Source organism: Tardisphaera saccharovorans, assembly GCF_046635845.1.
GTDB lineage: Archaea > Thermoproteota > Thermoprotei_A > Marsarchaeales > UBA168 > UBA168.
The window spans coordinates 115,991-160,243 of sequence record NZ_JAQQXN010000003.1 but is presented as its reverse complement, the minus strand read 5'-3'; the positions used below and the strand labels follow the sequence as shown (position 1 = coordinate 160,243).

Genomic DNA, 44,253 nt, shown 5'->3' with positions numbered 1-44,253 from the left:
CAGACCGTGGAGAACGTGAGGGCCTTCGCTGCCGGAAAGCCGATAAGGGTGGTCAGGAGCGCGAGGTGAAGTCCTTGAGTTGCCTCCTTCAACTACCCTTAAATCCCTAAGCGAGGCAACAAGGGCAACGGCTGCCTAAAAATCCGCTTTTCTTAAATTCCCGGTACAGCCTTAACTCCAATCATGGCCGGGAGCATATCGAAAGAGTTTAAGCTTGTTACTCTGAACGCCGGTATCTCAAGGCTTGGTACTTCGGCTTTTGATCTCGTGATACTTTGGGTGGTTCTTCAGGTCACCCACTCCCCCGTGCTCTCCGGCCTAGGTGAGGGAATCCTCGCGCTTCCGCTTTTCTTCAGCTTTTTCTTAGGTGCGATCATAGATAAATCCTCGCATAAGAAGGGCATGGCAATCGCGGCCGCTGTACTTCGTTCGGCGATGCTCATAGTGCTCCTCATTGTTGACGTGATCGGCTCAAAGGTGGCAATCGTGATAGCCATATACGGCGCAGCATTCGTGATCGGCCTTACCTCTGATCTGTTGAACTCCGTGAGGGCATCGTGGACGAAGCAGTTCTTGGATGAGGAGCTCTACAAGGCAGGGAGCAGTATGAGCAACGCCGTGACTTCCTTCTTTGACGCGGCTGGTTACGCTGCATCCGGGTTGCTACTCACGCTTGGCTACGCAAACACCTTCCTTGCCCTGTTCGTCGTTTTCTTGGCCGCAATACCTCCACTCATGCTCATAAAGGAACGTGGCACGATCGTTCAGAAAAGTTCTTCCTTCAGTTCAGTTAGGGAGGGCATGAGCTTCATAGCTGGCAACAGGCCGGTTGTTGAGGCCATGGTTATCGCGGTAATAATCAACCTCCTTTTTGGCATGACTGGAGTTATGTTTACGGCCTTGGTTCAGATCAGCTTTAAGCTTCCCGCTTACTATATGAGCGCTCTCATAGTTTGCATAATGGGAGGGGCAGCCGTAGGCTCGATGCTTGGGGCAAGGGTAAAGGGAAAACTGGGTCACATCTCAGGGGCATCGATGTTGGTGGCCGGCCTTTCGGTCGTTGGTATGGCCGCGTCGAGGAGCATTTACCTCGATTTCGTTCCCAGCTTGGTCGTGGGCATTTGCATTGGCGTGCTCAACGCGGCCCTCATGACTGCTTTCCTTAAGATAGTGCCCTATGATATGATGGCCCGGGTACAAGGCGCCTTCAACACGTTCACGTTGGCAGTTACGTTCGTGTCGGGTGCCATAGGCGGGGCTTTCATAACCCTATTAACGGTTAAGTGGGCCATTGTCCTCATAGGCGTCCTGGCAGCGGCGTCGGCGCCCCTTTGGGTGGGCTTTAAGGAGCTGGGTGGGTTAAAGGTGTGAGCCGGCCAAAGGTCAAGGCCTAAATGCCCTTACGTGCCCAACAAATGCTCACGGGAACCATACAGTCTATTGTTGGAAGGAACGCAGACGCGACCTCAAGGCTTGCCGAAAAGCTGGGAAAGAAGCATGAAAGCGACTGGGTTTCCATATACTACAAGAAGAACGGCGATGCTGTGAGGTCGGTGCTCTTGCCTAAAAGCGATAGGATCCTCGAACAAGTTCAAACATCATCTCTATCCGATGGGATTTACCTAGTAGTTCAGGAACCGGTAAGCTGGGAGGATGGCGAGCTCGCGCTTCTGGCTGAGGCGTCAGGATCGAGTTGCCAAATAGTGGGCCCTAGCTCCCTCGCTCGCTACTTCGGCGAGCTAAACGCAGCTAAAACCATAGCGCCAGATCCCATGCCCATGCAGGGGCCTGCAATAGAGTCCGGCTTCACGTACGTGGACAGGGTTTTCACGGTAAGAGGCGTCGGAACCGTGGCGCTGGGCTTCTCCGGAGAGCCTCTAAGCGTTCACGATAAGCTCTACGCCTTTCCAAGCGGAAGATCCGTAGAGGTGAAGAGCATACAGGTGCTCGATGAAGACCAGGACTCGGTGGGTGTAGGAGTTCGCGTGGGGCTTGCCCTTAAGGGGGCTGAGCTTACCGAGCTTCAGGATACTTACGCGCTGTCGCGCGACGCAGCGATTTTCTCACAAGAGCGCCGGGCAGCTCAGGTTACCAAGTTCAAGTGGGTGGCGGGGCTTCCAACTAAGGTTCATGCCTTCAGTTACGGCGTTAGGAGCATGGCCACAGTTGACGAACGTGGATCGCTGACCCCGGACAGCCCGTTTCCCTTGAGGGGTAGGGCAATTCTCGTCGACGTGAACGCGAAACCCAGAAGCCCAAGGGTGGTGGGCTACGCGACCATGGATGAAAAAAGGCGATCGCACTTTTTGAATAACTGCCCACTCTTCCATTACTCCCTTGCCCGAACTGATGACCCTTACGTTGCCTAAGAAGCGGGCCCATTCTGCCTTCCCCATGGTGCTCGTGAATCTACCCGTTACGCTGACGTAGGCGTGAGCGCCCGTCTTCAATACCCTGAGCATTTCGTTGACCCCCTTAACTGGGTTTGCCATGCAGCAAAGCGTCAGGTTCGAGAACGCGAAGTCTATGGTTTCGCTGGCTAGAAATCCGAGGTCGTCCGCGGAAGTCTCGTATACCCTCACGTTGCTCGAGGCCTTTAAGCGTAGCCGCTTGGCGGCGTCGGGATTTGGCTCTACCGCGTAAACGGCCCCGCCATCACCAACCAACGACGCTAGCTCGTTGGTGAAGTATCCCGGCCCAGCCCCGAGGTCGATCACGTGGTCTCCTTTCTTAATCAGGTATCTGAACCTTGAAAGCGTCTTGCCCTTGGGAGTTATCACGGCCCTCAGGGGGTTTGAAAGAAGCAATGGAGAGACGTATCTGTCCTGCATAATAACAGCGTTATGACACTTAAAAACGCTTCGCCTTTGAAACCGCTTCGCACGTTTACCATCGACATGAGCTTCGCGCACACCAGCAAAAACGCACCTGCCAGAAGGTAGGTGAAGTAGTAGCCTATGTAGTACGATGTATAGCCGGAAATGAAAGATCCTAGTAGCGTGGCCGCCGCAACGAGCGAGCTGTATATTCCTAGGTTGCTTCCGGCATGGGTACCCAGCGTCTTGAAAACGAGCACGTTAGAGGCGGCGTAGAAGGTCGCGTACGCAAATCCAGCCGCCAAGGGATAAAGGACGAGGGCCGTGTACATAGCGGGTTCCGCCGAGAACAGCACGAAGGAGGCGGCTATTCCAATGTAACCCGCGGACCTGAGAAAAAGCGCCAACGTCCCCGCGCGCTTTTCTCCTACCCTTTCTATGTAGCGTCCGCTGAAGTAGAATGAGAGCGTTTGGATAACGTATCCAGTCATGATTACCATGAATACTTGAGACTCGTTGAGGCCCTTCCTGTAGAGGCCAGGAGTTATCATGGTATTGAATAGACCGCTTGCTATGTAAAACGCGAAAAGGCCTACATATAGAGGGAAAATGGGATTGTTTGCTTTCCACCTCTCCTTAGCGAAGCGATAGAAGTGCCTAGGCCTGGGTAACCTGAGGAAGAAGTATGGCATGGCAGCAAGTCTGGCGCTGAGCGCGTCTTTGTGCATGCTAAGCGAGCGCCTTTCAAAAGTCACGGGAGGATCTTTCACGGTAAGCGCCGCGGTCGCGACCGATGAAGCCGCGAATATGGAAAGGAAAACCATCATGCTGCGCAACGAGAAGATCGCCGTGTAGGCGGTAGCGAATATGAGCCCCGCTGTCGTGCCAGCGCTCGCAAGAAGATTTAGAAGCGAGAAGGCCGAAGGCCACCTGCGCTTTTCGGCGGTCTCCATGACCAGAAGGTTTAGCGGAGTGGAGGACGCCGTCGAGAAAAATCCCACACCCGCGTATATGACGGCAACGCTTAGCGCATCGCGCGCGAAGTACAGAAAAAACAAGAGGGCGGTCGACGTGCCGTAGCTCATCAGGATGAGCTTTCTTCTCCAAGCGGTAAAGTCGACCACAAGACCCCATATTATGGACGCAGGTATGGTAACGCCATTGTAGAGCGTTATGGCTAGGCCCACGGTTATGGCGGTCCCCCCCAGCTTCAGCAGATAAAGCGGGATAAGGGTGCCGAGCGGCCCCAGAGACAGGTAAAAGGGCACCACTGCCCACATCCATCTCTGGTCGGTTTTAGCTAGCGCCGCCAATTGCGCACGACCAACAGGTGGATGCATAAAGGGTTCTCGGTGCATCGGACTCGGAAGGCGGCACAAGGTTTGACGAATGGCTTATACATGCCATTGCCAGCGCTAAGCGCATCGGTTCTCGGGCTTCTCGACATCGATAAGCATTTATCCGAAGCCAAGTTTTAAGCGATGGAACTTGATGAAAGTCGCTCTTCAGCTTTATTCGGTTAGGAATGATTGCAGCAAGGATTTTTTCGGAACTTTAAAGGCCGTCTCCGAGCTCGGTTATGAGGGAGTGGAATTTGCAGGTTTCTACGGCAAGTCCGCCGTGGAGGTCAGAGAGCAGCTTGATAAGCTTGGACTTCAGGCGGCGGGTTCTCACACTGGATTTAACTCGCTCGTACTGTGGGCTGAAGATAGGACCATTTCCTTTAACGAGGCCTTGGGTAACAAGAACATAATAATACCTGGCTTGCCCCAGGAGTTGAGCGCCACAAAGGAAGATTGGTATCATTTTGCTGATTTTCTGAATCAGCTTGCGGTGAAGCTGAGGCCTAAGGGCATGAGGATCGGGTATCACAATCACTGGGCGGAGTTCTCGCCGCTAGAGGGAGAAAGACCATGGGATATATTGGGCAAGCAGACTAAGGACGTCATTCTGCAGCTTGACATCGGACATGCCACGAGATCGCTTGGCTCCGCGCAGGACGCCGTAGCTTATCTCGATAAATATCCGCGCAGGTCATTGAGCGTTCACGTTAAGGACTTCTCAAAGTCAAAAGGCTATAACGTGGTACCAGGTGAGGGTGATATAGACTGGGAAAAGTTCCTTTCGGCCTGCAAGAGGAACGGCACGGAGTGGTTGATAATAGAGCAGGAAGAGTACCCATACGGGTCTCCTCTTGAAACGGCGAGAAAAGCCCTTCAGAACGTCAAGGAAAAACTGGCTACAGTGTAGATCCCTTTTGTGTAAAAAAGCTCCGAACGTCGCAGCTGTAATGCTAGCCCACAATCACGTTGAGATGACGCTGAGGGCGCTGAGCTCGGTTGTGGCCACCGATTATCCCGCTCTCAAGGTGATCTTGGTAGATAACGGCTCAACAGACAGAACCGCCGAGTTCGTGAGACGTCGCTTCATGGAGGTCGAGGTAATAAGCACGGGAAGAAATCTGGGAACACCGGCGGGATTTAACTTTGGTTTCAAGCACGCCTACAGGACCGCGGATCCCGACTACTTCGTGACACTTGACAATGACGTCATAATCGAGGACGCTAATTGGTTAAAAGAGCTGGTGAGGGTGGCTGAGAGCACTGGCGCCGCAGCGGTTGGTCCAGCCATAATCGAGGGAAAGGAAACGGAGAACAGGAGGCTTTACGTTAAGGGCGAGACGCGTTTCATAAGTTTCCTTCCCTACTACCTGCTGTCCACGGCAAGGAAGGCAACAAGGAAGCGCTTGGCGACGCTCAGGGTACCGTTTGAGACAGACTCGTTGGTCGGGGCGTGCATGCTGATTTCGAGGAAGGCCCTGGAGAGGGAGGGAATTTACGATGAGGGCTTTTCACCGCATGGCTTCGCGGACGGAGACCTGTGCCTGAGGTTCGTGGAATCAGGAGAGAAGGTTATATACGATCCCTCGGTCAAGGTGAGGCATCTAGGTGGAGGCACAACTGGAAAGCGCCCATTCTTGGATGCCAGAGCTCGGGTTAAGCTTTGGAGAGATCACTGGAATCCAGTCCTGTTCGCGCTTAGCTTCCCTTTTTTTATGCTTCCGTCGCCCAGCGAGCTGAGAGGTGCCCCGCGCTCATTTGGAGCAAGGATAAGGGGAATAGCCAGCGGTTTAGTGGCCCCAACTATCGTGCCAACGCTCGAAGATCCGCGATGCGGCCTGCGGTCTTCAGGAAAGCATAATAGCCTTTGTCGGTTCAGCATATGTCGGGTTACGACCTTCAGGGTTTTGAGGAAGCTTTGAACGAAAAGTGGAAGGGAATAGGCCAAAAGGACAGGTCTGAGGCCATATGCGCTTATATCTATGCCCTCAAGCAGGGCATGGATCCTTCATCCCGCAACCAGCTGATAGATTTTATGATAAGAGTTGGCTTTGCGTGCCCCGACCTGGGAACGTATTTTGCCAAGTATGGAAACTCTGATGGGTCGACCGTTGACCTGCTTGCCTCACTGCCCCCTCAGATAAAGGCCTTCCCCATCCGCCTGCCTTTCCTTGCCGAAAAACAGCGCTGGACCGCGCCCGAGCTCAAGGAACGGCTTTTCGATTACGTTGATCGTGTTAAGCAGGCCGCCGCGGGTTGGCAACCTGGAGGGATGCCTTCACGCTCGTCAGATGAAATCGAAAAAGCACAAGCTCCTGTCAGGCAGGGTTCGGGGGCTGACCCTTACTTTTACGCGCTGATAAGGCTAAAGGGTCCAGCTTTTGCGGACAAGGTGCAATCCGTGTACGCTAATGCCTCGAGGCTTGGCATAAGGGGTTTCATGCCGTTTGTGGGGGGAGCCGCGTCATCCATGGGAATCACTCAGGAAAGGCTTGAGTCCATGTTTGAGGGACAACCAACGGTCACGGGTAAGAGCTTTCCCGACGTGATGCTGGAGTTGCTCTCCAACGCGGATGTGGACGACTACGTGGTGGCCTATGCCTACGTCTTGATATCCGAATGGGCAAAAAAGCAGAAGCGCTAGGGCGGCGACAGGTTTGGCCTTTGACGATCCCGATGAGTACATGAGATGGTATGCGAGTAATCCTCGCCTTTACCACGAGGAGCTGGAGCTCATAAGGCGCTTAGATCTGGGGAACTGCGTTGATGTTGGGTCAGGCCCGTCCGTATTTCACGAGGCCATCGGCGGCGCGGTCATTTCCCTTGACCTATCTTATGCCATGTTGCGCGCGGGCAGGCCAGATGAGGATAGAATTCAGGGTAGCGCCCTTAGCCTTCCCTTTCGCAACTCGTGCCTTGACTGTATCAGCTCGATTGCCTCAATTATGTTCTTCAAGGACTTGAGCGGCTTTTTGAAGGAAGCCAGAAGAGTGCTGAGGCCAGGAGGGACGTTGGCCATATGCTCCATTCCCTTGGACTCGCAATTAGGGAAGGTCTACGTCGAGATGGGCAGGGCTGGTGATAAGTACTACAGGAATGCCTCATTCCTCACTAGGGATGAGCTGAGATCTGAGATCGGCAAGCTATTTGAAATCGAAGGGGCAAGCTGCGCGCTCGAGGAGTGCTCCTTCTATTGCGTGCTCGCCAGGAAGCCCCGCGAGCCTTATAATGGAGAAGCAGAGCTCTAGTATGAAGGGCGCTTACGTTTTGGTGGTCGCTACCCTTATTACGTTGGGTTTCTCGTTAGCTGTTTATCAGAACTTTCAAACATCAGCCGTTACAACGGTAACCTCGGTTAATGCCTTAATCGTTTCCAAGGGCATGAGCGCCTTTCAAGTAGAGGCATCCCCGGTCATACCAACACCTTTTTCCGTGAAGGCTCAGGGCTTCTTTGCGGTTCGCCTTACCTTCAATAACACCGGAAACAGGACGGTTTACGTTGATAATATAGCCGCGGACACCCCTGGTTTTACCATTTCAAGCAGCTACTTCTCTGAGTCCTTACCTCTCTCGGTGCCACCCGGCACGTCAAGGGTTCTATACGTAGCGGTTCAGGTCGGGCCTTCGCAATACGCGGGAAGCGTGAACCTAACGGTAGCAGTTTCTTACTCTTAAGCGACTGGAAGAGGATTAAAATGTGGCGCGTCCAGCGAAACTCGAAGCCCGCCTTTCCATGAATAGCGACTTTCCATGACGTAAATGGCTTGAGCGCCGAAGAACAGCGCGACTTATGAACCTCAGCACCAATGGGCTTTTAGACGGTAGAACCTTCTAGAAAAAGACCCATTAGCTAATGGCAATGGTATTGGGGAGATATGAGGGGGAATCAGCCCAGCGTTTTAAGCAGGCCGCTGCCCTTGTTAGCTATTTTAGCTCTTTGGGATTGAGTCGGGAGTCTCCGTCCGCAGTGGCAGGGATGGATAGCCCCCTATAGAAGTGTTTGCAAGTAGCGTTACGACCGATGGCGGTAGGGCGGTGCGGCCCGAACTTACGCCTGTGAATAAAAGCTCCATAACCGCCTTCCGGACGTTGCTGAAGGAAAGTTTCCAGCGTCGGGAAACCGCGCTCCGGTGGCATGGGGATCGAGCGTGGTCGTTGAAGCAGGAAGCCCCGCCCGAAAGGGCAGGGCAGTTCACGGAGCTCGTGATAGAGCACACGCGCATTTTATTCCGTCCTCGCTTTAGCCCTTGTTTTGAACGAGCGTGCTAACTTAAGAGAAGGGTGGCAATGGTGTTTCCTCGGCTGATAGCTTTCGCTGTTGACGTTTTTCAAGTTAGCTAGAAACCAGAGTTCGCCTCGAGAATAATATCACACATGGGAAAACAGGTGAGGGCTGTTGGAGGTAGGCAAGGTCTTGTGCCAGTCCATAACCTTGTGGTTAACACGAGGTGTGGATGGGAAGGACCGAGGAGACCTACGGTGAGGATCCCTACCTCGTCTCCTCCATGGGAGTTGCGCACGTGCCGTCCCTTCAGGCACAAGGCGTAGCCGCAACTGGAAAGCACTCCGCGGGACATGGTTCCTCCGAGGGAGAAAGGAACACCTGTGAACGTCTTCGAGAGGTTCCTGAGGGAAAACCACTTGAGGATGTTTGAAGCTGGCGAACCTTTGGTTGATCATGACAGCTTACCACCACATATGAACATGTGAAGTCTCTTGTCAAGTCGATGACCGGCTGCTTAAGAGCTGGATAAGGAGTAGGGGTTTTGACGGCATGATCATATCGTGTGGATAGGAGGCGTACTCGGAGAGATTGGCGGCGTGGCGTTCACGTTCAAGGAGGCCAGCGCCAAAGCGTCAATAGGGGGATGATGAAGGTCACGTTCCGCGTCCCAGCCGAGATCCTATCCTTCTACGACCAGTACATGAGGCAGATCGTGGAGGAAGGGGAGTACGCCGTGGAGGTGGGTTCCTCCTCAGAAGACGTGAGGCTGAGCGGCGAGCTCTACGTGACGAGAACGCTGGTGATAGGTATAGGAAGAGGTTCTTCAAGGGGCCATCATAAAGTAAGGGTTTCGCTATACCAGTAAACCGCTCAAAGATCTTTTCAAAAAATTTCAGATTGACATGAAAAATACATCCTCCTGTAAAGCGAGTACACATCCGCCTTCTCAACGATTTTCCCCGCGTACATTATGATTACTTCATCTGCTAGCTCCGATATTATCGAAAGGTCGTGGGTGATCAGAATCAAGGAAGTTGAGAACTTCTTCTTAACATCTTCTAACAGCTCCAAGATCTCCGCTTGAACTATGACATCAAGCGCCGTCGTCGGCTCATCCGCGATTATGAGCGGAGGCCTAAGAGCCAACGCCATGGCATATGTCATGGATTGTTGAATAATTTTGATGCGCACCTTCAGCACGCAAGATAAGTAGTGGTTAGAGCCACAATGGTATGCCCACCAAGAGCTCTAACCACTGGAATATAACTTGGGCTAAGGGAAATAAGCCTAGCTCCAAACGCCATTGGCATACCTATAACAGAGAACTCGTCGTAAGGTAGTTCCTGCTAGATGTGAAGCGCTTCAAGCGCTGGAAAAGATCTAAGAAAAAGTGAATAATAACAAAAATTGGAGGTCCCTTTCTAGTAGACTCTTTTATCGGGCGTCAGACTATCTGCACGAGAAAAGCGGAATACTAGCAGACGAAAAGGAATGCTAGCTGAAGAAAAAATTCCTGGAATGATGAGAAATGGTCGTATACTAGCGGAAGAAAAGCGCATTGCGACAAGCAAGGAGGAATATTATCGTGAGAAAAGCCCCTTGTCGCGCAAAAAATCTGCGGATATGATGCGCATTCCACGCGCGTGCGCGCTCTTTCTGCACGCCATTTGCGCGTGCAAGAGGCGTCATTTTTTGGCGTCTCCGCGATTTCTTTTTTGATTTTTGCAACCTAGCGCTGGAGACAGCGCTTAAGGCGTTTGCGTTGCGCTTACCATCCTTAAGAGCGCGGAGACCGCTTCTAAGGGGAAGAGGTACCTCGCGTCGCTCTACCGGGTCGTCCTACCGCTAAGGTCCAAAGGACGGGCAAGGAAGTACCATGCTCTGTGACATAATAACCATAATAAGGGGGTTGAGGAAGGAGGTGGGCCACGGTAAGAGGTGGGCGGTACAGGGCTTCTTGGAAGGGGAAGTTCGGCGAGGACACGAGCTCTAGGAAGCCCCAAACGCTCACCGCGGAGGCAGTGCAAAGGGCATGGGCGTACGACGAGGTGGCGTGTTACGCTGGGGTAAGGACGCGAAAAGCGGAGAGGCAAGGAAAAGCAGACGGAAAAGCACGGCCTAGGATTTATTCAACAAAGCAGGTTGACATGAAAAAATATGCCCAAAATACTTAAATTTATTTTTTAGATAAAATCTATGAAGCTTAAGTTTGTTATGGGGCTTCTCTTAATAGGCCTTTGCGTGGTAGTTCCATTTCAGGTGCTGGCGCAAACTGCGTCACCATCATTTCCTCCCACTTATTCCTCGCTTCATTGGATAACGGTGAGAGGCACGCACTTCGCTTACGATAACGGCACGTACGTCCTACTTCATGGCGCTGACTACTCGGGGGCCGAAGATGACAGCTTTACCTTCACGCCCGAGGACTTCCGGGCCATGTCCTCCTGGGGATTTAACGTGATAAGGATGCCCATAGCGTGGAGCTTCGTGGAACCCAAGCCCGGGGTTTACGATTCGTCGTACATAAGTCAGGTAAAGCAGGCAGTAGCAATGGCAAATCGCTATGGCATATACGTCATAATTGACATGCACCAGTGGCACTGGTCTCCTTGTTTTAGCCAGCTTTACGGTGCTACGACAAACGGGCTGCCGATGTGGGCGGTTCCTTATCAGCAGCAGACCAAGAATGCCGAAGAGAAGGACAAGGCCTACTTCTGGTCCAACACCACGGTTGAGCAGGACTTCGCGAACATGTGGGAGTACGTGGCGTCCCAGTTCGCCAACGACTCCGGCATACTGGGTTATGACCTCTTCAACGAGCCCACTACCCCTACCAACTGGACTTCCCAGCAGATGTACGAAAACATGGCAAGGGTTTACGACATGGCCATATCGGCCATAAGGAAGGTGGACCAGAGGCACGTGATATTCTTCGAGACTTCTGAATGGGACTCTGGAACGCATCCCAACAACTGGGTTGAACCAACCGATCCAGCGCACAAGTTGGCGCTTGAGGTTCACGACTACTGGGCTAACCCCTTGAGCGCTCCCCTTTACGCGGCGCTGCAGGCCTCGCAGAAGTGGGACATGCCTGTTTACGATGGGGAATTCGGGGCGGGCATGAACTCGCCCCTTCTTGCCACGGAGGCGTTCAACAGGTATGGGATCGCTTGGACTTACTGGAGCTACAGCTGGGGGGTCGGAGGAGTTGATTCCATTAACTACCAGAGCAATCCCTTCTTGGGGATACTCGATGAAGCCTATCCTCGCTTATCTTCAGTTCCAGTATCCTCGCTATCCATAACGAACGTCACATCTGATGGCGTCGTGAACTCGGTCACCGTTAACGTTACCTTCGCGGGCAAGTCTGGCTGGGCCGACTTCTTCGTACCCGAGGGCTTCAACGTGACATCTCCCAGCGGCACCTTCAGTCCATCTTCAAGGACCTTCAACGTCACCTTTTACGACGGCAGCGTCTCGCTTCGCCTTACCCCTCCTCCTGGGTACGGTTTCGCTGGTGTGCTTTTCACGATAGCCACGTTGCCAAGCGAGCCTTTGGCTGGCGTCCCGTTCAACGTAAGCGCCTGGGTTAGCTTTTCTTCCAATGGCTCAGCTCTCGGCGGTGCCGCGGTTCTGCTCCTCGCAAACGGCAAGGAGGTTGCCAGCTCCACCACGGACGCCCAGGGCATGGCCCAGTTCACGGCCACCGTTGATGAGGCGGGCAACGTCTCCTTGGCGGTTGAGCTCCAGAAGTACCCGTTCGCCTGCGGAAACAGGACGGTTCGCGTCCTTCCGCCTCCTTCCATATCCCTCTCGGAGTCGCCCTCATCGGTCCCGGTGGGCCACGGGGCATCGCTTGTGGCATCCCTTTCAAGCCAAGGGTCTCCGGTCTCCGGCGTTCCCATCTCCTTCTACGCCAATGGCACGATGATAGGCACGGCGGTGACGAACTCCTCTGGCATGGCTTCCCTTACCTACGTCCCCAGTTCCGCTGGGATAACCTCGTTGAAGGCATCCCTCCCCTCTTATCCCTCAGCAAGCGCCTCCGGCGCCCTAACGGTCGTGCCCTTCACCGCCGAGCGGCTATCCCTTGCGGTCCCACCCACCGCAGCGGTTGGGCAGACCGTGACCTTGAAGGCCACGGTCAATTACCTCAACGGCACGCCTGTCAGGGGCGCCGAGGTGACATTCTACGCAAATGGCACCATGATAGGCACTTCCGAAACTGGCGAGCAGGGCACCGCAAGCCTGACGTACGCGTTCAGTAAGAGCGGAAGCGTCAACGTAACCGCTTCATCAAATGACATGAGCAATTCAAGTAGCGTGAGCGTTCAACAGGTCAGCAGGCAGAAAGCCTCATCATCGCTTGCGGCGTACGCGGCCATAGCTGTGCTCATAGTCGTCGTCTTTGGTATCATCTACTTCTTTGCGTCACGTAGTTCCAAACACTCCTGATTCTTGCATCAGAAGGGAAAGTCGGGTGGATCACGCGATTTTTTGTGCTGCGCTTGAGTTAACGAGGACCTCGTCCTGATTTCAACCTTTTTAGATCCTATGATGTGCTTAGTGACGCGATGTTTGCTTGACTGAGGTGACTTCGTTGGCGTGAAGCCCTCAAGTGCGCTCGCCGATGCGCCCGTAATGCGCTCGTCGGGTCTGCACCCTTGTGGAGTAGTCAATTCACACATATATGCCGGCGCGCGATACTTTCATATGCGTTTCTGGTTTCCCCTGCTTCTGTTGATCGTTTTGCCTTTTTCGTTTGAGGGCTCTCTGGCTCAGGACGGCTACGCTCCGCTGGTATATGACGTGCAAATTGGGGAGACCTTTCCATACAACTTCACCTCAGTATCGGTTACGGTAACTGCCGTTGCGCAAACCGATTTATCGGGCGACGGCCCCGCTTACCTTCTTAACGGCTTAACCGATGCCGGTTGGTGGTATCAGGTCGGAATTTCTTACAACTGGCCATCATCGATTGGGCACGCCAACGGTTTCAGGATGAACTACGAGGTTTTTAACCCTCAAGGTACCTCTGTTTATCCCCAGTATGGCGGAGGAGTTCAGGGTTTCACCGGACCGGTCAGGCCTGGTGACAACGTCACGTTATCTCTCTACATGGCAGGTGGCCTCGTTGTAATGGAGGCCCAGGACCAGAACACGGGGGCGCGTTCAGTTCAAACTTACGTCGCTAAGGGTTCTTTTTTCATTGGTATGAGCAACTCGAGCTCGAACTCCAAGGGATTCTTCACCGGAGTTATGACAGAGTGGTACAGGGCGAGCCTAAACCTGAGCGAGGCGCCCGTCAGTTACGCTTTCGCTCCGATTTCGTCAGCGATCATGTGGATAACCGTTACTGGGGCTGGCACAAACGGCTCCCCCCTTATGCAGATTACCACGGCCAGCTTTTCGAGCTCCACGCCAATGCTTTACTCAGAGGTTCGCTTGAAAGATGGACAGGAAAGGGCGCTCCCGGGCTTGGACGTTACTGGCTCCGGGTTAAGCGTATCATTGGACGTTCATCCCCTTTTGGTCGATTCGGGCATAAGGACGCTCACCATGGAACTGAACGCTTCCGGTGCCCCTGAGGGAAGCCCCGTGACATATCGGCTTTACGGGAACTCGACGCAGCTTGCGTCCGTCGAGTCCGTTTCGGGAGCCAGCATTTCCATCAAGCTTAACGCAACGAAGAGGCTTATCCTCTACGCGGACGCGGTGTCTGGAAACATGATCGGTGGAAGTTCACCCTTTTTTCTGCAGGTGAACCCAGATCCCAGCGTCTCGATCGAGGGCGATGAGCTCTATGACTTGGGTGAGCTCCCAAGGGTAAACGTGACCGTGGTCGGGGGAACGCCGCCTTATGAGCTTACCTTTCTGATAGACGGCAGAGAGCTGAAAAATCTCACGGTACCCCTAGATACCCTGGGCACGAACCTTTTAACCGTGGAGTTAAGGGACGCAACCGGCGTGACGGCAAATTCCTCCTTCAAGCTTTACGTGAGCCCAGATCCCGAGGTCGTGTTGAGCTCCAGTGAAAACGAGAGCGAGGTCGGCTATCCCGTGACCCTGACGGCATGGGTGATAAACGGAACGGCTCCGTACTCCGTTTCAATGTTTGTAAACGGAAGCTACCTCGTTAGCTCCACGAAGTTCAGCTATGATCCCCAAGAGCCCGGCACGTATCAGTTCCTGGCAAAGGTCGTGGACTCTACGGGTTACGGGGCTCTAAGTTATCCCGTTGACGTGACAGTTAGGCCCAGGCTTCGCGCGAGCGTTGACGTCAACCTGAGCAGCGGCCTGTTGTTCTCAAATTCCTCCTTAACTGCGCGCGTTAGCGAGATTGGTGGGCTTCCGCCCTTCAAAATCGCTTGGTACTTTAACGGGAAGGTGATTCAAAGCGGGAGTTCGGCCGTTTACAAAGGGTCCACTAGAGTGGGTTTCAATAACCTGACGGTAGTAGTTGTAGACTCGCTGGGCGTTACTTTCAAGGTTTCCGTAGAAGTGCGCTCAAGTTACAACTACGTGGGATCCGCGCTTATGGCTGCATTGGTAGCCGGAGTTGTTTTTCTACTTTATGCAATCTGGAGGCGCAGACGCGCCCTTTTCCCATAATTTTAAAAAGCACGAGACCAAAATTGTCGATATGGGCAAGAATCAGGGCCACAAGGTTAACCACAGAGGCAACCCGAAGGGCCGCAAACTTGGCGTCACCGAGCTTCTCGTCATAGATATGTTAGGTATTTTCGTTTTAGCGTTGGTATTAAGGCTTGTACCCGATTTCATGGAACCCCCTCACGTGGCCACCGATCCCGACTTCTGGTACTACTACATGGCGGCCAAGGAGCCAGCATGGTTTCACCAGCTCTACGGGGTGGGCCAGCCTCTCGCTACGACCTACTTTGCGGCGGTTGCCGCGTTCTTCTCGGGCCTTTTCCGTTATTCCCTTGCCATGACCATGAAGATAGGCTTCGCGTTGGTAGATTCGGCCTCCGCGCTCGGCCTTTACTTAACGGGAAGGCAGCTCTACAACAGGAAGGCGGGCATCCTTTCGGGCATTGCCTACGCGGTATCGGCGCAGGCCATACAGGGGTCAGCCCTTAAGGTGAGACACGACGGCTTTGCTGTTGCGCTTGTGGTGTTCTCGGGCTACACGTTGGCCCGCCTTAGCTCTTCTGCCGGAAAAAAACTTTACTTTCCGCTGACGGATCTCCGCGTTAAATCGATTCCTTACCTCGCAATTTTAGCCGTGCTCATCTACGCGGCCCACCTTCTGACGTTTTACCAGTTTCTCGTGGTCGTGGGCGTAGTAGGTGCGTTTTTCATGGTCTCGGAGGTCATTGCCCTCATAGATGAGAGAAAGGCGATTCACGTTGTTATGCTAGCCATCATGGCCGTTGTGGCCGCTTACGGTTTCATTCACTACGACGTCGCTTACTTCATAGGCTGGAGCATATCCTCTTCATCCTTCATAATCGAGTTGGCGCCCTTCAGCCCCATTTATGCCTTAGAGTGGCTTAACCTCTTTCTCATATTCGTCCCCTTCGGCATATATTTCGCCTTGAAGAACAGGGAAGCGCTTTCCCTTTCACTCTTCCTCATTACCGCGCCCCTCTACTACCTAGCCCTGCGCGGCATTCTTTACTTCATAATTCCGGTCGCCCTTTCCTTCGGCATATCGCTTAGGGGCGTTCGCCTGAAGAAGACGCTGGCGGCCTTCGTGGTGATTGTGGCTGTCATTAACGTGGGGATCTACTATAACACTTTCCCTGCCATGGTTCAGGACGACGGGACGACGGAAGCCCAGTACAAGGCTGCCCTGTGGATAAGGGAGAACTCACCTGGGTCTGCTCTGGTGCTTGCCAACTGGGACAGGGGGCACCTTATTCAGGCTGTAGCTGAAAGGAACGTTGTTTGGGCAGGCCAGTACGTGCCCTCCATCGGGCAGATAGTGAGCGAGGCCATGTACTCAATAGATGAGAGCTCAAGCCTGCACTACCTGAAGGAGCTTGGGTCTCCAACCTACATATTCCTGGTTCAGGGGACGCTGATTTACTATCCATCGCAGCAGATGCTGACTTACATAACCGGTATAGGGTCACCTCCTTCAGGCTTCAACATAAGCCTTGTGCCGAGGACGGTGCTTTACCGCATGCTCTACGATCCCAGTAGCTTGGCTGACTTTCGTGAGGTCTATTCATCGGGTGGCGTGTACGTTTTTGAAGTGAACTACGCAGATTAGCCGTCAGCGGAGGCGCGGCGTTTCATCTTTTGTCGGTCTTAGAAAGAAGGGCTCTCTCTTAGATATCACAAGATGCGCGAGCTGAGTTGAGTAAGGAAACTTCGTAATGATAGCAGGTACCGAACGCATAACTCGACGGTAACTGTTGTGGTAAGCGGCTCGCTGGGCGTTAGATCGCAGGCCCGTGTTCTGGTGAGATCGGGCTATAACGAGCTTGGGATATCGCTTGCGGTCATGCTCATGTCATCGGTCATCATGCTGATTTACGCGACGATAAGGCGTTTCTCAAGGTCACGTTGAGTCCTATGAGGGAGCTCTTTTCCCGTGGCATGCGTAGCGATGAAGTAGAAGAAGCCCAGGATCGCGCGAAGTCTCGCGAGAAGGGCATGCCATTGCTCAGCTCGCGGTCATGCTACATATAAGTTAAAAAAATGTTTGCTGGTGCCAGGGAATGCTTCTCTTGGCTTGAGCGTTTTGTTTACCAAATGCTCTGCTCTAATGTTGTTACAAGCAAGTCTGAAGTACAAGCTGTTGAAGACTAAATCGAAGGCATTTCGCGAAATCCTTAAGAGCTTTTGCGATGAAATAATTTTGCGATAAAATAACTGGAGGGAAATGAAAAACCTTCTGAAAAATTCGGAGCGATTTCTTCAATACTGATATTCCTCTTCAGCAGCCTCGCGATGGGCGGCTTCATCGCGCCCGTTTCCGCGGCGAACACGGCACAGATATACACCACGGTTAACGCGATGATGATATACACGCCGTCGATGCCGGTGTGGAACATGTATGCCGCTAATAACTTCATAACGGCGAACGCAATGACCTCTGATATGCCGATGGCCATGTACTCGCCTACAACGAACGCCATCATGCCGGTATTAGCCAGCAAGTACGAGGAGTTCCCATCCAACGGCACTCTGATCGTTTACCTGAGGAAGGGCCTTAGTTGGTACAACGGCAGCGCAACCCTTCCGTTTAACGCTTGGGACGTCTATACGGAGTTCTACATAGGGGTAAAGGTATTTTCTTGGTACTTCCCGTTTGTTAACTACACCGGGATACACGTGCTGAACAACTACACGATCGAATTTCTGATTAAGCCTTGGGCTCCTAGCATCCCACTCTACATATTGTCTCAGCGCATCGCAACACCCTATTCTGTCTGGAAGCCCGTCCTTGAGAACGTGACCGCCATGAATAAAACTGAGGCCGTTCTGCATGAAGATGCCATCGAGAGGTTCGTGGCCCCGCCTTGGTTCTTGGGACCCTACTACACGACAATATCGGTACCTTACGGTATAATGCATCTAGATCCTCCCAACCTGGTGAGCGAGTGGGCACCGATATTCCCGTACCACACGTGGCAGGACTACAACCCAGAAATCATCATATGGTGGAGCGGTGGGAACGGACAAACCATGAACGGAGCTCTAGAAGGGCTAGTGGATTGGTCTCAGACGGGCTTCTCTCCCGCGCAGTTCAAGATCCTTTCAAGCATCGGATTTGATAACTTATTCTACTTCCAGTTCGGTGGCCATTGGATCTACCTGTTTAACCCCAGCGTGTATCCGTTTAACATAACGCAGGTTAGAGAGGCCCTGGCCTATGCCCAGAACTACACGGAGGCCGTGGACGCATGGGATGCCTATGGCATTCAGGCGTGGGGAGCAGCGCACAGAGAAACGTGGCCGACCTGCCAATACCCGCAGTGGCTTGACAAGATCACGCCAAGGGTGTATTACGATCCCGCTAAGGCCGCATCTCTCCTCGAAAGCGTCGGCTTCTACAAGCAAAACGGTCAATGGTACATGCCAAACGGCCAACCGTTCAAGATAACCATGGACATACCCGGAGGCTGGACTGACGTGGACACCATCGGTTCGAACGTCGCCTCGCAGTTTACCGCTTTCGGCATACCGACGGAGGTCATAGCCATGGATCCGGGGACGCTTTACTCTGACGTGCTGCCATCCGGGGACTGGTCATTTATGGAGATCTGATCACCAGGTGCGCCTAGCTATGCCACTATGTGGGAGATGGGCTGGTGGTGGTGACTCGAGTACACCAGCGGAAAGGGCAACTGGAATGCCAGCGTCATTTACCCCGTAACTTTACCAAACGGTACCAAATACATTGAACTTTACCAAGGAGTACCCGATATGGGCGAGTGCAGCGCCAGGAACCGCGGCTTACAATCAATCCCTCATTATTTTCCAGTCATTCATAGACATGTACTGGCCTTCGATACCGCTTGGAGATAGGCCGGTGTGGGCACAGATAAACGCCAGGGTCTTCAACATAAGCTGGATACTGAAGTTGCCATTGGACTCTCAGGGCGTGCTTATACAGCCTGGGCCTTGGCCTGGCTGGGCAAACGGAGACAATGGCATATGGTGGCCGTTCTTCGGCGTTACCCCAAGCGGCGTGCTCTCTCCCGTGGCTCAGGCTATGGCAACGCGGACGCTATCGCCACTTTGGGCGCGGTTCTTGGGCATACCCATGAACTACACCAGCAACTACGCAGCAGTGTCACTCTTGAGCGCTAAGGCCTCGCTTGCGGTAACTCCTACATCGATTACGCAGGGAAGCACGGCCTCGGTAACGGCAACCGTTACCTACGCCAACGGCACTCCGGCATCCGATGTTTCGGTGAACTTCAATTCCGATGGAAAGTTGATAGGTACCGCTACCACCGGTGCAAACGGCCAAGCCACGCTCACGTACACTCCCACTTCCTCAGGTACATACACCCTCACAGCTGACCTGACCTCCGCCCCGTCCGTGACGTCCAACTCGGTATCGCTGACGGTAACCTCCAAGACAACCGTTACGCCACCTCCCACAACTCCCACGACCAGCAACGCGGCGCTCTACGCGGTGGTTGCGGGAGTGATAGTCGTGATAGTGGTGGTGGCGGCAGTGCTCGCCCTCAGCAGGCGCGGCAAGAAGGGACCGCAACCAGGCGCGAAGTCGCAGCAGTAAAAATAATCTTTTTGATTTTTCAGAATAACAGAAATCCTTACACTTGGGGGTTGGTATCTTGTTGTTATTGCGCGACGTCTTCGATTGCTGGCGCCCGTTAAGTCTTCGGCGAAATCTAAGCGGGCGATTTTGGGTTGACCAAGCCTGTATCAGTCCTGTGTCGAGAAGGAGGCCCTCAATTTCTTATCTTTCGCTTCATAACCTGTTCGATTGGCTTAACGGACTCAAGCTTGCCCACATGAAATACGTTGCAACGATTCCGTTATTGGTGTTTCTCCAAGAACTGGCTCCAATAAAGTATCTCGGATGGCGTAGAGTAAGCCGAATTACAACTAGAAGGCCGCTTGCAGCTTAAGTTTTACCGATCGGAAACATCCCGCGCTTTGTATAGCCCGTTCCCGTTGCGCGTTAAGTCGACTTTGTGAGGGTGAGGGGTGGCGTTGTAGATATTTGTAAATATGTTTCACAGAAACGTATATATAGGGCTGATGCTCGACAAACTCGAAGGTACAAATGCAATCCAAGTCGTATTCACAGATCAAAAGGTTAGCTGCTCTAGTGGTGCTTGCGGCGTTCTTCAGCACGGGTCTGGCTGCCTTTCCCGCGGTCTCCGCGGCGCCGGCGCCAGCATCCGTAAACGGCGCAATCAACAGCTCGGTTAATGTTGCGGTCACGGTTACCCCCAGCATAACTCAGGTGGGGGGAACTTTTAACATAGCGATGACGTTGGATGCGGGCGGAAGCGGTGCTGTGTACCTTAAGGCTGTGGTAACGCAGCCCGATGGTTCTCAGCACTTCGCCTGGTACAACTTCACCACGACATCGGGAACGTTAACGCAGATATTCCCCAGCGGAGTCTCTCAAACCGAGACGGCTGGAAGCGTTTCCGCGTTCTTCCCTGCTGCAAGCACCTCAGAGATAGGAGCGTACACCCTTACGATCCTCAACTACAACATGACAACGCTCAAGTCAACCCCAGTGGCAAGTACCGAGTTCTACGTTGAAAACGGAATAAAGGTCATAGTTACTACCAACGCCACCACGTCAAGCAATGCCGCCCCGAGGGGAGGCTCCATACTGATAACCGCTAACGCGGCGTACCTCTCCAACAGCGCCCCCGTCACTTCCACCAAGGCCATAGCTACAGCCATCCTTTCGCCCACGTTGAACCCGTCTCAAAGCTACACAGTTACGCTGAGCAATGTGGGCAATGGGCTCTTTAGCGGCACGTTCAACGTGCCATACAACGCTTACTCCGGTTCTTACGAGGTCGTTGCCGAGGTCTCCGATGGCATGGGCAACATGGGTTCCAACTCGACGTTGGCTTACGTTAAGCCCATAACCCTCGCGGTGAGCGCGAAGGTTAACGGCACAGCCTTCCAGAGGACCCAGACCATCCAAATAACCGCCACGGTGACCGGCGCGCAGGGGAAGCCCGTGACCGGTTCCAACGGGACCGCAACGGCGACCCTGTACACGTACGTGAATGGCGCCCTCAATACCGCAACCTCTCAAACCGTCACGCTCACCTACAGTTCTGGCCAGTGGGTTGGCACGTGGACTATACCCTACAACTACCCGACCGGTACCTACGCTTTCCTCGTTAGCGCATCTGATGACCTGGTTCAGCCCGATACCGGTTCTGGCGCTACAGGGAGCTTCGTGATAAACCCAGCCCAGATAAAGGTGTCGCTGACCGCGACGCCGTCATCTGGAGTTAGGGGCACCACGTTCTCCTTCAGCGCGACGGCATGGTGGCCTAACGGCCAGCCGTTCACGAGCGAGAGCTTTGGGACCGATGCCGGGTCAATAACCCTCTACAACAACGTAACCGCCAAGGGCTCGTTGTCGCTAAAGGCGATACTGCTTACGTACGACTCCACGACGGGTACCTGGACGGCGTCGGTGCCAAGCTACTGGAACACCACGACGGGAGTTTACTCGTTCTTCGCGTTCGCTCACGACTCCTTCGGCAACAGCGGGACGTCGACCAACGCCTACGTCACGGTTCAGCCGATCACGCTCACCATAATCCCGTGGGGAGAGGAGGTGATAAACGGTAACTCCACCTCCGCTACCCTTTACATAAACTTCAACGTCACGTACCCAAGCAACGTGGTCAGCACCGCGGGCGGTAACTTGGGATACATACCCTTCAACGAGATACCCAACCACATAGACGCCTACATACTCGTCAACGGCAAGATAGTTAGGAACGGTTACGACTGGTACTACAACTGGTCTCTTAGCACCAAGGGAACCGCTGTCTACTCGCTTTACACCGTCGTCAACGCTACCAAGTTCTCCAGCTGGTACCCAACTGGTACCAATGCCGGAGTAACCAACACCGCTGCCAGCGGGGCCGTCAAGGGCTGGCCAATTTCACCCAGCATGGGCCTTGGCAATTACACGATCCAGATAAGCTACTTCAGCGATAACGCCACCGCGCCCAATACCGGAACCGGGATCAACAGCTTCCCAGTGGCCGAGATAATAACCCAGAAGCTACCGAACGTCCAGCAGTCCGTTGGTGCGAGCTTGCCTCTTGCCCTCAACGTCTACACTGGAGGCACTTGGGGCAGCCCGTCGGTCAACCCATCTCTCTTGCCAACGAGCGTCGTGGTTCACCTGTGGGAGCAGTACCCGCAGAACCACGCACACATCTACACGATCCCGCTATCCCTGACCAACCCATCTGCTGCCCTATACACGGGCACGCTCTTGGTCGATCAGGCATCCAACGCCGGTGGAACGCAACCGTCCTCGATACCCGGAATGTTCGCTGGTCTGTACTGGGCCAACGAAGTCGCGACTTTCAGCAACAAGTTCGTGCTGCCCACGGTGATCGATTCCAACGCTGCCTCTACCAACGTCACCGGAGACGTTGTCTTCCACCTCACCAGGCCGTTCATAACCGCGAACACGACCCCGGTCGTGTACAGGCCCAACGTCTGGTATTCCGTTAACGGTACCGTCACGGACAACTATGGTCACCCGATATCCGGCCTAAGCCTAGTGTTCAACCAGTACAACCTCAGCGAGTTCCAGAACCTCACCACCCTCAGCGATGGAGCCATAGTCCCGGCGCCCAACAGCGGTTACGTGCTGATAATCCCAGCTGATGCTCCCAACGGGATTTACCCGTTCAACTTCACCATCGAGACCGGGACCCCGAACTCGGTCAACTCGTTCTACACGTGGTTGACCGGCGCCTCACCGACCTACTACTTCAAGGTCGAGAAGGCCGTAGTGGTCCCGACCATATCCGTTAGCGCGTCCGTCAGCCCGAGCACCGTAACCAATGGGTCGAGCGCTGAGCTCATTGCGCAGGTGACCAGCAACGGAGTGCCGCTTGCCGGCGCCTCCGTCAAGGCAACCATAACGATGCCCAACGGAACGTCGACCATAACGCTGAGCCCCACGTCCACAGCTGGAGCGTACTCCGCTCCGATCAGTATATCTAGCATGGGTCCAGCTGGGCTTTACACAGTCGCCGTCAACGCGTCGAAGGCTGGCTACGTTAGCGGTAGCGCCGTCACGACCTTCACCGTCAAGACGGTGGTACCCGTTACCGTTACCAAGCCTTTGAGCATAGCTCTGTCGGTCAGCCCAAGCAGCATAGCCAACGGAACGTCTGGCGTCATATCGGCCAGCGTCACCTACAATGGGCAACCCGTCACCTCCGCCACCGTGACCGGAACTCTGGTAAGTCCATCTGGTACTACCACGAGCCTCCTGTTCACCACCAGCTCGAGCACACCTGGTCTCTACACGGCTACGGTCAACATCCCATCTACCGGGCCCGCTGGGACCTGGAGCGCGACCGTTAGCGCGTCCGCCACCGGGTATCAGTCCGCGAGCTCCGGCATAGCCTTCACGGTGACGCTCGTTAAGCCAACGGTTATACCTAAGCCAGCTCCGGTCAACTTGACCTACGTGTACCTGCTAGCTGGGCTTGCCGCCATCTTCGCCCTCATTGCTCTGATATACATAGCCGTAAAGTTGAAGTGAGCAGCTAAAACTTAATTTTTTGTTTTTTCTCTAATTTTACTTTTTTATCGTTGTTGAAATAGGCACGATTTCGCCAAGATTTATCGCGCTTACTAGGGTTAGGCAGCAAGCGAGGAGCGGTGGGACGCGTATCAAGGGCGCTGAGTTCGGTCACCTGTGCGTGCGCCTCCCATAGGAGGTGATCTAGTCATGGGTGTTCGCGATCTTGCACTTATGTCTGGCTTTCACGGTGTTCGTGACCCTGCCCTTCTTCGCCCTCACAGTCAATATGGAAACCATTGAGCTATGCTTAAAAGTTTCGAAACACCATATATTATGGATACGCAAAACCTGATTTGGATTGCGAAGAAGGTAATCTATCTATTTCTCGAGCTATTCTTCGCGATCACGTTGTCCTTCTTCCTGATTTTGGCGATGCCGGGTAACCCCTACATCATCATATTACAGGGGCTTTTGAGGAGCGGTATGCCGGAGCTCCAGGCTGAAGCTGAGGCAGCTGCCCTAGCAGGCTACAACCCTTCTGAAGGCGTGTTGGGGAGGTACTTCACGTGGATCGTTAATTTCTTCCATGGGAACCTAGGGTACTCGGTCGTTTATGCCTCCAGGGTTTCGCCCGTTGTTGCCGCAGCGGCCCCTTGGACCATCATCATAGTGCTGGTTTCTCTCACCCTCGCGTTCGTGACTGGTTTCTTCTTGGGACTGGTTGCGGCTTCCACTTCGAGCAAGGCCCTCGACGCGGTAATATCGGGGCTCATGTCATTCTTCCAGTCGATCCCGAACTACATGCTCGCGCTGTTGCTTCTGATAGTGCTCGCGGTTGACCTTCACTGGTTCCCGCTTTCGGGAGCCTATGGCCTCGGAGTTAGCCCAGGTCTCAACTTCGCTTACATTTCGAGCGTCGCATGGCACCTGGCGCTGCCCATACTGACGTTTTACCTGATGCTCTTCCCGGGGTGGATGTTCGGGACGAGGGCTATAGCCACGAGCCTGATGAAGGAGGACTTCATAATGGTCGCGAAGGCTAGAGGGGTTTCGGGCAACAGAATGACCTTCTCGTACGTGGGCAGGAACGCCCTCCTCCCTCAGTTCACGTCGCTGATGTACTCCTATGGCCTGCTATTCGGTTCCTCCATATTCATAGAGACCATATTTGACGTTCCTGGCCTCGGATACCTGCTGACCACAGCAGCAGGGGCAAGGGATTACGAGCTCACCATTGGGGCCTTTCTGATCATAATAGTGGCCGTCATAATCGGCAACTTCGTTGCCGACGTGGGCTACGGCCTCATAGACCCCAGGGTGAGGGGCAAGTGAGGTGAGAGGAAGTGAGCAAGCAGAGAAGCCTATCGGAGAGGTTCAAGGACCTCCTTACCTCGCTTTACGTTTCCGTGAAGCTGATAACCAGTACCACGCAGGGAAAGATAGGGTTCACCATATTCGCGACCGTGGTCATAATAGCGCTCATAGCTCCAATTTTCCCTTACCCGGGGCCGAGTTGGCAGAACACCCTGTACGAGGGCGAGCTTCCAGGCACGAAGCCGAACATGTGGTACATACTCGGCGGCGACTACTTGGGCTCTCCCATGCTCCTTGACATCATATGGGGCCTTCAGTACTTCATGATAGTGGGGCTGATCGCCGCGATACTGACCGTAGGCATAGGGGTGCTGTTAGGGCTCCTCGCGGGATACTTGGGAGGGTGGGTCGACATGACCCTGAACTTCGTGTTCAACATATTGCTTACCATACCTTCATTCGCCCTATGGTTGATACTGGCCATAATATTCAGAAACGCCGGGCCGGTGACGCTGGGCTTCATATTGGGGATTCTCAGCTGGGCTGGGCTAGCTAGGGCCATAAGGTCCGTGGCCATAGCGAACAAGGCCAAGGACTTCGTGGAAGCCTCAAGGGCGCTGGGCCTGAGCTCCTGGAGCATAATTTCAAACGACATAATGCCAGCCATAATGCCTTACGTGTTCATGAACTTCATGCTATCCCTGAACGGTGGTATCTACGGCTCCATGGGGTTGGCATTCCTTGGAATACTGCCCTACACCACGATAAACTGGGGGGTGCTCGTAAACGTTGCCATATTCCAGCAGGCATCGGTCTACACGTGGAAGGGGACGGTACCGCTCCTCATAATCATGGTCATATCTACCATAATATTGATGGGTTTCATATTCACCGCAAACGCCTCGGACAGGCTGTTCGATCCTCAGAAGAGGAAGGAGGCGGAGAACATGATAGCCGCTTCCAGAAACAAGAAGTGAGAGATTATGTCGCAAAGCTCGGAAACGGTGTTGTCGGTAAGGAACCTAAGCGTCAGCTTCGCTACCTCCATAGGCCTTGTCAATGCCGTAAAGAACGTGTCGTTTGACGTCAAGAGGAGACAGATATTCGGGCTCATAGGGGAGTCGGGTAGCGGAAAGAGCACTACAGCTCTTGCCATAACGAGGCTGCTGCCCGGATATGCGGTTGTAAAGGGAGGCATAACGTTCTACGACAAGGGGAAGGCCATAGACGTGCTGAAGCTTAACAACGAGCAGTTGAAGGACTTCCGCTGGAATCACATTTCGCTCGTCTTCCAGGGGGCCATGAACTCCCTTAACCCAGTGCTTTCCGTGAGGGAGCACTTCATGGATACTGCGCAGGCACATGGAATAAAGGACAAAAAGAAAATAGAGCAGATGGCCAGGGAGCTGCTCACCTCGGTCAGGCTTAATCCAGACCGCGTGCTCAATTCATATCAGCACCAGCTTTCTGGAGGGATGAAACAGCGCGTTATGATAGCTCTTGCACTTCTGCTGAGGCCTGAGCTCATAATACTCGATGAGCCCACTACGGCGCTCGACGCGCTCACGCAGAGGCAGATACTTGACCTCGTTAAGGAGATAAGGGATAAGTACGACACCTCGATCATATTGATCACGCACGACCTCTCCGTTATAGCCGACACCGCAGATGAGGTACTCGTGCTTTACAGCGGCACGCCCATGGAGAAGGGGAACATAAACGAGATATTCTATGAGCCGCTAAACCCGTACACGCAAATGCTCATAGATTCCTTCCCCATGATAGGGAGGGCTGTGAGGGAGAGGCCTCAGATGCTTAAGACTGCTTCGGCAACCGGCTGCCCCTATGCCACTAACTGCCCGCTGGCGACGCAAGAGTGCTTTGGAGCAGAGATGAACCTTAAGGCCGTGAAGGGATCTCACATGAGCAGTTGCATACACGCCGACCAGTTGGTTGGCAAGATAAGGAACGTCGAAGTGGAGGGTGATCCCAAGTGAGCGAGGAAGAGCTGATAAGGGAAAGGGGAACGATTGCGGCAGAGCACTTGACGGTGACCTTCGAGGCCAAGAGGGGACTGTTTGGTCACATACCGTTCAACGCCGTTGACGATATTTCCGTGTTGATAGAGAGGGGAAGCACGGTAGCCCTTGTAGGGGAGTCGGGAAGCGGTAAGACGACCCTTGGAAAGACCCTTATAGGTCTCATAAAGCCCAGCAGCGGCCACATCTACTTCCATGGGAAGGACGTCTGGAGGATGACAAAAGACGAGTTCATGGACTTCAGGATGAAGTCTCAGATAATCCATCAGGATCCGTATTCAAGCCTTAACCCGTACAAGAGCGTGTACGACGTGCTGGCCCTTCCCCTGAGGGCGCATCACTTAGCGGGAAGCAAAGAGGAGGAAAGGGAAGCAGTTTACAAGATGCTCGAGGAAGTGGGCCTCATACCCGCGGAGTTCTACGCCGAAAAGTACCCCTTCGAGCTTTCCGGTGGGCAAAGGCAAAGGGTTTCCATAGCAAGGGCGATGCTTTTGCAGCCAGAGTTCGTGGTTGCGGACGAGCCCATAACCATGTTGGATGCGTCGCTGAGGCTCGGAATACTGGACACCATGATGACCCTTCAGAGAAAGATGGACCTCAGCATGCTCTTTATAACCCACGACCTTGGCATGGCGTACTACATAGCTGGGAAGACTGGAAAGATCGCCGTGATGTACCTAGGGTCGGTGGTTGAGTTCGGGTCCGCAGAAAGAGTTCTCAAGGATCCGATGCATCCGTACACGAAGGCCCTGCTTTCGGCGATACCGGAGCCAGATCCCAAGAAGTCCAGGAGCAAGCAGCTCATGAAGCTCACGAGGATGGACCCACCCGACCCAAGCCGCGCGCCACCGGGATGCAAGTTCAGCGATAGGTGCCCGTTTGCCTTCGACAGGTGCAGGAAGGAAAGGCCGAAGCTTTCGCAAGTGGGAGACGAACAGGTTGCCTGCTTCCTTTATCCGAACGTTGAAGGGACCCCTGTCGAGAGCGCGGCGAAGTAATTGGACCCTCAAACCGGCAGGTTCTTTTTTGGATTTTTGATGACATTTTTATTCTTGCTTATTTTTTCGTTTATTTTCATGCCACCGGGATCGCCTAGCCTCCCTCTGGCGGAAATAGGCCTCGTTATATGGGTAGGGCTTTTTGCGTTCGTGGTTTATGACATAAGGAGGGAAAGCAAAGCGTAATGGCGCTAAGAGGGCGGGTACCCAGAAGGGGGCTGACCATGCTTTTCGGCGGGCATTGGCGGTCGCAGGGCCCTATTGTAGCTAAACTTAAATATGCACGGACCCGATTTACTATGGAATCAAAGGAATCCCTAGCCCAATTGGAGCATGCGGTTCACTGGGCAAGGGTGATCGGCTTTCTCGTCTTCTTTGCGTGGGCCGTGGGTTTTGCTTACTTCTTCGCTGTATTCGCGGTAGGCTTGTTCATAACCCCCTGGATGCTGGGAGACGTGATCACGCTTTATGGACTGACCTACTTTGCCGTTTTCGCGGTCTTTGTTATTCCAGCTTATCTCGTGTACAGGCACATGGGAAGCATGAGGTACGCGCTTAAAGCGAAGAACTACAAGTTGCTAAAGCAGCTGGACGGCAAGGGATGGGCGTACCTGGAGGTTGCGTTTGCTGGTATTGTACCTGCCATCGTCTTGCTCGTGGTTCACGTTCCAATAGCGGTCGTGAACGGACTATTGAGGAAGCCCTTACCTGAAATAGTGGTTACATCCTTAGAGCCATTTATGCTGGTCGTTGGTTCGGCGTTGAGCTTCGTGGAGGCATACCTGATAATTAGACTTAACGGACAAGCGGAATCCTTAAGGCTGCAGCAATCTGCCCATGAGGTTTAAGTTTCCGGCGTCTCGCAAGCGATGGGCGCGCTACGCTGCGGGCTCATTGGTCGCCTCGGGATTCATGCGGTGAACGGCATGTGAGTTCAACGACTTTGGGGTCTCATCGCCTTGATGCCATCGACCCTTTGATAATGTCCGCTGAGTGAGAAGCGGCTCGCCGCAGACCACAATGCGGACCAGCAGAACGATGGCTAGGGCATTTTTATGACATGGTTTTGCCCGTTTGCGAGCAGTGCTCGCGGTAAGCTAGGTTTTCATCTTTCTTTGCCCCATTTAACCCTAAGTTTCTTCCCGCGTACGAAGCTTTCAAGTCGGCTCTTTCTTGTCCTCTTAGAATTCAAGGTGATATTGGCTTTTGCATGGGAGGTTTATTGGCGTTATTTTATTGATAAACTCGTGATAAACAATTATGACTAAATTTTGCGCTCGATCAAGCTAGTTGATCGATTTATAAGTTTAAGTAAAGAATTCGGTCTTAATTATAAATCGGTCAAAAGGCTTGTGGTAGAACGCGTTATCCTTAAATGTATCTAGCCCTTATTAATTGAGGAATAAATTGAGGAATTTCCTTAAAAAACTTGCGGCTTACTTTGCGGTAGCGGTCTTCTTGCTCAGCAGCCTCGCGATGGGCGGCTTCATCGCGCCTGTTTCAGCCCAGAAGGCCCCGCAGATAATAACCACAAACAACTCTACTTTACTGTACTCTCCGTCGATGCCTGTATGGAACGTTTTTGCTGCTAATAACTTCATAACCACGAATATACAGACTTCTGACCCCCCGCTTATGTGGTATGATGGCATCACAAACGCTTTCTTGCCTGGACTTGCGACGGGCATATCTGAGTTCCCGTCCAATGACAGCTTCATCCTCTATCTAAGGAAGGGGCTTAATTGGTACAATGGATCTGCCACGATGCCGTTTACCGCGTGGGACGTCTACACTTACTTCTACATAGAGGCCAAGGTGTTCCAGGGATACTCACCATACCTAAATTACAGCAAAATACGCGTCTTAAATAACTACACGATCGAGTTCACGCTCAACTCGTGGGCCCCTACTCTTCCGAACATTCTGGTGCAAACGATCATGTCCACTCCTTACGAGGTTTGGAAACCAGTTCTCGCCAACGTCACCAAGATGAACTCCACCGAAGCGGTTGCCGATGCTAGCAACGTGGAGCACTTTGTTCCTGCTCCTTGGTTCCTTGGGCCTTACTACGATACAGTCTCGGTACCATACGTAGTTTGGCACCTTGACCCGCAGAACCTGCTGAACGAGTGGGCAGCCGTTTACCCATATCACACGTGGCAGGACTACAACCCAGAAATCATCATATGGTGGACCGGTGGAAACGGACAAACCATGAACGGGATGCTCGCTGGTAAGGTAGATTGGTCGCAAACCGGCTTCTCCCCAGCTCAGTTCAAGGTACTGGAGACCTCTGGCTTCCAGGTTCTGCCCATGCCAGACTACAGCAACTGGGGAATCCTTATAAACCCCGGAGTGTACCCGCTCAACATAAGCACCGTAAGGCTTGCGCTCGCTTACGCCATAAACAGGACTGAGGTAGTTGACTCATGGAATGCCTATGGTATCAACCTTTGGGTGCCGTGGAACCAGCCGGGAATGTGGGCTCGTTACGTTTCACTTCCCAGCTGGCTGGAGAAAGACATGACAAACCTCACCTATAACCCCTCTTATGCAGCTCAGCTGCTTGAGAGCGTTGGCTTTACCAAGAAGAACGGGCAGTGGTACATGCCAAACGGAAAGCCCTTCACTCTGAGCATGCAGCTTCCCGGAGGCTGGACGGACGTCAGTACCATGTTTGAGAACGCTGCCTCTCAGTTAACCACTTTCGGAATACCGACGCAGACGTTTGCTGATGACGTTGGTACCTACTTTGGGACCATGCTGCCGGGCGGTGACTTTGAGCTAGCCTTGATATACTGGGGATTCCAGAAGGCTTACGCTACGTCATGGTCGATGGGCTGGTGGTGGTGGAACATGGAGTACACGTCTGGCAACGGCTGGCTTACCACAAACAATTATCCGATAGTGTACCCGAATGGCACAAAGGGCATATTCAACTTCAACAGCTGGTACGGCCAGCTTGAGTCGGCGGCCCCGATGAGCGCGCAGTACAACCAAACGATGCTGGAGCTAGTTGCCTTCCTAAGCACACAAATGCCCATAATTCCGCTAGAGTCCAAGTACGCAGGCATCGCGCTGTCGACGAGCGATTTCAACACCTCATGGATACTTAAGTTACCGGTTTACAGCCAGGCTACAATAGTGTATCCCGGTATAAGTCCCGGCATGGTTAACGCTGACTCGGTGCTCTACTGGCCAACCATATTCGGCGTAACGCCTCCAGGAGTTCAGTCTCCCCTTGCTGAGGCCATAGCCACCGACTCGCTTGCACCTGAGTTCGCGGCCTTCCTCGGTCTGCCGCTGTCCTACTCCGCCCACTACACTGCAAGCGCCCTCTCCACCGCCAAGGTCTCGTTGACCGTTAGCCCCACAACGCTCACTGCGGGTACTTCCACAACGCTCACGGCAACCGTTACCTACGCCAACGGCACTCCGGCATCGGGCGTCACCGTTGACTTCCTTGCCAGCGGTGCCGAGATAGGTTCTACCACGACGGGAACCAACGGTCAGGCCTCATTCACCTACACGCCTACATCGCCTGGCACGCAGAGCATAGTTGCCTATCTTGCCTACGCCCCTTCGGTGAAGGCCTCACCGGTAGCCATAACCGTTGAGAAGCCAACCACCATAACCCCGACGAAGGTATACCCGACCCTGTCGCTGTCCGTGAGCAAGTCCTCAGTTATACAGGGCTCTCCTGTGGTCCTTACGGCAACGGCCACGTTCCCGAACGGCACTCCCGCTTCGGGCTACTCCGTTGGCTTCTTCGCCAACGGCGCCGGTATTGGCACCTCGACGACGGGAACCAACGGCCAGGCCTCCTTCACCTACACGCCTTCCACCGTTGGCGTTGAGACGCTCATGGCCAACCTGGTTTCGGCGCCCTCCATAACCTCCAACACGGTATCGCTGAACGTCACCGCGATGCCAACCGTTACGCCACCTCCCACAACTCCCACGACCAGCAACGCGACGCTCTACGCTATTGTGGCGGGAGTGATAGTCGTGATAGTGGTGGTGGCGGCAGTGCTCGCCCTCAGCAGGCGCGGCAAGAAGGGACCGCAGTCACAGCCACAGCAGCAAAAATAAAACCCTCTTTTTTTCTTTATGTAACGTAATCCGTAAATGTTGAGCTGGCTTTGTGAGCATGAAAGTTTCGGATATAAAGGCTTACGTTATTGGGGACGCCAACATGGGGTCGGCCACGTGGGCCTCCTACGGTATAGTTGTGAAGCTGATCACGTCCACCGGAGAGGTGGGTTATGGGGAGGCGCTGCCGACGCTCAGACCGGCCGTGGTTAACGCATCTATTGAACAGATAGGGAGGCTTTACGTTGGGAAAGAGGTTGAACGTATACGTCAGAACTACTCGGAAGTCGTCAGGCATGACTTCTATCTTCCGATGTCGGTTGAGTCCGTAACCGCTCTGAGCTCCATAGATATGGCCTCCTGGGATGTCTTGGGGAAGGAGCTCGGGGCTCCTGTCTCCCAACTCATAGGCGGGAAGCTGAGAAACTACGTGCCCGCTTACGCGAATGGCTGGTATGCTGGGTGCGCTACACCGGATGACTTCTCAAAGAAGGCCGAGGTAGCCCTATCCGGTTCCCCCTATTTTGCGTTGAAGTTCGACCCGTTTGGTGCGGCATATGACCTAATTGACGATAGATCGTTAAGCGCAGCGGAGATGAGAGTTGCAGCCGTGGCCGAAGTAGCTTCAAAAAGAGGGTCCTCTATTATGATAGAACACCACGGAAGGTTCTCCGCGACGGCTGCCATATCGATCGCGGAAAGGCTTGCGAAGTACAGTCCCCTTTTTATGGAGGAGCCGGTGCACCCGGATGACTACGAGGGGCTCATGAAGTATCGGAGTAGGGTGAACCTACCCATCGCCCTTGGAGAAAGAATTCTGACGCCGAGTCAGGCCCTTTTCTTTATGAAGGAGCACCTAGTTGACGTGCTTCAGCCTGATGTGTGCAACGTGGGAGGGATTACCGGAGCTAAGGAGATCTTGGACTTGGCAGATGCCTTCGGGGTTACCGTGTCGCCGCACAATGCCTTTGGCCCCATTCAGAACGCCGCGTGGCTTCAGCTGGCTTCGACGGCGAGGAACTTGCTCGCTCTCGAGGAGTTCTACCAGTGGTATCCCGATTGGAAGAGGCGCCTGATTTACGACTCGACACCCATCGAAGACGGCAAGGTAAGGGTGCCAGATGGACCAGGGCTTGGTGTGAAGGTTAATGAAGGTCTGCTGGACGAGCTCAAGCTTGAGCCCAGGGCGGTGGACGTTGCCGATGAGCCCGTCTGGGTAGTCAGGGGAACTTGGAGGGATCGAGATGGTTTGTGAGGTGATCGCGCCAGTACTGACCCCGTTTGCCCATGGGGCGCCCGATTTGGAGGTCATGAGGAGGCACGTCACGGCCATTTTGGAGCAGGGTGCAGACGCTGTGTTTGTCTGTGGGACCACTGGCTTAGGTCCCTCGCTCAGCTTTCAGGAAAGGGTTGCCATACTTCGCTCTATCTCTGACGTAACGAACAGGATCATACTTCAGATAGGAGGATTGAACATGGATGAGGTGATCGGGCTCGTTAAAGGATGCAATGAAAGAGATATCATGGGGGTAGCCTCTTTTGCCCCATACTACTATCAAAGGCTGCCGGAGTCGCACTTGCTGAAGTACTTTCAGAACATCGTGGAGTTGAGCGAGCATCCGGTCTACATCTACAACTATCCCGCTGGGACCGGAAAGGACCTGGATCCGAACTTCGTATCCAAGTTATCCGTGGCTGGGATCAAGGACACGAGCGAAAGCCTGGTTCACAGCCTGGAATACAGGCGTAAAATGCCTTCTCTAAAGGTGTACAACGGCTCGGACTTTCTTGCGGCCGTTTCGCTGCTCGTCCTCGATGGCACCGTGGCTTCCGCCGCGAACTTCGTCCCTAGGCTCTTTTTTACGATGAAGCGCGGCGCTAGCAAGGGTCAAACGGACTCCCTTCTGAGGGCACAGTTTCTCATAGATGAGATAGTGGAGCTTGGAAGGAAGTACGGGTACCTTTCATCTATCTATGACATCACGTCTTACTTCATGGGATACGACGTGAGAGGGCCCAGACCGCCGATATTCCCATTGGGACGGGATGAGCGCGAACAGCTTTTAAGGCAGTTGGTCACGCTCAAAGAGCAGGCGGAGGAGATGTCGGAGTGAGGATAGCGGCTGTGGGAGAGCCCCTCATACAGCTTAACTCGATGACCCGCGGACCCCTTAGATACGTGAAGTACTTTGAGAAGCACGTGGCTGGCTCTGAGCTTAACTTCCTCATTGCCGCGATGAGAAACGGCGCCGATGCGAGCCTTATAGCTAGGGTTGGAGACGACGAGTTCGGGATCGAGATACTGGAATATGCTCGGGGCCTGGGGATCGACGTTAGCGCGGTGAAGGTCGCTCGCTCCTACACGGGCTTTTACTTCGTGCAAAGGGGGTATCCGGTGCCTGGAAGGAGCGAGCTCGTTTATCACCGGAGCGGAAGCGCGGGGAGCTCCATTTCTCCTTCGGACGTTGAGCGTTCCTTGGTGTCGTCGGCTGAGCTTTTCCACACAACTGGAATAACGGCGGCTCTCAGTGAGAGCGCGTTGGCCGCCGTGAGGCGCGCCTTCCAAATTGCGAAAAAGATCTCCTTCGACACAAACATAAGGCTGAGACTTTGGAACGCGCAAACGGCTAGAAGTGAGATAATGGGGCTGCTGGCGCAAACGGACGTCGATTACCTTATAACCGATCCCGATGACTCCCAGATCTTGATAGGCGAAAGGGATCCCCATGCCGTCTACTCCCGGTTCAGGAAGCTCGGCGTTAAGGTCCTAGTGTACAAGGTGGGGTCTAGGGGAGCGTACGCCTTCGCCGAAGGGGAGCAGCGCTTTCAAAGGGGTTACAGGGTCAGCGTCGAGGATCCAACGGGTGCGGGAGACGCGCTTGCGGGGACCTTCGTGTCGCTTCACATGGCCGGAAGAGCGCTTGATTACGCTTTGGCACATGCCGTTGCTGCCTCAGCTTTGGTGGTTACCGTGAGGGGAGATAACGAGATAATTCCCACAGAAGCTGATGCCCAAAAAACAATAGATGGGCTCAAGGGTTGATGGCTGCGTAGCCCTTGGGAATCAGTTCCATGCCGCCGGCGGCCGTCTTCTCCCATGAGTGGTTAATGACGAGTTCTTTTCCATTTGAGAACCTAACTGCCTGTATCCACTTGCTCCAACCCTCATGCCTGTCCTTGAATCCCTCTAGGCCGAGGACGCGCTTGTATATGAGATGCGGGTCGGACGACTCGAACGGCCACGGGCTGGCTGCGACCCACCTCTCGAACGGAAACGTGATGAAGTAAACCCTCCCCTTTCCGAGCTGGTTCTTTACAAGTATTGGCAGGCCGCCGGAGTAGAGGAGGACATCTCCTCCCTTGACTGGCGCGATGCTTGCGTCGTAGTTCCATTGGTCGTGAAAAGCCTCGGCAGCTGAGAGCCTCACGGAGCCGCCATCGACCTCTACTGAGACGCTTTCCAGCCTGGCCGGGTGGTTGAAAAATAGGTCGTGTTCTATTCCAAGGGATCTGAAGTTAAACCACGAGTTAAACCCGTAGCTGAGCATCACCGACCCTCCCTCTTCGACGAAGTTCCTCAGCGCTTCCTGGGTCTTAGCGGTGTACCTTATGGCATAGGGCAGGATGAGAAGCTTTGGCCAGCCGTAAGAGGCTTGAGACTCGTCGATTACCTGCTTGCTAAGGGTCTGCTCGTGCATCACCCTCGGATTTATCCTGTTTTGCAACAACATGCAGAAAGCCGACAAAAGCGAGGAAGAGATCGCGTAGGCCTCGTGCTGCGATGTAAAGGGGTATTGCTCGTGCACGTAGGACGGTATCAAAAGGCCAACGTCATCTTCGATTGGCGCTGCATCGCCAAAATCCCTTAAGAACTGAGAGAACTTTTGAAGCTCGAGGCCCTGCGGCTTTACCTTCCAGTCCACGGTCGTGACGCCGTACTCAAGTTCGTGAGGGTGATGAGAGTAAGGCCTTTGGTTCTTGAGGTCGAAGTCGGAATAGCACCAGCCCCATGCCCCTGAGGCGCCGGCCGCTAAGCTGCCCGAGAGCAGCGCCCTGTAATAACCAGCTATGTGTTCGTCAGATCCCAGGACGGAAGACGCACCAAATTCCTCGAGTATCACGGGCTTATTGTTTATCTTAGAGGCCTTTAGCACGAACTGAGGAAAAACCGTCTGGCGATAGGCGTCGGAATCTGGGGTATAAGTGTGCGGGCCGTGATAGTCGACGAGATCGGCGTACTCGAAAGGATCAAAACTACTGGGAGCGATAATTCCCCAATATCCATCGCCCGTGGATACGGGATGAGAACGATCGATGGACTTAATCAGGGTTACGGTATTTCTTATCCATTTTGTAACTACCTCCTTCTTATCGGTGGCATATATGGGGAGCTCGTTGCTCAAGATCCACCCGCCTACTGCGGGATGGTTTTTGAAGCGCTTCACGAGGGTGGAGATGTAAAAGTCGGTTTCGTGCTCTAGCTCAAAGAAGCTCCTGTCCTTCCAGGCCGGATCCCAGTTCTCTCCCGACATGTGGCCCACGATAAAGGTGAGGTACACCTTCACGCCGGCCGCCTGCGCGATGTCTAGGAAATCCCTTAGTTCCTCCATGGAACCCTCGTTCACGGTACCCGGTGAGTCCTGAAAGTCGGGCCAGAAAGTGAACGCCCTAACGACGTTCACTCCAAGCGACGATATCTGCTGTAGCTCCTTTTGGATGACCTGCCTGTCAAACTCCCTCCACATGAGGGGGCCTCCCTTCTTGCTCCAATAGTTTAGGCCTATGATAAACATGACTTACGTGTTCGGTGAACTTAAAAGGGTATCTGGGCTTAGCGTTTTATTTGATGGGACGCAAGCTTTTTTAGTTATTAGTGAGATAGATTCATGAGAAAAACTTTTGTGGCATTAATAGCGGTTATCGTTATAGTTATGATAGGAGCGGCAGCCGGCCCCTACCTTCTTGAACCAAGGCAACCGCAAGTTTACACGCTATTTCCGCCGCGGACCAACGAGACGTACGAGCTTTCAACTGCTCAAGGGGGTTTCAGCTTTCTGTCCACAAGTCTAGAGCACTTCGTCACGATTAGCAACCAAAGCTACTACGCCATGGCTGAGGTTAAGGGCGATGGCCTATCGCTCATGATGTCGCCCTTTATGTGGAACTTGGCGGGGGCAAACGGCTCGGTTAACATGATTTTCAGGGACGACAGGCTACAGGTTTCAATGGACCTGAGCAACGTGACCGACATAAGCGATATAAAGGTCACAGGTTACCCCGGCTTGATGTACGGCAAAGAGCTCTGGTTCCCCTTTGGGACGGCCACGGAGCAGCTAAAGGTGCTGGCCCTTCCCTCGATCGTTTCCGATCTTCCCAACTTCTACTCGGTTTTGAATTACTCGACCTACGTTTACGCAGGCAGCATTGGAGATTTCTCTTACGACATGTGGCTAACGAGCAACCCGAACATAACGAGCTTGGGGTCGAAGGACATCGAGGTCATGATATGGATGTACAGCCAATCACCAGGGCTTTCGCAGCCTTTTGTTAACGTGGGCACGGTAAGCGCCCCGACCATAATCAACGGCACGACCGTCACCGCCCAATATCAAGTGTACGTCCTGCCTCACACCGGTAGCGCCACCGGGTGGGCGGGCGTGTACTTTGTCCTTGAATATCCCTCGGCGGGAGGGGTGGCAAGGGGTGAGGTCGGAGTTCCCGTTAAGGATTTGCTCGAGGACATATCTTCCATCCTTCCCAAGGTTGGCCTCAGCTTTTACAATCCCAGCACATATTACTTGAATGCCATTCAGGTTGGAATGGAAACGTATTACAGCGCGACCAACTCCCTTGTGGCCGGCTACACGCTTTACTCTTGGAAGGTCGTAATAGGGCGAGTTGCTCGATAGATTTATACGCCTTCATGCGGTTGTAGGGCATGAAAAGTTTGGCTAAATGTACGCTTTTTGCGATGCTGCTGCTTCTTTCGGCCGCTCCTGTTCTTGTTTTTGGAGCAGCAGCTCCCGCGTACGCCTTTGATGGGGCATACGCGGTTTACCAGATGAATTTCACGCTGAGCGGCCTTACTGGCAGCTTAACGTACTCTGGACAGGTTCGCTATCAGGTGAGTGACGTCAACGCGCAACAGCAGACGTTCCTTATCTCCGTCACTTTTTATGGAAATCTAAGCGAGTTTTACCGGAATGGCACGAGCACCACTGCCACGTTCTCGAATCCCACGGGCTTCCCGGCTTTGAACTCCAGTTACATGGGGATGCTTAACGCTGGCAAGCTGCCCCCTGGCACACCCTCTAACGTAACTGATACCACAGGCGTTGTCATGAACGTACCAGCTGGAAAGTTCGTCACAGATGAAGTCAACTTTGGGGAGGGTAACGTGGATTGGTTTGATCAGAGGACGGGCATGCTCGTGAAGGAAGTGGTATACTTGGGCCCGGGAGAGCCTCTTAGCTTTGAACTGGTAAGTACCAACGTGGTGGTCCGTGGGCCGAGCTACGCGCCATATGAGTACTTGGCCGCGGTGGTCGCCGCTTCGGCGGTGATAACCGCACTGGTGGCCTGGATTGGCTCTCGCAGGGGGTCGAGCGCTAGGTCGGAAAAGGAGGGAAGTTCGGCATCAAGCACGACATCGGACACGGGTAGCGGGTCAACTGAACACGCTTCCGGGCCTTCCGCTCCGGAAAACTCGTCGTAGCAGCTCGGCAAAAGCTCAAAAGGTATTTAAGCGCTGGGAGAACCTGCATTATGTGTAGAATATTTGCCATAGCTTCTTCCAAGCGCGATGTGGCACCGGTCCTGAAGGTTGGGCTCAAGAGGTTGGAGTACGGGGGGTACGACTCCTCCGGTATGGCAACGGTTGGCGGCGGCGAGCTCATGGTGAGGAAGGGAGTGGGCAAACTCGAGGAAGTTGACAAGAACGTGCACTTTGACGAGATGAAGGGAAAGATAGGCATAGCTCACAATAGGTGGGCTACGCATGGCCTTCCTACGGTCACAAACGCGCACCCTCAGCTTGACTGCAAGGGCGAGATAGCGGTCGTTCATAATGGCGTGATAGAAAACTTCTTTGATCTTAAGGAAAAGCTAATTAAAAAGGATCACGAGATCAGGTCTAGGACGGACACGGAGATAATAGCGCATCTCATAGAGGACTACGTGAATCAGGGAATGGACTTCGTCAGTGCCGTTATGAGCGCCATGCGCGAGTTGCAGGGGTCCTTTGCGCTTGCCATAATCAGTAAGAAGGAGCCTGACAAGGTCGTGGTAGTTAAGAACGAGAGCCCCCTTCTATTGGGCGTGGGAAACGGGGAGAATTACGCCGCGTCAGACGCCGTGGCCTTCATAGATTCCACTAACAAGATCATTCCGCTTGACGACGGAGAGATGGCGGTGATAACGCCTGACTCGTATGAAATATACAGGATAGGCGACGGGGCGAAGGTGGAGAAGCACCCAGTGGAGCTGAAGATGAGCGTTGACCAGGTAAGCAAAGGAGGTTACGAGCACTACATGCTCAAGGAAATAATGGAACAGCCTACATCCATAAGGTATACCCTTAATCTTCAAAAGCCCTACCTCGACGTCTTGACAGAGCTCATAGACAGGGCCCGCGTAACGTATTTGGTGGGGGCCGGTACTTCGTATAACTCTTGCCTTGCGGGTAGCTACATGTACTCTTACATGTCAGCGCTCCCAACGATACCCTCCATTGCCAGCGAGTTCGAGGAGCAGTACGGCAAGGCACTTGACGCTGACTCAGCGCTTCTCTTGGTCAGCCAATCGGGAGAGACCGCCGACGTGCTCAGGATAGCGAGCTACGCGAGGCTTAAGGCGAGCACTGTCCTGGCCATAACAAACGTGGTTGGGTCTACCATAACGAGGATAACGAGGGCTTATATAATCCAGCAATCGGGACCCGAAATAGGGGTCGCGGCCACAAAAACCTACACGTCTCAGCTGCTAGTTCACATGAAGCTTGCCATGAACTTGGGAAAGAAGCGCGGCAAGCTATCGCAGATGGAAATGGACCAGTACGAGGAGGCCATGGAAGGTCTCCCCAAGCTGGTGGAAGGCGTGCTCACCTCCACATCGGACAAGATGAAGCAACTCGCGGACGTGCTTTACAAATCGCCTCACATATTCTTCATGGGCAGAGGGATAAACACGGCAACCGCTTACGAGGGGAGGCTTAAGATGCTTGAGATCTCCTACATACCGTCCACCGCTTACTCGGCAGGTGAAAGCAAGCACGGTCCCATAGCCCTTATCGAAAAGGGCGTTCCCGTAATATTCATAGCTCCGAGGGACAGCACGAGAAAAGTGATGATAGGCAACGTCATGGAGATAAAGTCACGCGGTGGGCAGATAATAGCCTTCGGAGAGGAGGACGACAAGGAGCTGAGGGAGCTCAGCGACTTCTACGTTGGCATGCCCCCGATGCTGCCCATAGTCACTCCCATTGCTTACGTGCTTCCGCTTCAGCTTCTGGCTTACTACACTGCCGTGAAGAGAGGCCTTGATCCGGATAAGCCCAGGAACCTAGCGAAGTCGGTGACGGTTCAACGAGACGGCATGTTTTAATGCTCTCGCAAGGGATATCTTGTGGATCTCATAGATTTGGGCTGGCTTTTCGTCGTCTCGTTTCTAAGCAACGCCACGCCCTTCTTCGGTGCGTCCTACACGTTCATCGCCGTGGGAATGCTTTACCAGTTCGGCGTGAACCCACTGAACGTAGCTGAGTCCATTGCGATCACGGCTATTGGCGCGTCGGTATCGAAGAACGTCATGTATGCCTTGGGGATAGGGCTGAGAACGCCGTTATCGGGCAACAAGAACGTCTCCTTACTTAAGAAGTTCGCGAAAAAGCGCTCATTTTACGTCACTGTTTTCGTGCTCGCTTTTTTGCCGGTTCTTCCCCTTGACGATTACTTGTACGTGGGAGGTGGAGTGGCCGCTGCCTCCGCGCTAAAGGTGAACGCCATGGCCTTGGCGGGAAAGCTTGCCAAGAGCGCCTTTGAGATCCCCGTTGAACTCGCAGGCCTTTTCTACTTGGGAGGCTTTACGAAGCGCTTTGGCCTTTCGCTTATCGATCTCTCTGCCAGTTTTGCGGTGGCCTTCGTGGTTCTGGGCTACGTGCTTCTAAAGGTCGATTGGGAGAACGCGCTGAGAAAGACGGGCCTAGCGAAATGCTTTTTCGGTATGGATGAGTGATCCAGCTGATAAAAATCTCAGCTGGAGGTAAGCCACCACGATAGAGATGAGTTCGATAACCAAAGTTTACGGCAACGGGCAAGTCGCTCTCAGAGACTTCACGGGAACAATCGGGTCGAGGCGCGCGACTGTACTAGGCAGGAACGGGGCGGGAAAAACCACGCTCTTGAGGATATTGTCCACGCAGCTGAAGCCAACCAAGGGAAGCGCTTCAATAAACGGGTACGACGTGATATCGGAGGCGAGGAAGGTCAGGGAGCTCGTGTGCAGTATTCCCCAGGAAGCCCAGACCGCTGGGATGGCCAGCCCCTACGAGCACGTCTTCATGTACTTAGTGGCCAGGGGCTTCTCCTTCTCGGAGGCATCGGCTGCAGCGAGGAAGGCGCTAAAGGAGCTGGACCTCGGTGACTTCATGGATCGTCCAACGGACGAGCTCTCGGGTGGTATGAAGAGGAAGGTGTTCGTGGCCATGGCGCTTGCCTCCAATGCTGAGGTAATATTTTTGGATGAGCCGACGGTTGGTCTTGATCCCATATCAAGGCTTTCGGTTTGGCAGGCCATAAGGTCGCTAGATTCGCAGATAATCCTTACCACGCACTACATGGAAGAGGCCGCAGCTCTCAGCGATGAGATACTCCTTGTGGACAAAGGGAGACTTGTGGTAAAGGGAACGGCTGATGAGTTGTTGAGACCGCTGAAGGGAAAGGTGAGGGTCGAGGGAGTTGGCGACATAAGGATTGGCGGCATTAACATTTCATACGTGGATGAGAGCAGGGCATCAGAGTTCGTGGGGCGGGCAGTAATAAGGCCAGTGGGGCTTGAAGACGTCATGATAACCATGGGTGCGGCGCCAGAAGATGCGATGCCAGAGGATACGGGCACCAAAGGAGGGCGAGCGAAATGGAGAGTCAGATGACGAGCGAGCTAGGGCAAAGGCTGCGTTTCGTGGCGGCCTTCACGTGGTTTTACGGCTACTCAGGCATGAAGAGGGGACCTTTCTTCGTGTTGTCATATCTCAGCCTTCCTCTGTCGCTCCTCTTCTTCATATATGTGATATCTCACGGCGCTTATCTCGCATTCGGGGTGCTGGGAGGCATATTGGGCATAGTTTCTGGCAACTCCTTGACGTCGGTTGGGGATTTCGTGTTTTTGAGAAGGGAGCTTAAGATACAGGACTTGTTAGTGGCCTCAAGGGTAAGGGCAATGGACTACGCAACGGCACTTATGCTGAGTAACTTAGTTTACTCCTTGCCCGGTCTTATCCTTTACGCGGTCTTAGGTGCGTTACTTCACATTTATGACTTGGCTGGTTTCGGGATACTCGTGATCATGGTGGTTGTGCTTTCCGTGTCGTCGACATCCATGGCAATGCTCATCGCTAGCCACGTAAGGCACATGAGGAACGTCTGGGGAATATCAAGTCTTTTGTCCGTGCTTTTGACGCTTCTGCCTCCGCTTTACTACCCATACGGCGATCTTCCCAAGTACGCCTTCTACGTTCTCCTCGTATCTCCGTCCACTCCTATATCGGCTCTATCTCAGTGGTATCTCGGATTGCAACCTGCCTCGCCTCTCTCATTGATCGCGGTGCTCGTTCAGCTGGTTATTTATCCAACGCTTGCCATAAAGTTCATGAAATGGGTTGATGAGTAAGGAGACGCGCGAAAAATCCCTGTCAGGATAGGCTGAGAAGGGCCCTGGAGGACGCGTCTGCTATGGCTTCGGACACGGTCGCGTGCTCGTATCCCGAGTAAGCGAGGTCCCTTGCCGTGGCTCCGAGCTTTATCGCGAGCGCTAAGTGGCTTATGAGCTCCTCAGCGTCGTATCCCACGAGTCCTCCTCCGAGGATCTTCCCCTTCTTGTCAAATATGAGCTTGACCATTCCTTCGGTCGCACCCAAGGCCATGGCCTTTTCGTTATAGCCAAGGTTCGAGGTGCCAACAACGTAATCGATGCCGGAAGCGACCGCTGCCTTTTCGGTGAGTCCTACTTCAGCGAACTGGGGCACGGTGTAGAGGCCTGACGGAAGTAGCTGGTGGTTAACCGGGAAATCAATTCCCGCCGCGTTAAGGGCAGCTGCCTTGCCCATGTACATCGCTCTGGTGGCACCCTTGTACGAGGCGGCCTCACCTATCGCGTAAAGCCAGGGCAAGTTCGTCCTGCAGTGGTCATCAACGGTCACAAATCCGTTCTTGGTCTTTACTCCCAGACCATCCAGTCCCAGTCCTTCGGTGTTTGGAAGCCAGGCATGAGACGGCACTATGGCGTCGAACTCGACCCGCTTTTCCGCACTCTCAACCTCATAACTTATGGAATTTTCAGATAGGCCTTTGACCTTTGCGCCCATGTCGAACTTTAGGCCATTGCTTTCCAGCGCTTGCCTTAATGCGCCCGTGAGCTCTTGATCGAACTGCGGAAATAGGGAATCGTTTTCGTCAACCACGATTACTTCAGCCCCTGAGGATGCCAGCAACTGCCCTATCTCGAGCCCGCGTATGGAGGGAGCTCCTCCCTGGTAGACCACGACGCTTTGAGGGACGTCTTCCAGCTCCCAGAACTTGTCAACGGTGAGTATCCTCGATGGGTCTACGCCCTTCAAGGGGGCTAGGTTGTGGCGTGCGCCAGTGGCTATGACGACCGAGCTTGCCTCTAGTTCTTGCCCATTAACCTTGACCCCGCCGCTCTTAACCGAACCGTTCCCCGAAATCACATCAACTCCCAGCGAGTCCAGCACTGACTGCGCAAGCTCCGCGGTCTTTTCGGAGATCTCCTTTGCCCTCTTTATGTTGAGCGCGAAGTCTACCTTTATGGGCGACGCGAAGCCACCGTTGCCGGAGTAATGCGAAAGCGACACGTTGGAAAGCGCCGCGTCTGCGGGAATGCAGCCCACGTTAACGCACGTCCCACCGATCTTCTTCCTCTCCACCACAGCCACCCTCTTTCCCAAAGACGCGCTGGTCACCGCGCCCACGTAGCCTCCT

35 protein-coding genes and 1 pseudogene (1 of these 36 running past the window's edge) are annotated in these 44,253 nt (G+C 53.7%); 31 read left to right on the top strand and 5 right to left on the bottom strand.

Going from position 1 to position 44,253, the window contains the following annotated elements; translation table 11 throughout:
* Positions 1–183 precede the first annotated feature (183 nt).
* A complete protein-coding gene (locus PRZ02_RS06265) occupies positions 184–1,371 on the top strand; it encodes an MFS transporter (protein WP_449464979.1) in 1,188 nt (395 codons plus the stop codon).
* Positions 1,372–1,415: 44 nt separating this feature from the next.
* A complete protein-coding gene (locus PRZ02_RS06260) occupies positions 1,416–2,369 on the top strand; it encodes a translation elongation factor (protein WP_449464981.1) in 954 nt (317 codons plus the stop codon).
* A gap of 27 nt (positions 2,370–2,396) precedes the next feature.
* Here the strand turns inward: PRZ02_RS06260 and PRZ02_RS06255 are convergent.
* Both PRZ02_RS06255 and PRZ02_RS06250 read right to left on the bottom strand, forming a co-directional pair.
* Positions 2,397–2,831 (bottom strand): annotated as a pseudogene (locus PRZ02_RS06255) (class I SAM-dependent methyltransferase); the annotation flags it as partial.
* Positions 2,786–4,129, bottom strand: coding sequence for an MFS transporter (locus PRZ02_RS06250; protein ID WP_449464978.1), 1,344 nt, complete (start codon positions 4,127–4,129; stop codon positions 2,786–2,788). The pseudogene PRZ02_RS06255 and the gene PRZ02_RS06250, both read right to left, overlap by 46 nt.
* A gap of 178 nt (positions 4,130–4,307) precedes the next feature.
* Here PRZ02_RS06250 and PRZ02_RS06245 point away from each other — a divergent pair, with 178 nt between their 5' ends.
* The 7 genes from PRZ02_RS06245 (at position 4,308) to PRZ02_RS06215 (ending at position 9,246) form a co-directional block, all read left to right on the top strand.
* Entirely contained in the window at positions 4,308–5,066 is a 759-nt protein-coding gene (locus PRZ02_RS06245; protein ID WP_449464980.1) for a sugar phosphate isomerase/epimerase family protein, read from the top strand.
* A gap of 7 nt (positions 5,067–5,073) precedes the next feature.
* Complete coding sequence (locus PRZ02_RS06240) at positions 5,074–6,078, top strand: glycosyltransferase family 2 protein (RefSeq protein ID WP_449464977.1); 1,005 nt, start codon at positions 5,074–5,076, stop codon at positions 6,076–6,078.
* Positions 6,039–6,800 carry a hypothetical protein gene (locus PRZ02_RS06235; protein WP_449464976.1) on the top strand — a complete coding sequence of 254 codons (762 nt, stop codon included), beginning with the start codon at positions 6,039–6,041 and terminating at the stop codon, positions 6,798–6,800. Before PRZ02_RS06240 ends, PRZ02_RS06235 begins: the two co-directional genes overlap by 40 nt.
* A 13-nt stretch (positions 6,801–6,813) precedes the next feature.
* Positions 6,814–7,404 carry a class I SAM-dependent methyltransferase gene (locus PRZ02_RS06230; RefSeq protein WP_449464975.1) on the top strand — a complete coding sequence of 197 codons (591 nt, stop codon included), beginning with the start codon at positions 6,814–6,816 and terminating at the stop codon, positions 7,402–7,404.
* 1 nt (position 7,405) lies between these two features.
* Complete coding sequence (locus PRZ02_RS06225; RefSeq protein WP_449464974.1) at positions 7,406–7,831, top strand: hypothetical protein; 426 nt, start codon at positions 7,406–7,408, stop codon at positions 7,829–7,831.
* A gap of 779 nt (positions 7,832–8,610) precedes the next feature.
* Positions 8,611–8,811, top strand: coding sequence for a glycoside hydrolase family 3 N-terminal domain-containing protein (locus tag PRZ02_RS06220; RefSeq protein ID WP_449464973.1), 201 nt, complete (start codon positions 8,611–8,613; stop codon positions 8,809–8,811).
* Between the two features lie 216 nt (positions 8,812–9,027).
* Entirely contained in the window at positions 9,028–9,246 is a 219-nt protein-coding gene (locus PRZ02_RS06215) for a fibronectin type III-like domain-contianing protein (protein ID WP_449464972.1), read from the top strand.
* 17 nt (positions 9,247–9,263) lie between these two features.
* Here the strand turns inward: PRZ02_RS06215 and PRZ02_RS06210 are convergent, their stop codons facing one another.
* Positions 9,264–9,572 carry a hypothetical protein gene (locus PRZ02_RS06210; protein ID WP_449464971.1) on the bottom strand — a complete coding sequence of 103 codons (309 nt, stop codon included), beginning with the start codon at positions 9,570–9,572 and terminating at the stop codon, positions 9,264–9,266.
* Between the two features lie 1,005 nt (positions 9,573–10,577).
* Between PRZ02_RS06210 and PRZ02_RS06205 the strand changes: the two genes are divergently transcribed.
* The 16 genes from PRZ02_RS06205 to kdgK all read left to right on the top strand — a co-directional run bounded on the left by PRZ02_RS06205 (position 10,578) and on the right by kdgK (position 35,084).
* Positions 10,578–12,836, top strand: a complete 2,259-nt coding sequence (locus PRZ02_RS06205) for a cellulase family glycosylhydrolase (RefSeq protein ID WP_449464970.1) — start codon at positions 10,578–10,580, stop codon at positions 12,834–12,836.
* A 258-nt stretch (positions 12,837–13,094) separates the two neighbouring features.
* Positions 13,095–14,993 carry a hypothetical protein gene (locus PRZ02_RS06200; protein WP_449464969.1) on the top strand — a complete coding sequence of 633 codons (1,899 nt, stop codon included), beginning with the start codon at positions 13,095–13,097 and terminating at the stop codon, positions 14,991–14,993.
* Between the two features lie 31 nt (positions 14,994–15,024).
* The gene (locus PRZ02_RS06195) at positions 15,025–16,620 is read left to right on the top strand and encodes a hypothetical protein (RefSeq protein ID WP_449464968.1); all 1,596 of its coding nucleotides are present in this window, start codon (positions 15,025–15,027) and stop codon (positions 16,618–16,620) included.
* Positions 16,621–16,767: 147 nt separating this feature from the next.
* Positions 16,768–16,920: a hypothetical protein gene (locus tag PRZ02_RS06190; RefSeq protein WP_449464967.1), complete on the top strand. Its 153-nt coding sequence runs from the start codon at positions 16,768–16,770 to the stop codon at positions 16,918–16,920.
* 383 nt (positions 16,921–17,303) lie between these two features.
* Complete coding sequence (locus PRZ02_RS06185) at positions 17,304–18,623, top strand: ABC transporter substrate-binding protein (RefSeq protein WP_449464966.1); 1,320 nt, start codon at positions 17,304–17,306, stop codon at positions 18,621–18,623.
* A gap of 133 nt (positions 18,624–18,756) precedes the next feature.
* Positions 18,757–19,605 (top strand): Ig-like domain-containing protein, encoded by an 849-nt coding sequence (locus PRZ02_RS06180; protein ID WP_449464965.1) that lies wholly within the window; start codon positions 18,757–18,759, stop codon positions 19,603–19,605.
* A 513-nt stretch (positions 19,606–20,118) separates the two neighbouring features.
* On the top strand, positions 20,119–23,616 hold the full coding sequence (locus PRZ02_RS06175) for a FixH family protein (protein WP_449464964.1): 3,498 nt from the start codon (positions 20,119–20,121) through the stop codon (positions 23,614–23,616).
* 315 nt (positions 23,617–23,931) lie between these two features.
* Entirely contained in the window at positions 23,932–24,930 is a 999-nt protein-coding gene (locus PRZ02_RS06170; protein WP_449464963.1) for an ABC transporter permease, read from the top strand.
* A gap of 11 nt (positions 24,931–24,941) precedes the next feature.
* Positions 24,942–25,889, top strand: a complete 948-nt coding sequence (locus tag PRZ02_RS06165) for an ABC transporter permease (RefSeq protein ID WP_449464962.1) — start codon at positions 24,942–24,944, stop codon at positions 25,887–25,889.
* Positions 25,890–25,895: 6 nt separating this feature from the next.
* A complete protein-coding gene (locus PRZ02_RS06160; RefSeq protein ID WP_449464961.1) occupies positions 25,896–26,909 on the top strand; it encodes an ABC transporter ATP-binding protein in 1,014 nt (337 codons plus the stop codon).
* The gene (locus tag PRZ02_RS06155; RefSeq protein ID WP_449464960.1) at positions 26,906–27,949 is read left to right on the top strand and encodes an ABC transporter ATP-binding protein; all 1,044 of its coding nucleotides are present in this window, start codon (positions 26,906–26,908) and stop codon (positions 27,947–27,949) included. Before PRZ02_RS06160 ends, PRZ02_RS06155 begins: the two co-directional genes overlap by 4 nt.
* 299 nt (positions 27,950–28,248) lie before the next feature.
* Complete coding sequence (locus PRZ02_RS06150; protein ID WP_449464959.1) at positions 28,249–28,797, top strand: hypothetical protein; 549 nt, start codon at positions 28,249–28,251, stop codon at positions 28,795–28,797.
* 547 nt (positions 28,798–29,344) lie between these two features.
* A complete protein-coding gene (locus tag PRZ02_RS06145) occupies positions 29,345–32,041 on the top strand; it encodes an ABC transporter substrate-binding protein (RefSeq protein WP_449464958.1) in 2,697 nt (898 codons plus the stop codon).
* Positions 32,042–32,099: 58 nt separating this feature from the next.
* Positions 32,100–33,296 (top strand): enolase C-terminal domain-like protein, encoded by a 1,197-nt coding sequence (locus PRZ02_RS06140; protein ID WP_449464957.1) that lies wholly within the window; start codon positions 32,100–32,102, stop codon positions 33,294–33,296.
* The gene (locus PRZ02_RS06135) at positions 33,286–34,155 is read left to right on the top strand and encodes a dihydrodipicolinate synthase family protein (RefSeq protein WP_449464956.1); all 870 of its coding nucleotides are present in this window, start codon (positions 33,286–33,288) and stop codon (positions 34,153–34,155) included. Before PRZ02_RS06140 ends, PRZ02_RS06135 begins: the two co-directional genes overlap by 11 nt.
* Complete coding sequence (gene kdgK / locus PRZ02_RS06130) at positions 34,152–35,084, top strand: bifunctional 2-dehydro-3-deoxygluconokinase/2-dehydro-3-deoxygalactonokinase (RefSeq protein WP_449464955.1); 933 nt, start codon at positions 34,152–34,154, stop codon at positions 35,082–35,084. The genes PRZ02_RS06135 and kdgK overlap by 4 nt, the downstream gene beginning before the upstream one ends.
* Here kdgK and PRZ02_RS06125 read toward each other — a convergent pair.
* Entirely contained in the window at positions 35,074–36,834 is a 1,761-nt protein-coding gene (locus tag PRZ02_RS06125; protein WP_449464954.1) for a DUF4434 domain-containing protein, read from the bottom strand. The genes kdgK and PRZ02_RS06125 overlap by 11 nt on opposite strands.
* A 93-nt stretch (positions 36,835–36,927) precedes the next feature.
* Here PRZ02_RS06125 and PRZ02_RS06120 point away from each other — a divergent pair, with 93 nt between their 5' ends.
* Genes PRZ02_RS06120 through PRZ02_RS06095 form a run of 6 tightly spaced genes read left to right on the top strand, consistent with a single transcriptional unit; the run spans position 36,928 to position 42,925 of the window.
* Positions 36,928–37,950, top strand: coding sequence for a GH12 family glycosyl hydrolase domain-containing protein (locus tag PRZ02_RS06120; RefSeq protein WP_449464953.1), 1,023 nt, complete (start codon positions 36,928–36,930; stop codon positions 37,948–37,950).
* A 29-nt stretch (positions 37,951–37,979) separates the two neighbouring features.
* Positions 37,980–38,756 carry a hypothetical protein gene (locus PRZ02_RS06115; protein ID WP_449464952.1) on the top strand — a complete coding sequence of 259 codons (777 nt, stop codon included), beginning with the start codon at positions 37,980–37,982 and terminating at the stop codon, positions 38,754–38,756.
* Positions 38,757–38,806: 50 nt separating this feature from the next.
* Positions 38,807–40,642 carry a glutamine--fructose-6-phosphate transaminase (isomerizing) gene (gene glmS, locus PRZ02_RS06110; RefSeq protein WP_449464951.1) on the top strand — a complete coding sequence of 612 codons (1,836 nt, stop codon included), beginning with the start codon at positions 38,807–38,809 and terminating at the stop codon, positions 40,640–40,642.
* A 21-nt stretch (positions 40,643–40,663) separates the two neighbouring features.
* Positions 40,664–41,272, top strand: coding sequence for a hypothetical protein (locus PRZ02_RS06105; RefSeq protein WP_449464950.1), 609 nt, complete (start codon positions 40,664–40,666; stop codon positions 41,270–41,272).
* 46 nt (positions 41,273–41,318) lie between these two features.
* Positions 41,319–42,188: an ABC transporter ATP-binding protein gene (locus PRZ02_RS06100; RefSeq protein WP_449464949.1), complete on the top strand. Its 870-nt coding sequence runs from the start codon at positions 41,319–41,321 to the stop codon at positions 42,186–42,188.
* Positions 42,173–42,925, top strand: coding sequence for an ABC transporter permease (locus PRZ02_RS06095; RefSeq protein ID WP_449464948.1), 753 nt, complete (start codon positions 42,173–42,175; stop codon positions 42,923–42,925). Before PRZ02_RS06100 ends, PRZ02_RS06095 begins: the two co-directional genes overlap by 16 nt.
* Positions 42,926–42,947: 22 nt before the next feature.
* Here PRZ02_RS06095 and PRZ02_RS06090 read toward each other — a convergent pair whose 3' ends face one another.
* A protein-coding gene (locus PRZ02_RS06090; RefSeq protein ID WP_449464947.1) for a dihydrolipoyl dehydrogenase family protein crosses the window boundary here: on the bottom strand, positions 42,948–44,253 show its 3' portion. The gene runs 32 nt beyond the window's last position; the window shows 1,306 of its 1,338 coding nt (coding positions 33–1,338); the start codon falls outside the window, past its right edge — the gene reads right to left on this strand; the stop codon is at positions 42,948–42,950.

Coding starts and splice junctions, on each gene's coding strand:
- PRZ02_RS06260 (WP_449464981.1), top strand. CDS start 1,416: ATGCTCACGGGAACCATACAGTCTATTGTTGGAAGGAACGCAGACGCG.
- PRZ02_RS06235 (WP_449464976.1), top strand. CDS start 6,039: ATGTCGGGTTACGACCTTCAGGGTTTTGAGGAAGCTTTGAACGAAAAG.
- PRZ02_RS06265 (WP_449464979.1), top strand. CDS start 184: ATGGCCGGGAGCATATCGAAAGAGTTTAAGCTTGTTACTCTGAACGCC.
- PRZ02_RS06100 (WP_449464949.1), top strand. CDS start 41,319: ATGAGTTCGATAACCAAAGTTTACGGCAACGGGCAAGTCGCTCTCAGA.
- PRZ02_RS06195 (WP_449464968.1), top strand. CDS start 15,025: ATGGGCAAGAATCAGGGCCACAAGGTTAACCACAGAGGCAACCCGAAG.
- PRZ02_RS06185 (WP_449464966.1), top strand. CDS start 17,304: ATGGGCGGCTTCATCGCGCCCGTTTCCGCGGCGAACACGGCACAGATA.
- PRZ02_RS06225 (WP_449464974.1), top strand. CDS start 7,406: ATGAAGGGCGCTTACGTTTTGGTGGTCGCTACCCTTATTACGTTGGGT.
- PRZ02_RS06115 (WP_449464952.1), top strand. CDS start 37,980: ATGAAAAGTTTGGCTAAATGTACGCTTTTTGCGATGCTGCTGCTTCTT.
- PRZ02_RS06170 (WP_449464963.1), top strand. CDS start 23,932: ATGGATACGCAAAACCTGATTTGGATTGCGAAGAAGGTAATCTATCTA.
- PRZ02_RS06125 (WP_449464954.1), bottom strand. CDS start 36,834: ATGTTTATCATAGGCCTAAACTATTGGAGCAAGAAGGGAGGCCCCCTC.
- PRZ02_RS06140 (WP_449464957.1), top strand. CDS start 32,100: ATGAAAGTTTCGGATATAAAGGCTTACGTTATTGGGGACGCCAACATG.
- PRZ02_RS06160 (WP_449464961.1), top strand. CDS start 25,896: ATGTCGCAAAGCTCGGAAACGGTGTTGTCGGTAAGGAACCTAAGCGTC.
- PRZ02_RS06095 (WP_449464948.1), top strand. CDS start 42,173: ATGGAGAGTCAGATGACGAGCGAGCTAGGGCAAAGGCTGCGTTTCGTG.
- PRZ02_RS06245 (WP_449464980.1), top strand. CDS start 4,308: ATGAAAGTCGCTCTTCAGCTTTATTCGGTTAGGAATGATTGCAGCAAG.
- PRZ02_RS06215 (WP_449464972.1), top strand. CDS start 9,028: ATGAAGGTCACGTTCCGCGTCCCAGCCGAGATCCTATCCTTCTACGAC.
- PRZ02_RS06150 (WP_449464959.1), top strand. CDS start 28,249: ATGGAATCAAAGGAATCCCTAGCCCAATTGGAGCATGCGGTTCACTGG.
- PRZ02_RS06220 (WP_449464973.1), top strand. CDS start 8,611: ATGGGAAGGACCGAGGAGACCTACGGTGAGGATCCCTACCTCGTCTCC.
- PRZ02_RS06135 (WP_449464956.1), top strand. CDS start 33,286: ATGGTTTGTGAGGTGATCGCGCCAGTACTGACCCCGTTTGCCCATGGG.
- PRZ02_RS06120 (WP_449464953.1), top strand. CDS start 36,928: ATGAGAAAAACTTTTGTGGCATTAATAGCGGTTATCGTTATAGTTATG.
- PRZ02_RS06205 (WP_449464970.1), top strand. CDS start 10,578: ATGAAGCTTAAGTTTGTTATGGGGCTTCTCTTAATAGGCCTTTGCGTG.
- PRZ02_RS06175 (WP_449464964.1), top strand. CDS start 20,119: ATGCAATCCAAGTCGTATTCACAGATCAAAAGGTTAGCTGCTCTAGTG.
- glmS (WP_449464951.1), top strand. CDS start 38,807: ATGTGTAGAATATTTGCCATAGCTTCTTCCAAGCGCGATGTGGCACCG.
- PRZ02_RS06200 (WP_449464969.1), top strand. CDS start 13,095: ATGCGTTTCTGGTTTCCCCTGCTTCTGTTGATCGTTTTGCCTTTTTCG.